The sequence below is a fragment of the Paracoccus sp. (in: a-proteobacteria) genome, from assembly GCF_046289755.1.
Classification (GTDB): domain Bacteria; phylum Pseudomonadota; class Alphaproteobacteria; order Rhodobacterales; family Rhodobacteraceae; genus Paracoccus.
In genome coordinates, this window is record NZ_JBKBVD010000001.1 from 1 (window position 1) to 57,458 (window position 57,458).

Sequence of the window (57,458 nt, forward strand, 5' to 3'; positions counted from 1 at the left end):
GGCCGAACTGGTCGGCCCCGAGGCGGCGCCCTTTCCGCTGGACCCGCGCGCACTGCGCCTGACCGTGATCGGCGCGGATGAGGCGGTGGAAACGCTTGGCTGCCGCCTGACGCCCTAGGCGTCGCGCATCAGCCCCCGCCGCGCCGCCAGCGCAGCGCTGACCAGCACGACGACCAGCAGCAGCGCCACATAGACCGCCAGCGCCGCACCCACCGACCCGGCCACCGGCCACCAGCCCGGCAGTGCCAGCCCCAGCGCGGGCAGCAGCGTCACCGGCAGCAGCGTCAGCGCGAAGGCCAGCCCGGCGCCCGCGCAGGCCAGCCGGATCACCCCCGCCAGCGGCGAGGCACGCCTGCTGCGCGCGAACGCCTGCCGGGCGCGCCCGATATCGGCGCCGATGCCCAGAACCGCAGGCACGACCAGCAGCACGACCAGCATGCCAAAGCCCAGGCCATAGACCAGCGTGACCACCGTGGGCTTGAGAAACAGCGCCTGTGACGAGCGTTCATACAACAGCGGCGCCAGCCCCAGCACGGTGGTCGCCGTGGTCAGCAGCACCGGGCGGAACCGGTCGCAGACAGCCGCGATGATGGCCGGGCGCAATCCGCGCTGTTTTGCGTATTCGTCGATGGTCGAGATCAGCACGATCGAATCGTTGATGATGATCCCCGACATCCCGATCAGCCCCACGATCGAGAACATGGTCAGCGGCAATTGCCAGATATAATGCCCCCAGACCGCGCCGATCAGGCCAAAGGGAATGACCGACATCACCACCAGCGGCCGCGACCAGCTGGCAAAGATCCAGGCCAGCACCATGTAGATCCCGGCCAGCGCCAGCGCAAAGCCCAGCACGGCATCGCCCAGAAACTCCTGCTCCTGCTCGGCCAGCCCGGTGATGGTGTAGTTCACGCCGAATTCGGCCGCGATGGCGGGCATCAGATCCGATTGCAGCGCCTGCGTGATCTCGGCCGCGCGGGCCGGATCGTCATCGGACACATCGCCGGTGACCGAGATCATCCGCTCGCCATTCTCGCGGCGCACGACGGAAAAGCCCGCCGCCGTCTCGACCGTGACGATGTCGGCCAGTGGCACCCACTGCCCCGAGGCCGTGCGCATGACCATCCGGTCCAGAAAATCGCCGCGCCGTTCCTCTTGGGGCAACTCGACCATGATCGCGCCGCTGCGGGTGCCCACCGGGAAGGTCGCAGCCTCGATCCCGCCCAGGCGCTGGCGCAGCTCGCGCGCCAGCGCCTGGGTGGTGAACCCAAGCGCCTCGCCGCGCGCGGTCAGGCGCAGCGCCAGCTCGTCCTTGTCGTAGTCCATGCTGTCTTCCAGCGCAGAGACTTCGGGGAAGGCCGACAGGCGCTGCTTCAACGCCTCGGCGGCGTTCTTCAGCACGGTCGCATTCGCGCCGGACATGCGCACGGAAATCGCATCCCCCCCCGGCCCCGAGCGGAAGCCGCGGAAGCTGACCACCTCCAGCCGGGGATCGGTGGGCATCGCGTCCTGCAGGGCGGCCACGAATTCAAAGCTGGAATAGGGGCGGAAATCGGGGTCGATCAGCTCGATCTGCACGGCGCCCAGCAGATCGGCATCCTTGGTCTCGGCGCCGGGCAGGGGGCGGCCCGAATTGCTGCCCAGAAAGGTCATGGAATGGGTGATGGGGTTGATGCCGTATTCGGCCTCGTATTGCCTGCCTACGCCGTCCACCGCCTGCTGGACCGCATTCATCACCCGCACGGTATCGGCGCGCGTGGCTCCGGCCAGCATGGCGAAATTGCCGGTGACGCTGCCCTGTTCGGGTGCGTCAAAGAACCGCCACGGCACCTTGCCCGTGGCCAGCGTCGCCGCCGACCATGACAGCGCCACCACCGTCAGCGCCAGCGCCGGATAGCGCGCGACCAGCACCAGCCGCGCCAGCGGGCGCACCACGCGGGCGATGAAGCGGTCCAGCCAGCGGTTCACGAACACCGAGGGCCTGTCATACCACCGCTCTTTCGCGGAATTGGCCAGCGCATGGGCCATGTGGTTGGGCAGCACCAGAAAGCATTCGACCAGCGAGGCGATCAGCACCATGATCACGGTCCAGGGAATATCGGCCACCATATTGCCGAACCGCCCGCCGATCATCACCAGCGCGGCGAAGGCGATCACCGTCGTCAGGGTCGAGGACACGACCGGCGCCGCCATCCGATAGGCCGCCCGCTCGGCCGCGACCATCGGCGGCTCGCCCAGCTTGCGGTGGCGGAAATCGGCATGCTCGCCCACCACGATCGCATCGTCGACGATGATCCCCAGCGTCAGGATCAGCGCGAACAACGAGATCATGTTGATCGTCATGCCCGCCGCATACATCAGCGCCACGGCGGCCAGCAGCGCCGCCGGAATCCCCGCCGCGACCCAGATCGCAGTGCGCGCGTTCAGGAACAGAAACAGCAGGCCCAGCACCAGCGCCAGCCCCAGCATCGCATTGTCCAGAAGCAGCGTCAGCCGCCCCGAAATCTGTTCGGCCCGCGCGCGGACCAGATCCATCTGCACGCCCGCGGGCAGCGAGGGTGCCATCTGGGCCACCACCGCCTCGACATCGCGCTGCATGCCGATGGCATCGCCCGAGGCGCTGCGTTCGACCCCCAGCATCACCGCCGGGTTGCCGCCCACGAAATAGGCGGTGTTGCGGTCGATGCCGCTGGCGCGGACATCGGCCACATCGCCCACGGTCAGCTGCGTGCCATCGGGCTGCGCCTTGAGGACAAGCGCCGCAACCGCCGCCGGATCGCGCGTCTCGGCCCCCGTGCGCACCCGCGCCGCCCCCGAGGCCACGTCGCCCGCAGGCGTCGGCGCTGCGGCGGCAGTGATCACCTGCGCCACCTGCTCCATCGTCAGGTCGTGGCGGACCAGATCGCTCATCCGGATCTCGACCAGCGTTTCGGGGGCGCTGAGGCCGCTGACGCTCAGCCGGGTCACGCCGCGCGCATAAAGCCGGTTCGACATGTCATCGGCAATCCGGCCCAGCTGGTCCAGACCCAGCGGCCCCGAGATCACCACATCGGCCACCCGGTCGCGCCAGGCCCGGCGGCTGATCTGCGGGTCTTCGGTGCCCTCGGGCAGGGTGCCCGCCGCACTGATCGCCGTCTCGATTTCCGCCATGGCGCGGGACATGTCCCAGCCCGGCTCGAATTCCAGCCGCACACGGGCCGAGCCCTGCGTGGCCTGCGAGGTGGTCAGGGCCACGCCCTCGACCCCCATCAGCGCAGGCTCCAGCACGGCGACGACGGACTGGTCGACATCATCGGCGCCGGCGCCGTCCCAGCGGACGTTGACCTCGATTTCCTGCACGACCGTATCGGGGAAGAACTGCGCCCGCAGCTTGGGGGCGCTGTAAAGCCCCGCCACGACCATCACCGCCAGCACCAGATTGGCCAGCGTGCGGTGGCGCACGAACAGCGACAGCATGCCCCGGCTCTGGCCGCCCTGCCCCTCAGCCACGGCCCGCGCCCCCGTCACGCAGCGCCTGCTGGCCTGCCGCCGGGCCGCGCGCATCCTCTGCCTGCGGTGGTGCATCCACCTCTTGCACGCGGATGCCGGTGCCCAGTTGCGGCGCGCGTTCGGCCACGATCCGCGCGCCCGACAGCGAGGCGGGCACCGCGATCACCAGATCGTCGCCCTGACGGCGCAGCACCTCCACCGGGGCGGAAGACAGCCGCCCCTCGGCATCAGCAACCAGCACCGCCCCATCGCCGCCCACCGCCGTCGCCGGGATCAGCGCCGCCCCCGCCAGCACGGGTTCGGTGATCCGCACCCGCACGAAATCGCCGGGCCGCAGGGCCGAGGCCCCTGCCGTCAGCCGCGCAAAGACCAGCCGCCCCGTGCCCCCTTCGGCCACCGAGGCCGCCGCGCGGTCCAGCTCCGCATCGGCGGTCAGCTGGCCCGATGTTCCGTCCAGCAGCACGGTGACCGGAATGCCGTCAATCGTGCGGCCCTGCGCCAGAAGGCGCGCGAACTGGTCCAGCGACAGCGGGATCTGCACCTCCAGCGCATCGGGGTCGATGATCGTGGCCAGTTGTTCGTTCACGCTGACCAGCCCGCCCTGCACCGCGCTGATCGCGGTCACGCGCCCGTCAAACCCCGCGCGCAATTCGGTATCATCCAGCGCCCGGCGCGCCTCGGTCAGCGCAATCTCGGCCCGGCGCAGGGCGTTTTCGGCGGCGGTCACGGCGCTTTCGGCATCAGCCAGCGCGGCGCGGCGCGAAATCACGGCCTGCTCGGCGGTCGAGGCGGCCAGTTCGGCGGTTTCGCGGTCGGTGCTGGTGCCAAGGCCGCGACCCGACAGATCCTGCTGGCGGCTGACCGCGGCCTGACGCAGATCGAACTGACGTTCGGCGGCGGCCAGATCCTCGGCGGCAATGGTGACGCTGCGACGGCGGTCGGCCAGCGTGCCCTGCGCGTCGTCACGCTCGGCCTCGCGGCTGTCCAGTGCCGCCTGCGCCGCCTGCGGGTCGATGCGCAGCAGCACCTGACCGGCGCGCACCTGACCGCCCTCCTGCATGGCGGGGTCCAGATAGACGACCTGACCCGAGGCGCCCGCCCGCAGCTCCAGCTGCCGCCGCGACTGGATCGAGCCAAAGACCTGCATGACCGGCTGCACCTCGGCGGCGTCAACGCTCAGCAGCCGCGCGGTATAGACCTGCTCAGCGGGCGCCCGGCCCGGAGGCCCCCCGGCGCTGCGCTGCTCAAGCGCCTGCCAGAACAGGAACACCGCCAGAAACAGCAGCCCGATCGTCAGGAAAGTCAGGAACAGCCCGGCAAGGCTGCGCGTCAGGAATCGCATGCGTACAGGTCCAATCGTGGGACGTTCCGGTTAGCGCATGATGCGGAAACGAAACCTAAACGGAAAGGGCTTCCAGCTTTTCGGCCAGCGACAACAGGTCGCTCCAGGCCTCGCGCTTGGCGGCCGGGTTGCGCAGCAGATAGGCCGGGTGCGTCATCGGCAGCGCGGGGCGTCCGAACGCCTGCACCCACTGGCCGCGCAGCCGCAGAATGCCGCGCTTTGACAGCGCCGCCTGACAGGGAATATTGCCCATCAAAACGATCAGATCCGGGGCGGCCAGCTCGATATGGCGACGCAGAAAGGGCAGGCTCACGGCAATTTCATCGGCCTGCGGGTCGCGATTGCCCGGCGGGCGCCATGTCAGCACGTTGCAGATATACAGCGCGCGTTCCGCATCGACCGAATCGCGGGCCAGCCCGATGGCCCCGAACATCCGGTCCAGCAGCTGCCCCGCCCGGCCCACGAAAGGGCGGCCCTGCCGGTCCTCTTCGTCGCCCGGCGCCTCGCCCAGGATCAGCACCCGCGCCTTCGGATTGCCATCGGCAAAGCAGAAGTTCCGCGCGCCCTTTTTCAGGTCGATCCCGTCAAACCCCTCCTGCGCGGCGGCCAGCGCCTCCAGCGTCGCGGCATGCGCGGCCAATGCCTCGGCCTCGGCCAGCCTGGCGGTCAGATCACCCTCGTCATCGACCGGCGGCACCACGGGCGCAGGTGCGGGCGCCACCGGCGCGGCCACCCGCGCAGGCAGGTCGAACCGGTCAACGGGGGCGTCCAGCAGCGGCGTGTCAGCACCCATCTCAAGCTGCCATTCCAGCAGCGCCAGCGCCGTCTCGCCGTCCAGCGCGAATCCCTGATATGTCGGCTGTTCCATCACGGCGCGACGCTAGGCCCTGCGGCGGCCCTAGTCCACCACCAGCATATAGCCGGTCCCGCGCACGGTCTGCAAAAAGCGCGGCTCGCGGGGGTCGGGCTCGATCTTGCGGCGCAGGCGGGTGATCTGCACGTCGATGGCGCGTTCGCTGTTTTCGCCGTCATCGCCGGTGCCGCGGCCCAGATCGTCGATCAGCTCGGCGCGGCTGACCGGCTGGCCCCGGCTGGCGGCCAGACGCCGCAGCAGCGCCGCCTCGGTCCCGGTCAGGCGCAATGGCGCATCGCCCTGCCACAGATCGCCCTTTTCGGTATCATAGCGCAGCGGCCCCAGCGTCAGGAACTTGGGCTGGGTGACCTCGGCCACCGGCACCCGGCGCAGGATCGCGGCGATCCGCAACAGCAATTCGCGCGGCTCGAACGGCTTGGCCAGATAGTCATCGGCGCCGCTTTCCAGCCCGCTGATCCGGTCCTCGGTCTCGCCGCGCGCGGTCAGCAGCAGGATCGGCGTCTCGATCCGGCGCCGGCGCAGATCGCGGGTCAGCGCCAGCCCATCCTCGCCGGGCATCATCACATCCAGTACGATCAGATCGAATTCCAGCCCCGCCAGCAGCCGCCGCGCCTGCGCCGCATCCTGCGCCGAGGTGACCATATAGCCGCTTTTGCGCAGGAATTTCCCCAGCAGCGCGCGGATACGTTCGTCATCATCGACAATCAGCAGATGGGCATCGGGCGCGGTCATGGGGCTCTATCGGTCCTCGGGCAGGTCTTTCAGCGCCTGATACTGCGCCCGCGTCTCGGGGTCCATCATCGCTTCCAGAACCTGACGGAAACCCGCCACCGCCTGCGGCCCGGCCTGACGGTAAGCGGCCCGCATCCGCGCCCGCTGCGCCTCGGACAGGCGGCGCTCCAGCGTGGTGCCCTGCGTGGTCAGGAACAGCTGCCGTTCGCGCCGGTCGCGCCTGCCGATGCGGCTTTCGACAAGGCCGTCGTCGATCAGCGTGCGCAGGACCCGGTTCAGCGATTGCTTCGTCACGCCCAGAACCGCCAGCAGCGCGGTCACCGTCAGCCCCGGATCGCGGTTGACGAAATGCAGCGCCCGGTGATGGGCGCGGCCATAGTCCAGATCGGCCAGGATCATGTCGGGATCAGCGGTAAAGGCGCGATAGGCAAAGAACATCGCCTCGATCCCGCGGCGAAGCTGGTCGTCGGTCAGAAACAGCAGATCCTCGCCCACTCTCGCCTGAATCCGCGCCTTTTCCTGCATTCTCAAGACCCTTCACCGGTAAATCGCCGATATGGCAGCGTTGTTGACTTTCTAACCGCTGATTGCTAGCCGTCAAGCATCTTGCGTAACAAATGGACTGTTCTGCCCTGTCACGCGCAAGAATCATGCAGGATGGGCGGCGGAGGATGAATGACATGACGGCGGCTTACGACGATCGCGACGGCTGGATCTGGATGGACGGGCAACTGGTCGAATGGCGCGATGCCAAGGTGCATATTCTGACGCATGCGATGCATTATGCCAGCTCGGTCTTCGAGGGCGAGCGGTGCTATGACGGCAAGATCTTCAAAAGCCATGAACATTCGCTGCGCCTGATTGAATCGGGACGCCTGCTGGACATGCCGGTCCCCTACAGCGCCGACCAGATCGACGCCGCGAAAGAAGAGGTCCTGCGCGCCAACGGGTTGGACAATGCCTATCTGCGCGTGGTCGCATGGCGCGGCTCGGGGCCGGATATGGGCGTCTCGGCGGCGCGCAACCCGGTGCGCATGGCGGTCTGTGCCTGGGAATGGGGCAGCTATTACGGCGATGCGAAATGGCAGGGCGCGAAGCTGGACGTGGCCAAGTGGAAACGCCCCTCGCCCGACACGATCCCCACCGCCGCAAAAGCCGCAGGCCTCTACATGATCTGCACCATGTCCAAACATGCCGCCGAGGCCAAGGGCTGCTCGGATGCCCTGTTCATGGACTGGGAGGGCTATGTCGCCGAGGCCACCGGCGCCAATATCTTTTTCGTGCGCGATGGCGAAATCCACACGCCTCTGGCCGACCGTTTCCTCAACGGCATCACCCGCCAGACCATCATCGCCATGCTGAAAGACAAGGGCTTCACCGTCCACGAGCGCCGCATCCTGCCGGACGAACTGGCAAGCTTCAGCGAGTGCTGGCTGACCGGCACCGCCGCCGAGGTGACCCCGGTGGGTCAGATCGGCGACTGGCATTTCCAGGTCGGCCAGATCACCCGCAAGGTCGCCGAAGACTATGAGGCCCTCGTGCGCGCCTGAACGGCAGAAGGGGGCTCTGCCCCCATCGCTTCGCGATTCCCCCGGGATACTTGAAGACCAAAGCAGGAGCAGGGTTTGCGCCTGCTTTGGTCGGAAAATATCCTCGGGGGGAAAAGCGCGCAGCGCTTTGGGGGGCAGACAGCCCCCCTTTTTGCGGCACGGCCCAGACGTCTCAGCTCAGGCGGCCCCGCAGAATACGAGCGAATTCCACCGCCTTGCGGTTCTCACCGGTCCGGGCCTTGGGGCGCGCCAGCAAGGCCAGAACAGACGGGTGCAGACCCGACTGCCGTTCCTGCCGGATGAATTCGCGCAAGCGGGCGTTCGAGTTGCTGCGCGGCTGGTCGATCAGATGACGTTGCATGTTCAATCCTCCTGTCCTCCCCTCAATATAGGGCCGGACCGGACTAATTGAAACCCGTCACGCGGCCTTGATGCCCTGGGCGGCGGCCAGAACGGCGTGCAGCGCGACCGGATCGTCATTCGCGCGCAGCTTGCTGCGCAGATCCGCGTCGCGCAGCGTGCGCGAGACCAGCGCCAACGCCTTCAGGTGATCGACGCCTCCGGTTTCGGGCGCCAGAAGCGCAAAGACCAGATCGACCGGCTGCCGGTCCACCGCATCGAAATCCAGCGGCTTTTCCAGCCGCAGGAACAGTCCCGCGACCTTGTCCAGCCCGTGCAGGCGTGCATGCGGCAGCGCCACGCCCTGCCCCACGCCCGTCGGCCCAAGGCTTTCGCGTTCCTGCAGGGCGTCCAGCACCTCGGGGGCGGTCAGGCCGTATTCGGCCTGCGCAACCTCGGCGAGTTCCTGAAACAACCTCTTTTTCGAGGTGACCTGACCCAGTGAGCGCACGGCTCCGGGCCTGAGGATTTCGGCAATCTGCATCTGGTCGCGTCTTTCCCAAGATATGCGCCCCCGCCGCAGGCGACGGGGGCGTTTCACTTTTCCGCGGCGTTGCGCAGACCGGCCGTCAGCCGTTCCCGCGCGGGTCGATCCAGCCCACATTACCGTCATCGCGGCGGTGGACAACGTTGACGCCGCCATGTTTCTCGTTGCGGAACACCAGAAGCGGCGTCCCTGCCAGTTCCATCTGCATCACTGCATCCCCAACCGACAATGTGGGAACACGGCTTTCCATCTCGGCGATGATGATGGGTTCAAGGCTTTCGGCCGTCGATTCCCAGTCATCCTCTTCAGCGGCCAGCACATAGCTGCCGGCATCGCCAAAGGCAACCGGCTCGACACGTGCCTTGTGATGATCCTTGAGGCGGCGCTTGTAGCGGCGCAGCTGCTTGTCCATCCGCTCGCGGCAGGCCTCGAAGGCGGCATAGACCTCGTTTGCGGCGCCCCGCGCCTGCACCGTCAGCCCGGTGGACAGATGCACAACCGCATCGCAGGTGAACTGATGAGCGTCTTTCGAGAAGGTGACCGTCGCATCGGTGGGGCGCTGAGAGTATTTCTCGATCGTCTCGCCCAGTTCGGATTTGACATGCGTGGTCAGGGCATCCCCGACGTCGATATGTTTTCCGCTGATCGTGTAGCGCATCATGTCTCCTCTTCGGTTGCCCGTCCCCTCAGGGCGTGCCCCGCGCACACGGGGCGCAACGGGACGGGGTGCGCGCGGCAGGGTTGATTCACCGCTGCTGCATATTTCAATTTGGTGACAGAGCGCCCGCACTGTCAACGGGCTGACACGGCGGCGTGATCAAAAATCGGACAACCCATCCGCGAGTCCGCCGAGCGGCCCGCCCTCAGGCAAGACGAAAGCTGTCGCCCAGATAGACCTCGCGCACGCGGGGATCGGCCACGATCTGATCGGTGGTGCCCGACATCAGCACATGCCCGTCATGCAGGATATAGGCGCGGTCCACGATCCCCAGCGTCTCGCGCACATTGTGATCGGTGATCAGCACGCCGATGCCGCGCGATTTCAGCGCATGGACCAGCCCGCGGATCTCGCCCACCGCGATCGGATCGACGCCCGCGAAGGGCTCGTCCAGCAGCAGAAAGCTGGGATCCGAGGCCAGACAGCGCGCGATCTCGGCCCGCCTGCGCTCGCCCCCCGACAGGGCCAGCGCCGGGGCGCCGCGCAGATGGGTGATCGAGAAATCGGCCAGCAGTTCCTCCAGCCGGTCGCGGCGGTGGCGCGGATCGTCCAGCGCCACCTCCAGCACCGCCATGATGTTCTGCTCGACCGTCAGGCCGCGAAAGATCGACATCTCCTGCGGCAGATAGCCGATGCCCATGCGCGCGCGGCGGAACATCGGCAGGCGGGTCGCGTCCTGCCCGTCGATGATCACCTGCCCCGCATCGGGCGTGACCAGCCCGGCGATGCAGTAAAAGCAGGTCGTCTTGCCCGAGCCGTTGGGCCCCAGCAGCGCCACCACCTCGCCCCGCCGCAGATCGACCGAGACCTCGCGGATCACCAGCCGGTTGCGATAGGATTTGCGCAGGTTGCGGACCTGCAGCCCGCCCTGTCCGGTGACGTCCTGATGCCGCATCAGTTGCCGCCCGGTTGCAGGATGGTGCGCACCCGGCCCGCCACCTCGGCGGCGCCGGTGGCCAGATCGACCACCATCCTGTCACCGGTCAGCACATTCGCGCCCTGTGCCAGAACCACATCGCCGGTCAGCGTGACCTGCCCCGCCTCGACATCATAGACCGCCTCGGCCGCCTCGGCGGCATCCTCGCCCGAGACCAGCGTGACATCGCCCACCGCCCGCAAGGCGCGGATGCGGTTCTGCCCGCCCTCGCCATAGGTCACATGCACGGTCGCGGCAGACAGGCGCATCTCGCCCTGCCCGATCACCACATTGCCGGTAAAGACGGCGCTGCCATCGGCCTGATTGACCGACAGATTGTCGGCGGCCACCTCGACCGGGGCACTGGTATCGGCGCGCATGCCGCCGAATGTCATGTTCTGCGCCAGAGCAGGCAGGCCCGTCATGGCAACAATGGCAAGGATCAGCAGGGGGCGGGTCATCGCAGGCATCCTTTCGCGGCTCAGGGCTGGTATATCAGACGGACACCGCCAGAGAAATTCAAGACCGCAGCGCCCTCGGGCACGGCATCATCGGCGGGCACCAGACGCATGGCGCCTGCGGCGATCCGCCCAAAGGGCGCCTCGGCCTCGACCCCGTCACCGGCGGTGATCTCGGACCGGTCGGTGGCGGCATCAATGCGCGGCGCCTGCATCTGCCAGCCGGTGCTGGTGGTCATCCGCACGCCCCCCGCCAGCGACACCCGCCCATCCGCCAGCCCGCCCTCGGGCGCCGCCAGATCCGCGGCCAGCCCATCGGCGCGCTGCCAGTCCAGCCGCAGATCGGCGGCGCGCCCGCCCCCGCTGCCCGGCGCAGCAGAGCTGGCCTGCAAGGTCAGCCGTGCCCCGTCCTCGGTCACTGTCGCATAATCGGGCGCCACCAGCCGCGGATCGCGGGCCATGGCCTCGGCATCGACCTCGGCATAGGGGATGCGCGAGGTGGCATCCGGCTCGCGCGAGAACAGGAACAGCGTCGACAGCAGCGCCAGCGCCAGCAGCGGCAGAATCACGCGCAACGAGCGGACGATGCGGGTCCGGGTCATGGCCTAGACCAGCCCGGCGCGCAGACAGTCATGGATATGCAGGATGCCCACCGGGCGCGCCTCCTCGACCGCGAACAGACAGGTGATCTTGGCGGCCTGCATCTCGGCCAGCGCGGTGGCGGCCAGGGCATCGGGTGCAATCACGCGCGGGCTGGCGGTCATCACCTCGCGGGCGCGCCGCGACAACAGCCCGTCCATATGCCGCCGCAAATCGCCATCGGTGATGATCCCGGCCAGATGCCCCTTGGCATCCATCACCCCGGTCACACCATAGCCCTTCTGGCTGATGACCAGCAGTGCCTCGGACATGGGCGCGTCCTCGGCCACCAGCGGCAGATCGCGGCTGGCCAGATCGCCCACCTTCGCCAGCAGCGCCCCCAGCTTGCCCCCCGGATGAAAGGTGCGGAAATGCTCGGGCGTAAAGCGGCGATGCTCCATCAGCGCAATCGCCAGCGCATCGCCAAGCGCCAGCGTCATCGTGGTCGAGGTCGTGGGCACGATGCCGATGCCACAGGCTTCCTCGGCCTGCGGCAGCACCAGCGCCACATCCGCCTGCCGCAACAGGGTCGAACCGGGCCGCGAGGCCACGCCCACCAGCGGGATCTTGAACCGCCGCGTATGCGCGATCAGATCGGCCAGCTCCGGCGTCTCACCACTGTTGGACAGGACCAGCGCCAGATCTGCCCCGGTCACCATGCCCAGATCGCCATGGCTGGCTTCGGCCGGATGCACGAATTGTGCCGGCGTCCCGGTCGAGGCAAAGGTCGCCGCAATCTTGCGCCCGACATGGCCCGACTTGCCCATCCCCGAGACGATCACCCGCCCGCGCACCGCCAGAATCAGCTCGACCGCCCGGGAAAAACCGTCCCCCAGCCCTGCCGACAGCGCCTCAAGCCCGGCAATCTCGACGCCGATCACCCGCCGCGCCGTCTCGATGTAATCAGCCACGCGCCCGCTCCTGCTTTGGTCCCAAAAATATCCTCGGGGGGTCCGGGGGGCGAAGCGCCCCCGGTCACCGCCCCCGGCAAGGTCCACCACCCTCCGGCGCCAGTGCCGACAAACTCAGTGCCGGAAAATATCGCTCTCGTCGCTCCAGCCCAGCAGATCCAGATGGGCACGCGCGGGCAGAAAGTCAAAACACGCCTGCGCCAGCCCCAGCCGGTTCTCGCGCTTCAGCCGCTCTTCCAGCGCCTCTTTCAGCTTGTGCAGATGCAGCACGTCGGATGCGGCATATTCCAGCTGCGCATCGGTCAGATCCGCGGCGCCCCAGTCACTGGTCTGCTGCTGCTTGCTGACATCGACGCCGACCAGTTCCTGCAACAGATATTTCAGCCCGTGCCGGTCGGTAAAGGTGCGCACCAGCCGCGAGGCGATCTTGGTGCACCACACGGGCGAGGTCACCACCCCAAACGCATTTTCTAGCGCCGCCACGTCAAAGCGCCCGAAATGGAACAGCTTCAGCACCTTGGGATCGGTCAGCAGCTTCGTCAGATTCGGCGCCTCGGTCTGGCCACGGTCGATCTGGACCAGATGCGCCTCGCCATCGCCTGCCGACATCTGGACAAGGCACAGACGGTCGCGGCGCGGGTCCAGCCCCATCGTTTCGGTGTCGATGGCGACGACGGACCCAAGGTCCAGATCGTCGGGTAGGTCATTGGGGTAAAGATGGATGCTCATCGCCTGCTCTGCCTCGGACTTGGCGCAAGGGGCGGCGGCCCCCTGCTTTCGCCCCCCTCTGACCAGAAACCGGGGCGCCGTTCCAGCGAAAATCCGGCCCGACGCGGCGGCAGACCGGGCAAACGCCGCCCGACACAGCAAAAAGCCCCCGAAGCTGCTGCTTCGGAGGCTTTTTATAGTGGTGCCCAGGAGATGCAAGGAACCCTAATCCCGCCCGCTCCTATGCTGTCTCAAGGAGAGCCATTACCTTTTGAAGTAGAAGAGTTTTGATGTCTCATTCCGCACTATCGAATATCATCTCCCCCCATGTCATCCTATACTCAAAGGTGGATAGAAGGGTGGATTGACCGACGATGCGTGCTACCAACAAACTCACGGCCAAAGGCGTTGCTGCGGCGGCTCCGGGCAAACATTCTGACGGCGGCGGACTGTGGCTTTTCAAGCGCTTCGATGGCGGAGCACAGTGGTTTCTCAGAATCACCGTCCACGGTCGGCGCAGGGAGATGGGTCTTGGCTCTTTCCCAGCCGTGAGCCTAGCAGAAGCACGCCGTAAGGCTGAGGAAGCCCGCGCAAAAGTGCGAGAGAACGTTGACCCCATCAAAGACCGTGAGCGCCAGCGACGTGAGGCAGCGCGTAACTTGCACCTCTTCAAGGACATTGCCCAAGACGCATTCGAGAGCCGGAAGGCCGAGTTGAAGGGCGACGGCATTCCGGGACGATGGTTTAGCCCTCTGGAAATTCATGTCCTGCCAACATTGGGGAAAGTTCCCGTCGCGGAAATAGATCAGATCGACATCCGCGATACCTTAGCTCCCATCTGGCATGTTAAGGCCGAGACTGCGCGCAAGGCGCTCAACCGCATCGGCATCTGTATGAAGCACGCCGCTGCCTTGGGCTTACCGGTCGATCTGCAAGCGCCCGAGAAGGCCCGCGCGCTCCTTGGCAAACCTCGTCACAAGGCCGCGAACATCCCTGCCCTCCCATGGCAGGATGTCCCCGCTTTCTACGCTAGCCTCAACGATGGCAGCGTAACGCATCTGGCACTTAGGCTGCTGATCTTGACCGGCGTTCGTTCCGGGCCGCTGCGGCACCTGCATGAGAGCCAGATAGAAGGGAATGTATGGACCATCCCCGGCGAGAGTATGAAGGGTCGCCGAGACACCACGCCGGATTTCCGCGTTCCTCTGGTGCCAGAAGCGCTGGAAGTCATCGAACAGGCTCGACGCTTCGTCCGCGACGGGTTCCTGTTCCCCAGTGTGCGAAAAGGTGTGATCTCTGACGCGACGATGGCGCGCTATATGGAACGTCAGGAGATGGTAGCTCGCCCTCACGGTTTCCGAACCAGCCTGCGCGTGTGGCTAGCTGAAGCAACCGACGCACCGCACGAAGTTGCGGAAACGATGCTTGCCCATTCTGTCGGCAGTGCCGTTGAAAGAGCGTATCGCCGAACAGACTACCTTGAACAGCGCAGAGCCCTGTCAATGCGCTGGGCGGATCATGTCACGGGGAAATCAGGAAAACTCCTTCAGCTAGCGAGCGCACAATGAGCAAGACTTCCTCTCCATCGGTGCAACCGGTTGCAAAAGCGGCCTCGCACGCCCCAGAAACCCCGAACGATAAGGCGCATGAGGATGTCCTGATGGATGCAATGGGCTTCGAAACCCGGGTAGAGTTCATCCTCGACGGGCGCGCGCAGTCCGTAAGAAATAGGCTTCCCCCCGGCACAGACCGATTTACTGACACACGCCAAAAGCTGGAGTCGCTGCTTGGAAAGGGTGGAACTGTCCCGTCCTCGGTGGGAAACATCGCCCGTGACGCGCTAAAATATCTGGTTGCTGCCGAGAAAAATCTTGCGCAGCTTCCGAAGGAATATCAGGAAATTGGTCGCAGAATCCTCAATTCGGCATGGCAGGCAGGCGCCCACGGGACCGAAGCATCTCTCCGTGACAATGGCTTAAAAAATGCCCGAAGCGGACAAGAGTCATCCAACGGCGGAAAAAGGGGACGGCATGGGAACGCCCGGAAGAGGAGGCGTTTGTGCGCCGTAGAGAACCGCATACTTAATAAGGTCGCCAAAAAACTTGAGGAAGAAAGACGGTTGGCGGGTCACATAACGCTAGTCGAAACACTGCCGCACGTTAACCTGACCGAGTTAGTGCAAGAAATTCTTATAGAAGAAAAAGATAAGCGCCCCCATAATGAGATCAACAACCTGACAGCCCGGACGAGGCGAGCCGTTAGGAATGACTCCATTTCCGATTTCCTCGGAGACACCTAAACCATAAACTCCTCTCCCAATCCATTTCGCTCCAATAGATAGCTTTCTAACGTTTGGGGCAAACGAATGTTAGATACATTTTACATGCAGGACACCATGATTCAACATGATCCTAGATAAGAAGAATCAGGAGCATGTTATGCCGTCCCATCTATCACAGAAAAAACTCGCCTCTGTCCGCGACGCCGCTGAATATTACGGCGTCGGTACGTCCACCCTATGGCGTTGGCTTCAGCAGGGCCTGATCCCGGAGCCGGTCCGTATTGGCGGACGCACTTTTTGGGAGGTCGAAGTGCTGGAACAGCACCTTTCCGATCTTCGCGCGAAAGCCACGTCCAATTAGAAGCCCCGACCAGCGCGGGGCTGGACGGGGCAGTCTCTGACAGTTCATTGAGATAGTATCCCGACACCCTGCGCCTTCCAAGAGGAAACGCATAATGACCTATGGTAAGTATCGCCATGGGGTGCAGCACTATATTGCGCGCAATCCCGATGACAAAGATAATAAATCCTCTATGGCCTCACTCCCGTGCAACCGGGAACGCGATGTATTGGATAGGCTGATTTCCGCAGGTGCAACTGGTTGCACGTTCTTTGACAACTCCGCTCCACGCTGGGCATCCAGCATCTTCCGGCTTCGCAAGCGTGGTGTCGACATCCATACGGAGATGGAGCCTCATTCCGGAAAGCACGCTCGGCATCTCGTGCTTTCCGAAGCTATCTATGTTGGGGAGAACAAAAATGGGGCGTGACCGAAAGAACGAGAACCGGCAAGAAAAATGGACAAAACTGCACCTTAACACGATGCGCACAGAAGCGTGGAAGGCGCTGCCGCGGGTCGCCCAAGCTCTTTATCCTTGGCTTCTTTTAGAATGGAGCGGTCCCAAGGGTAACAACAATGGCAAAATCCGCCTGTCTGTAAGAGACGCTGCGAAATGCATGGGTTGCGCAATCAATACGGCGTCGAATGCATTTCACGACCTTCAGGCAAAGGGCTTTATATGCATTACGGAGGGAGCGCGCCTAGGCGTTGGAGGTGAAGGCAAGTCACCCTCCTATGAAATTACGGAACTCGCCATGCCGGGCGCGGCGTCAGGCCGGAAGCTCTACAAGAACTGGTCCTCCGGCAATGACTACCCTGTCACGAAAGCACAGATCGCCAACACGGCTGGGAACAACGGGAAGAAAAAAGCCCGTCATCAGAATGAAGACAGCACTGTCATCAAAATGACGACGTATCAGAAACGCACGTCATCAAAATGATGACAGGACGTATCAAATATAGGGACCTTTGGCCCCGTTTCCGTGTGCCGCACGTCGCAGATTTGATGACATCCTTATCTACCACGTGGGGGTGGGATTGGCTGTGCCCTCTCGCGCTCAAAAAAATGAGGACTTTGAATACAAAAAACACTACTCGCGGTGCCGCACAGGCACCGCCCGCCGAAGGCGGCGCCCAATTCGCGACGCGAACAATGCCGGTATCACTGTGAGACTGGAGGGGTGCCAAACTGGCGCACCCGCAGTGCACGTAAGGGAATGATCCTTCCTCATTCCACTGCGCGCGTCGGATGCGGACAAAAACTCGGCTGCCCTCCCCTCTGCACAATCCTTAGAACGCGAACCCTGACTGTGCAGAGCGCCGGGCAGAGGCATCTACCCCCCTGACATGGAGAATACCCCTATGACCGCATTCCTCGCCATCGCCCACCTTGCCCTCGGCCTGTTCTGGTGGCATCGCATCGTCATCTCCGGCCCAGCGTCAGACCAACCCGAAGAATTGCGCAAAGACCTGATCGAAGCCGACGCCCGGAGTGATGTCGCGCTGCTTGTCGCCAAGGGCACGTTCATTCTCCTGTGGCCACTGGCGCTGGCGTACGGCTTGCTGTCAGCGCGCCTGAACTGAGTTGCAACCGGTTGCACCAGCAGTGGCACTCAACGTGCCCTGCTTCAGCAGTGCAAGTCCAAGCACACTTTGCAGTCCGGCGATCAATGTCCCGCCCGGTCAAGCAATGAGAAGTGCAAGCAGAATTACCCAGTCATTTCTTGACCCGGCGCAGGGAATTGGTTAACTCTAGGGAAATAATAGATAAATTCTCGATGGTTGTCCTTGGCAGTTGAGCGATTTCGATGCTCGGATGCTGGGGTTATATAACGACACACTGTCCGAGAAGACAGGGAACAAGGACGCACCATGGCTGCTTTTGAAACCCTGATGGGTGATTTTGAAGCTACGAAGGAAAGCCGTGTTGCTTTTGGGTCGGTCAATCTCAGCCCTAAGGGAACGAAATCCGTCTGGAAGCAGGTCAAATACCCGCTCGCAGACATCAAGATTATCGAACTGATTGATAGCGAGACGGAGCGCACCATTGGGAGGACACTTGGCTGGGCTGTTGCTGGCGCAGTGGTCGCTGGCCCTCTGGGCTTGATCGCGGGCTTTGCTGGGAAACGTTCCGAAGTTAGGTTTGCCTGCCAGTTCAAGGATGGGAAGCGATTTCTCGGAGCGATGTCGCCACGGGCTTTTCGCAAGCTGACGAAACCTATGGTGCTTGATGGGCGCTTTGACCCAGATGCCAAAGGCTCTCGTATCCTGAAGGAGCTTGCGGAGCAGCCCAACCGCACCCATGCAATGGATTGTAGCCTTGCCGCAGACGTCCCAAATGCGGAGGTGCAAAAAGGGGAAGTTGAGGTAAACAGGGATGCCAATGGCACCCTCGGTTCAACTGCAAATGGCAGGCCCGCGCGGAGGATTTCGCAGATACTGGGATTAGCGCTGGGCCTACCTATAGTTGCGAGCTTGATTGTAAATCTCGATCCCAGCGCCGGTCTTATCTTTGTGCTTGCTGTGGTCGTTGCTGCGGGTATCGCAGTGTTTCGCCCGCTCCCGAGGCTTGGACTGGGCAGTAGGCCCTTCAATGCCTTTCTGGTCGTCTGGGTCGGAATAGTCGGCTTGGGCCTAGTGGGAGCGCGTGACCCAAGCGCTGTTGAGCGCAACGAACCGGCTGCGCTGCTCACTTCCGATTCCGCCACATCTCTCGCCGCTGGAGAAGTGGCAGCGGTTGCAGCAGAAAGGCAAATGGACCCTGTCGAGCGGCGGGAGCTTCACGAACGTCTCGCTGCCCGAGTTATGAGCTTGATCGACCAACGTGAATGGTCGCAAGCGCAGGGGCAGTTTCAGGTTCTAGCTGATCGCGACCCTGAAGACATTGCCGCTCTCCGTGCGGAAGCCGAGGCCCGCGCGCTTGCATTGGTCAGGCCGATACCTGCCGCCGACATTGAAGGAAATCTGGCTGGGTACCGCCTTCTAGCCGCCCTGATGCCGGACAACAGCACCTATATTGAGCGCGTGGTGCACTATTCCGAGCGCGAGCGTGCACCCGCCCCCTTGGCCCCTCAGCGCGCCCGGCAGGCACCTGCGGAGGTGGTCGCGCAGACTGAGGAGTTGCTTTACAACTGGCAGCCTAAATCCATCACCCTAAGCGGCTCCATTCTGCGAGTGGTCCTGCCCCAGCGCCGTATCACTCCGGAAATCTATTCGGCTGTCATTCGTTTAGGTGTCTGTTTCGGACCGTTGCTGGGTCATCCGTTACCCGGTGTCCGTTCGGTCGAGGTGCTGAATGAGTTTGCACATCAGGGTTTTGTCTACGAGGCAGGAACGGAGGACTGCGAGCAGATCAACGCTGCGCCTCCGGATAGGGCGGAAATTCTTCTGCTAGGAAAGACTCATACATTTTAACGCGTTTCCGAAGTAGCTGAACAATAGTAATGTCCTCAAGTCTGTGGATTTGGTATGGTAGACTGGGGCGTTTGCTGAGGTGCGGCGCGAGCACGAGATTTTCGGATCTCTGGAAGCTTTTGCATGTCGTCTGGTGTTGCCGTCTCGGTGACCATATTATTTTTTGAGCAATCGGTGAAAGAGCCAGTAGAAAATGCCCATAGATATTGCCACCCTATTTGAGCCATGGGTCTTCAAATCAGAATCAAACGGAAGCTGGGAGGTAGGCCCGTATTCAATTAATGCCATGGTGTCAATTGAGGAGTTCTTCGAGGAAGGTCGGCAGGATTATGTGGAAGGCGTAAAGGATTTGATGCGTGTAGTATGCTCGCGCCACAAAGATGTAGGGGATGGAGAAATTGATGCCGAGCCATCTGATGACGACATGTCGAAGTTTTCTATGGTTGATATCGAAGAATTCTCACGAGAGTTTCTCAAACGCAACACAGTTTATGCTGAGAAGCCTGATGAGATACTAACCAAAAAAGATGATCAGTCGGATAGCGAATTTCTCATGAAATCTCTGAATGAGCAGAATTCTAGGGAAAGTGAAAGGTATCGCGAGACGTTCTCAGGTCACAGGTCTAGGCTGGGGGATATTATGGGCACCGGCAATCGCGGGTTGCGCAGCCTAACGCAAGGCCTACTAAAGCAGAATGAAGACTTGGAACGAGCCTATGGTTCAAGACCAACTACTATTTTTGCGCCTCCGCCGTTGGTTAGGTTGCCTCCAAACCCAGAAAATCCAACATATAAAAGCAATCAGCACCTCGCTGATATGAACGCGCGCCTCGACAACCTCATTAGCTTTGGGGAGGCGGCGCTACAAAAAATGCATGGGCTTGAAGTTGCCGCAGCGGAATTCTTGAATAAGTTCTCTATTGAGGCAAGAAACAACAGCAGGGCTGCGAAGGCCGCAATTATTGTAGGCGCACTAGCTGTTGTTATTTCGGTGGGCCAAATAGCTTACACAGAGTTTCGACGCGTGCCACAAGACACGGCGGCCATGGACACTGCTCTCGCCAGTGTTCTAGGTGACATAAACCGGCTAAGAATCTCGCTTACTGAGGACCTCTCCAACGCTCGAACGGTCCAAGAGGTCGCGTCCGAAACAGTCGCCGATGCTATCGGCGCAACTGTCGATACGAACACAGCGCTACTGCATCGTATTGACCAGCTATTGCGGCAGCAACAGGAACGCGATCAAGCCATACTTGACGCGCTGGAGGCGCTAGCTGCTACGGCGGGATTTCCATCCGAATAGTGGCGACCGCCATCTGGTTTGCTCAGGCATATCTGATTAACCAAGCTTTGTCTTGGAGGCCAATATGATCGGGTGCGTTTTTTCGAGCGGTGAGGATTTTCTGCTTGAGCATCTGGCTTGGGCGCCGGTTGGTTCTCAGCCCGAGCTTCCAAATATACAATCAATGCAAGCCGACCGCTTTTCTGCATTCGCACTGAGATGGTCGGACCGCCCCCATGCACGCTAAAACTAGAAGCCATCATGTACACTGCTTCATTTAGGACGATCCGGGATATAGAGAACTTCGGCAGGGAGCGGCTCTCAAAAACGTTCTTCATGCGCGACTTTCTGCACAGCGAGATCAGCCAATTTGAAGGCATCCCCAACCTGCCCTCCGATCCGGAACTCGCCATCCAAGCCGGGAAACGCCTGTGCGAGGAACTGCTGGAACCGCTTCAAGATACCTTCGGGCGCATCGCCATCCGCTCGGCCTACCGATCAGCTACCATCAATGATCTTGGGCACCGGAAGGGCTTCGGATGTGCCAGCAACGAGCGAAATCATGCTCGACACATTTGGGACGTCCGGGACAAAAACGGAAAAATGGGGGCTACAGCTTGCGTCATCATTCCGTGGTTCACTGATCGCTACGCAGCGGGCGAAGACTGGCGCGCGCTGGCTTGGTGGATACATGACCATCTGCCGTACTCAGAAATGTTCTTCTTTTCCCGCCTCTGCGCATTCAACATTGCATGGCATGAAGTGCCGAAGCGTACGATCCAGAGCTACTTAGCTCCCAAGGGAATGCTTACATCTTCCGACACGCCCAATACGACTGGGGGACGCGCTGACTGGTATCGACACTGGGGTGCTGACTATTTGCAACCAGTTGCACCGAACCCGGCCTGATGAGCCTGCAAACAAACGGGATGCGTTGCATGGCAGACTCACATCGCCGCGAGCCGGGCAACAATTTTTGGTCCCTCAACTCTTTTTCTGGAAGTTCATGCCCATCTGGTGACAGATGAGGTTTAGCAGTACGGCGAATGCCATGGCGAACGTATGACAGTTGCGGAAGCGATCAATCCTGCGGTCCTTGTATGGGCACGCGAGACGGCGGGGCTCTCCATAGAGGAGGCCGCGCACAAGATCGGCTTGACCTCTAGCGCGCGCGGCACGGCAGCCGAAAAGCTGGAAGCAATGGAGACCGGCCAGCGCGCGCCCTCCGAGGCACAGCTTGCGAAAATGGCCACAGCATACCATCGTCCGCTTCTCTCTCTCTACATGGCAGAGCCACCTCGCCCGGCAGATCGGGGCGAGGACTTTCGAACCATGAGAGCACCTGTCGCGCGACAAGAAGCTGCATGGCTGGATGCGCTCGTGCGGGATGTTCGAGCCCGGCAGAGCATCTTGCACGACATGATGGAAGACGAGGAAGACGCGGAACGCGTCAGCTTTGTGGGCACGCTTGCCGTCAGCACGCCGATTGAGCAGGCCGCCAAACAGATCAAGGCCGCGCTAGAAATCAAAGATGACCGCAGTTTTCGGAGGGGGATGCGGCAACCGCAGGACCTCTTTGCAGAACTACGGCGCAGAACGGAGGCCCTGCGCGTCTTCGTTATACTGCTTGGCGACCTAGGCAGCCATCATACCGCGATTTCTCCGAAGGTGTTTCGTGGCTTCGCCGTTGCCGACGATCTCGCGCCCATGGTCGTCATCAACGACCAAGACGCCAAGGCGGCATGGTCCTTTACCCTGATTCACGAGTTGGTCCATATATTTGTCGGCAGCACTGGCATCAGCGGTCTTCCGGCAATTCGTGAGCCGCACACACCTAACGCTCGCATTGAACGGTTCTGCAACGATGTGGCAGGAGAGGTGCTTTTGCCGGATCAGGCATTGGCACAGGTGCGCAAGATGGCGACTGCCGATGCCGTCTTGCAGGAGGTGGAATCTCTATGCCAGCAATGGCACGTCAGCAAAGCGATGGCAGCCTATCGGCTTTGGAGAGAGCGGAAAACAGATGCCGAGACCTATGGCGAAGTTGTCCGCATCCTTGGCGAGCAATGGCAACGCCAGCGCACTCGTGAGAAAGAGAAAAATCGCAACAGCGAAAGCGGCCCGAATTACTACATCGTCCGGCGACATAGGCTAGGAGATGCCCTTTTGCGGTTTGTCGGGCATGGGCTTCGGGCCGAAGCCGTGACGCATACCACAGCCGCAAAGGTTCTCGGGGTTCGCCCCGGTGCGGTTGAAACCCTGCTGTCCAGCGTCACGGGACTTGGCAATGGGGCCCCAAGGAGGAAGGCAACCTAGTGCTCTACCTCCTTGATGCCAACACGCTGATCCGGGCGAACGCCGATTATTATCCAATTGAGCGTATCCCGCAGTTCTGGGAGTGGCTCATTGAATGCGGGCAAGCCGGGCGCGTGAAGATTCCGAACGAGATTGCGGACGAGGTGACCGCCGGGCGGGACGAGGTTGCCGATTGGCTAAAGAGTGAAGACGCCAAGAATGCGCTACGCCTTCGCGAGCGCGTTGACGTGGCATCCCTCCGGCATGTGGTCGCGAATGGCTATGCCCCCGATCTGGACGCGATAGAAATGCAGAAGGTCGGAAAGGACCCTTTCCTCGTCGCCTATGCCCTCGGCAAGACGGATCGCAGGGTCGTGACAAAGGAGAACTCCAAGCCAACGGCGCAGCGCGCCAACCGGAAGGTGCCGAATGTGTGTGATTCCTGCGGAGTGCTTTGGCTAAATGACTTCGGCTTCTACCGGGAGGCCGATTTCAGGATCGGATGACCTATCGCTACTATGAGCTACATTTGCGCCACCTGCCCCGCCAAACACGCCAGCGCCGCAACCATATTGCGGGCCTTACACACGTTCCGCGAGCAACAGCGAATCAGGTTCGATTGCAACCAGTTGCACTGATCCCAGTGCTAACCCCGCTCGCATCGCCCTGCCGCGAAGTCATGGCCGGATCACCACATTTGCGCCCGCAGGTGGACAGAAAGGTGGATCAAAAAGACAGAAGCCGCGCAACCAATTGAAGTTGCACGGCTTCTTGCCAGCTACTGGTGCCCAGGAGAGGACTCGAACCTCCACGCCTTGCGGCACACGGACCTGAACCGTGCGCGTCTACCAATTCCGCCACCTGGGCAGGTGGTCTGAGCGGCTGATTAAATGCAGCCGCGGGGGGCGTCAATGGGGGGCGTGAAAGTTTTTTGAAACTTCTGTCAGACATCCTGACCCGCGACGACCGGCGCGGCGGGATGGCGCGGGCATCGCCACAGGGCGTCCGTGGCGCGCGACGCCGCCTTGCCGCAGGGGCGCGGTTTGGGTAATGGTCGCGGATGACATCGGCAGGATGAAGGAGGCAGGCGCCATGGCGAAACTGGTCACGGTCTTTGGCGGATCGGGGTTTGTTGGCAGGCAGGTGGCCCGCCTGATGGCCCGCGACGGCTGGCGCGTGCGCATCGCCGTCCGGCGCCCGGACGAGGCGCTGTTCACACGCACCTACGGCGCGGTGGGTCAGGTCGTACCGGTCATGTGCAATATCCGCGACGAGGCTTCGGTCCGTGCGGCCCTGTCGGGTGCAGACGCCGCCGTCAATTGCGTCAACATCCTGACCCCCGAGGGCAGAAGCAATTTCCACAGCGTGTTTGAAGCGGGCGCCGAAATGGTCGCCCGCCTCTCGGCCGAGATGGGCGTGGCGCGGCTGGTTCATATCTCGGGGATGGGCGTCGACCCACAGTCCAAAAGCCGCTATGTCGCCGCGAAATCGCGTGGCGAGGCCGCCGTTCTGGCCGCGCGCCCCGATGCGGTGGTGCTGCGCCCCTCGGTGATTTTCGGGCCGGGGGACAATTTCTACAACCGCCTTGCCGGGCTGACCAAGGCCGGGCCGTTCATGCCGCTGCTGGGGGGCAAGGTCCGCATGCAGCCGGTCTATGTCGAGGATGTCGCCATGGCCGCCGCCAAAGGCGCCACGGGCGAGGCCGCGCCGGGCATCTATGAGCTGGGCGGGCCCGATGTGCTGACCATGCGCCAGATCGTCGGGCAGGTGCTGACGGCAACCGCGCGGCGCAAGCTGGTGCTGCCGGTGCCCACCCCCATCGCGCGGATCGGCGCCACGATGCTGGACGGCGTGCAGATGCTGACCGGCGGGCTGTTCACCAACCGCATCCTCAGCCGCGATCAGCTTTTGCTGCTGACAAGCGACAATATCGCCTCGCCGGACGCCAGGGGGCTGAAGGATCTGGGGATCGAGCCTGTCGCCGCCGAGGCGGTGATCGACGAATATCTCTGGCGTTTCCGCCCCTCGGGACAGTTCAACGCCGCCAGCCAGTCGGCCAAGAACCTGCGCGGCCAGCAATAAGCCATGGAATCCAATACGATCGTTGCCGCAATCCTCGGGATTCTCGAAGGACTGACCGAGTTCATTCCTGTCTCATCCACCGGGCATATCCTGCTGGCGGGGCACTTTCTGGGCTTTGACTCGCCCGGTCGTGCCTTCGAGGTGATTATCCAGCTTGGCGCCATCATGGCGATCCTGGGCGTCTATGCGACGCGCATCATTCAGATCCTGCGCGATGCGCCGCACGACCCGGCCTCGCGGCGGTTCATCGCGGCGGTGCTGGTGGCGTTTCTGCCCGCCGCCGTCATCGGCGTCATGGCCCATGGTTTCATCAAGACCGTGCTGTTCGAAACGCCGATGCTGATCGCCGTCATGCTGATCCTGGGCGGGATCATCCTGCTCTGGGTGGACCGGCGCGCCACCCAGCCCACCTATTCACGGGCCGAGGATTTTCCGCTGCCGATGGCGCTGAAGATCGGCTTTATCCAGTGTCTGGCCATGATCCCCGGCGTCTCACGCTCGGGGGCGACCATTGTGGGCGCGCTGCTGCTGGGGGCAGACAAGCGGTCGGCTGCCGAGTTTTCGTTCTTTCTGGCAATGCCGACGATGCTGGGTGCGTTCACCTATGACTTGTGGAAGAATCACGATATTCTGCATGGCGAGGCACTGTCGAACATCATTGTCGGCTTTGTCTTTGCCTTTCTGGCGGCGATCTTCGTGGTGCGCTGGTTGCTGGGCTATGTCTCGAAGCACGGATATGCCCTGTTTGCTTGGTGGCGCATCACCGTCGGAATCGTTGCATTACTTGCACTTACAGTATTCAGGTAAGTAATTATGACTTAATTTCTGCCTCGCAGCGTGCTTCGGCACTGCGGGGCACCAAAAAAGTCGCTTTTAGGTCAGTACTGCTGACTTTTCATTCGTGATCCCTTGGTTTATCTGGTCTGCACACTGTCTTTCACGGAAGGTTGCGCAGCCATGGCCACGCAGAAGATGCTGACGTTCGTCTCGACCCCGCGCGAGATGCCCGCGAAACGAACCGCTGATGAGCGCAGCGAAGACTTCCGTGAGATCTATCAGGAATTCGCCGCCGCCAAGGCCGCCGAACAGTCCAGCCGCTGCAGCCAGTGCGGCGTGCCCTATTGCCAGAGCCATTGCCCGCTGCACAACAATATCCCCGACTGGCTGCGCCTGACCGCCGAGGGGCGGCTGGAAGAGGCCTACCGGGTCAGTCAGGCCACCAACACCTTCCCCGAAATCTGCGGGCGCATCTGTCCTCAGGACCGGCTGTGCGAGGGCAATTGCGTCATCGAACAGTCGGGCCATGGCACCGTCACCATCGGCGCGATCGAGAAATACATCACCGATACCGCATGGGAGGAAGGCTGGATCAAACCCGCACTGCCCGAACAGGAACGTGCTGAATCCGTTGGGATTATCGGCGCGGGACCGGGCGGTCTGGCGGCGGCCGACATGCTGCGGCGCAAGGGGTTTCAGGTCACGATCTATGACCGCTATGACCGCGCGGGCGGGCTGATGACCTATGGCATTCCCGGCTTCAAGCTGGAGAAGGACGTGGTCATGCGCCGCAACAAGCTGCTGGAGGACAGCGGCGTCGAATTCGTGCTGAACTGCAATGTCGGCGAGGACATCAGCTTTGACGCGATCCGGGGCAAGCATGATGCGGTGCTGATCGCCACCGGCGTCTACAAGACCCGTGATCTGGACATCGACAATGCCGATGCGGGCGGCGTGGTGCGCGCGATCGACTATCTGACCGCCTCCAACAAGGTCGATTTCGGCGATGATGTGCCCGATTTCGAGGATGGCGAGCTGAACGCCCGTGGCAAGCGCGTGGTCGTTATCGGCGGCGGCGACACGGCGATGGATTGCGTGCGCACGGCCATCCGGCAGGGCGCGCAATCGGTCAAATGCCTCTATCGCCGCGACCGGGCGAACATGCCGGGCAGCCAGCGCGAGGTGCAGAATGCCGAGGAAGAAGGCGTTGAATTCGTGTGGCTTTCCGCGCCCGGCCAGTTCACCGGCCATGTGACCGGCGTGGCCGCCACGGCGCAGGAACGCGACGTGGACGGCCCCCCCCAGATCGCGGCGGTCCGCATCCAGAAGATGCGCCTTGGCCAGCCCGATGTGACGGGCCGCCAGAGCCCCGAACTGATCGAGGGGGCCGATTACGACGAGCCCGCAGAGCTGGTCATCAAGGCGCTTGGGTTCGAGCCCGAGGACCTGCCCCGGCTGTGGGGCGTGGACGGGCTGGAGGTCACGCGCTGGGGCACGATCAAGGCGAATTTCCAGACGCATTCGACCTCGATCCCCGGCGTGTTCGCGGTGGGCGACATTGTGCGCGGCGCAAGCCTTGTGGTCTGGGCGATCCGCGACGGGCGCGAGGCCGCCGATGCGATCGAGGGCTTTCTGACGGGCGAGGCCCGCATGGCCGCGGAATAGGCGGAACCGATGATGCACAACACGGTCACAGGACAGGCACAGCGCGTACACCGACAACGCACGGTGGTCGGCATGGCGCGCAACACCCCCCTGGCATTCAGGTCAGGGATGCTGACGCTTTTGGCGATGGCCGGGCTTTGGGCGCTGACCGCCCTGCCCGGTCATGCCGCCACCTTCACCCCGCCCGCCGGATGCGCGCTGCAGATGACGGTGCAGAATCGCGGCTGCTCGGTCGCGCAGTATTACCGCTGCGACGCTGACCCCGAGGGCTATCAGCGCAGCGCGATCTTTGGTGAGGACGGGCTGTATCACCTGTCGACCATCGACGCGGAAACGCGCTGGATCGAAAGCCAGAGCCCGCGCACCGGGCTGATGGACCGGCTGGTCGATGAGGCCGAGAGCCATGCCAGCTTTTCGCGGCTGCTGGAGACGGGCCGCGACGATTTCGATTTCCGCACCGAATCGAATACCGGCGAGACCCTGCACCATCAGGGCTGGGACGAGCTGACCGGCGAGACGGTCGAGATCGACGGCCAGACCCTTGAACGCACCCGATTCGATCTGACCACCACCAGCGAGACCGGCGAGGTTCTGATCGAACGGCGCGGCACGCAATATATCAGCCGCGAGTTCGGGCGCTTTTTCGGCGGCATCGAGACCACGAATGACTGGACCGGCGCCCGGCGCGAGACGAATGACAGCCCCGTGACCTTTTCCCTTCCCGGAGAGGCCGGATTTGGCGAGACCACCCCACAATATGACTGCGATCAGCTGATGACGCAGATCCCGCAGGAAAGGGCCGCATCATGACCATGGACTGGCAAGCACAGGAAGAAGCCCGCCGCGACTGGATGGACAAGAACAGCCTGTATCGGGCCGAGGACGAGCATTCGTCCTGTGGCGTGGGCTTTGTGGTCGATCTGGCGGGCAAACCCTCGCGCAAGGTGGTGCAGAACGGCATCGACGCGCTGAAGGCGATCTGGCATCGCGGCGCGGTGGATGCCGACGGCAAGACCGGCGACGGCGCGGGCATCCATGTCCAGATCCCGGTGCCGTTTTTCTATGATCAGGTCCGCCGCACGGGCCACGAGCCGGATCAGTCCAAGCTGATCGCGGTCGGTCAGGTGTTCCTGCCGCGCACCAATTTCGCCGCGCAAGAGAACTGCCGGACCATCGTGGAATCCGAAGTCCTGCGGATGGGCCACTATATCTATGGCTGGCGCCATGTGCCGGTGAACACCGGCGTTCTGGGCGAAAAGGCCAATGCCACCCGCCCCGAGATCGAGCAGATCCTGATCCGCTGCGAAAAGGACATTGATCAGGTCCAGTTCGAGCGCGAGCTGTATATCATCCGGCGCCGCATCGAAAAGGCCGCCATCGCGGCACAGATCACGCAGCTGTATTTCTGTTCGCTGTCCTGTCGCTCGATCATCTACAAGGGCATGATGCTGGCCGAACAGGTGGCGGAATTCTATCCCGACCTGAAGGATGAGCGGTTCGAAAGCGCCTTTGCGATCTATCACCAGCGTTACAGCACCAACACCTTCCCGCAATGGTGGCTGGCCCAGCCCTTCCGGATGCTGGCCCATAACGGCGAGATCAACACGCTGAAGGGCAACCTCAACTGGCTGAAAAGCCATGAGATCCGCATGGCGTCTTCGGCCTTTGGCGATATGGCCGAGGACATCAAGCCGATCGTGCCCGCAGGCTCGTCCGACAGTGCGGCGCTGGATGCGGTGTTCGAGGTTCTGGTGCGCTCGGGGCGGTCGGCGCCGATGACCAAGACGATGCTGGTGCCGGAAAGCTGGTCCAAGGCCACGACCGACATGCCGAAAGCATGGGCGGATATGTACGCCTATTGCAACGCGGTGATGGAGCCGTGGGACGGGCCTGCCGCGCTGGCGATGACGGATGGCCGCTGGGTCTGCGGTGGTCTGGACCGCAACGGGCTGCGGCCGATGCGCTATGTGGTGACGGGCGACAACCTGCTGATCGCAGGCTCGGAGGTCGGCATGGTGCCGGTGAACGAGACCGGCGTGCGCGAAAAAGGCGCGCTGGGGCCGGGCCAGATGATCGCGGTCGATATGTGGGAGGGGAAACTGTACCACGACACGGCGATCAAGGACCGTCTGTCGGGCAGCCAGCCCTTTGGCGAGTGGATCGAGAAGGTCACCGACCTGAACGACATCATGCGCGAGCTGCCCGAGCATGTGCTGCACAGGGGTGACGATCTGCGCCGCCGTCAGGCCGCCGCAGGCTTCACCATGGAAGAGCTGGAGCATGTGCTGTCGCCCATGGCCGAGGATGGCAAGGAAGCCATCGCCTCGATGGGCGACGACACGCCGCCTGCGGTTCTGTCCAAGCAATACCGCCCGATGAGCCATTTCTTCCGGCAGAACTTTTCGCAGGTGACGAACCCGCCGATCGATTCGCTTCGTGAGACGCGGGTCATGTCGCTGAAGACGCGGTTCGGCAACCTCAAGAACGTGCTGGACGAAAGCAGCGCGCAGACCGAGATTCTGGTGCTGGAAAGCCCCTTCGTCGCCAATGGCGAATTCGCCGAGATGCAGAAGATGTTCGGCGAGACGGTGACGGTGATCGACGCCACCTTTGCCGATGATGCCGGGCCGGATGCCCTGGGCGAGGGGCTGGCGCGGATCCGGGCCGAGGCCGAGGATGCCGTGCGCAGCGGCGCGGGCCATCTGGTGCTGACCGATGAGGCGCAGGGGCAAAGCCGCGTGGCGATGCCGATGATCCTGGCGACCAGCGCGGTGCACAGCTGGCTGACGCGCAAGGGGCTGCGGACCTTCTGTTCGCTGAATGTGCGCGCCGCCGAATGCATTGATCCGCATTACTTTGCGGTGCTGATCGGCTGTGGCGCGACCACGGTGAACCCCTATCTGGCGCAGGACAGCATCAATGACCGGATCGAGCGGGGCCTGCTGACCGGCAGTCTGGTCGACAATATGCGCCGCTATCGCGATGCCGTCGATGCGGGCCTGCTGAAGATCATGTCCAAGATGGGCATCTCGGTCCTGTCCTCCTATCGCGGCGGTCTGAACTTTGAGGCGGTGGGCCTGTCCCGCGCCATGGTGGCCGAGTATTTCCCCGGCATGCATAGCCGCATTTCCGGCATCGGTCTGCACGGGCTGCAGGCCAAGCTGGAGGATCTGCATCACGCGGCCTTCCACGGCAATGCCGCCGATCTGCTGCCGGTGGGCGGGTTCTACAAGCTGCGCCGCTCGGGCGAGAAACATGCCTGGGAAGCCAATACGATGAAGCTGCTGCAGGTGGCCTGCGAGAAAGCCAGCTATGACATCTGGAAGCAGTTCAGTGCCACGATGCGGGCCAATCCGCCGATCCATATCCGCGACCTGCTGGACATCAAGCCCTTCGGCAAGCCGGTGCCGATCGAGGAGGTCGAAAGCATCACCTCGATCCGCAAGCGGTTCGTGACGCCGGGCATGTCGCTGGGGGCGCTGTCGCCCGAGGCGCATATGACGCTGAACATCGCCATGAACCGGATCGGCGCCAAGTCCGACAGCGGTGAGGGTGGCGAAGATCCGGCCCACAGCCATCCGCTGCCCAATGGCGACAACCCCTGCGCCAAGATCAAGCAGGTGGCCTCGGGTCGCTTCGGCGTCACCGCCGAATATCTGAACGCCTGTGAAGAGCTGGAAATCAAGGTGGCCCAGGGCGCCAAGCCCGGCGAGGGCGGGCAGCTGCCCGGCATGAAGGTCACCAAGCTGATCGCGCGGCTGCGGCATTCGACGCCGGGGGTGACGCTGATCTCGCCGCCGCCGCACCACGATATTTACAGCATCGAGGATCTGGCGCAGCTGATCTATGACCTGAAGCAGATCAACCCGCGCGCCAAGATCACGGTGAAGCTGGTGGCCTCTTCGGGTGTGGGCACGATTGCGGCGGGTGTGGCCAAGGCCAAGGCCGATGTGATCCTGATTTCGGGGCATAATGGCGGCACCGGGGCTTCGCCCGCGACCTCGATCAAGTTCGCGGGGCTTCCGTGGGAGATGGGGCTGACCGAGGCGCATCAGGTTCTGGCGATGAACCGGCTGCGCGAGCGGGTGACGCTGCGCACCGATGGCGGTCTGCGCACGGGCCGCGACATCGTCATGGCGGCGATGATGGGGGCCGAGGAATACGGCATCGGCACCGCCGCGCTGATCGCGATGGGCTGCATCATGGTGCGTCAGTGCCAGTCGAACACCTGCCCGGTGGGCGTCTGCACCCAGGATGAAAAGCTGCGCGCGATGTTCACCGGCAGCGCCGACAAGGTGGTGAACCTGATCACCTTCTATGCGCAGGAGGTGCGCGAGATTCTGGCCAGCATCGGCGCACGCTCGATGGATGAGATCATCGGCCGGGCCGATCTGCTGACGCAGGTCAGCCGGGGGGCGGCGCATCTGGACGATCTGGACCTGAACCCGCTGCTGATCACGGTCGATGGCGCGGAAAAGATCGTCTATGATCGCTCGCGCCCGCGCAATGCGGTGATGGACACGCTGGACGCCGAGATCATCCGCGACGCCGAGCGGTTCTTTACCGATGGCGAGAAGATGCAGCTGTCCTATGCCGTGCGCAACACGCTGCGGACCATCGGCACGCGGACGTCGAGCATGATCGTGCAGAAATTCGGGATGCGGAACAATCTGCAGCCCGATCACCTGACGGTGCGGCTGACCGGATCGGCGGGCCAGTCGCTGGGGGCCTTCGCGGCGCCGGGGCTGAAGATCGAGGTCTCGGGCGATGCCAACGACTATGTCGGCAAGGGCCTGTCGGGGGGCACGATTGTCGTGCGCCCGCCGATGGCCTCGCCTCTGGTCGCCGCCGACAACACGATCATCGGCAATACGGTGCTGTATGGCGCCACGAACGGGTTCCTGTTCGCGGCAGGCCGTGCGGGGGAACGGTTCGCGGTCCGCAACAGCGGCGCGACCGTGGTGATCGAGGGCTGCGGGTCGAACGGCTGCGAATACATGACCGGCGGCATGGCGGTGATCCTTGGCCGGATCGGCGCGAACTTTGGCGCGGGCATGACCGGCGGCATGGCCTATCTGTACGATCCCGAGGGGCTGGCGCGCGACTATATCAACGCGGAAACGCTGGTCATGTGCCCGGTCACGCAGGCGCATTGGGAGGGCCAGCTGAAAGGCCTGATCGAGCGGCATCTGAAAGAGACCGGCTCGCGCCGGGCCGATGAGATCCTGTCGGACTGGGATCGCGAGCGGGGGAATTTCCTGCAGGTCTGCCCCAAGGAGATGCTGGCGCATCTGCCGCATCCGATTGCGGCGATGGAGGAGTCGAGCGCGGTTCCGGCCGAGTGAGATTGGCCGGGTAAGATTGGCCGAGTGACATTGGCTGTGAGGCTTTGGCGCGGTCCCTTCGGGGGCCGCGTTTTGCTGTGCTGCGGGCGGGTTATGGATATTTGAGTGAAGAAGAAGGGCTATTCGGCGGCGGTTTGCAGCGGCTGGCGGGACAGCAGGGCCGCGAGTTCCGGGCGGCAGGAGCCGCAATTGGTGCCAGCGCCGAGGGCTGCGCCGATGGCCTCGACACTGATGAGGTGCTGGGTGGTCATGGCGCGCAGGATCGTGTTCAGGCCGACATTCAGGCAGGCGCAGATGGTGGGGCCGGGATCGGGCTGGTCGGCGCCGGGCTGGCCTGCGAGCACGGCGGGGTTGTCGGTCTGGAGGGCTTTGGCCAGGTGGCTGCGCGACAGCAGGACCGGGTCCGGCGCGATGAACAGGGCGGCGGTGAGGCGGCCCTGTTCGGTGAAGGCCAGCCGCGTGATGCCGCGGGCGGGGTCGCTGAGTTCGGCGCTGGGGGGCGCGCCCATGAGGGCTGTGGCCCATGCGGTCCAGTCCCCGGGCGCGGCAGTGCCTGCCAGTTCGTATTGGGTGCCTGCTGCGATGGGCGCTGCGGCCCAGTAGGCGCAATCGGGGCGCAGGGGCGTGCGGCTGATCGCGTAGCCGAACCAGCGGGCCGCGAAGGGGCGGATGGCCACGGCTGCGGATTTGCTGGCGGGCTGGCCGGAATGGGGGTCGGTAAGGCCGGGGATCAGCGCGTCGATGCGGCCGGTGGGGGCGGTTTCGCCGGTCCAGTGGATCGGCGCGAAAGGGTGGCCGGGGGCGGTCCTGTCGCTGATGAGCACGCGCAGGATGGCGGTGCCGTGGGGGCTGGTGACCTGCGCGAGGCTGGCGGGGGCGAGGCCGAGGCTGGCGGCGTCCTGGGGGTGGATCTCAAGGAACGGCTCGGCCAGGTGTTGTGACAGGCGTGGGCTGAGGCCGGTGCGGGTCATCGTGTGCCACTGGTCGCGGATGCGGCCGGTGTTGAGGCGGAACGGGTAGGCCGGGTCGGGTCTGGCCGGAAGGGCGGCGGTGACCGGGATCAGGCGGGCGCGGCCGTCGGGGGTGTGGAACCGGCCCTCGCCGAAGAAGCGGCCGCCGCGCTGGCGGGGGTTTTGCGGCCAGAGCGTGGGGGCGAGGCTGGCGTAATCGGCGGTCGCGAGGTCGGAGATGTCGAAATCGCTGCCAAGGCTGCCTGCGACGCCTGACAGGGCTGCGTGTTCGGCGAAGATCGCCGCCGGGTCGGGCCAGTCGAAGCCCGCGAACCCCATGCGTTGCGCGACCTGCGCCAGTGCCCACCAGTCGGGGCGGGCCTGTCCGGGGGGCGGCAGGACGGCGCGCTGGCGGCTGATCAGGCGTTCGGAATTGGTGACAGAGCCGTCCTTTTCGCCCCAGATCGCGGCGGGCAGCAGGACATCGGCCAGACGGGCGGTGTCGGTGTCGGGGAAAGCCTCGGAGACCGCGACGAAATCGCAATTGGCGATGGCGCGGGAGACGCGGTCGGCCTCGGGCATGGTCACGGCGGGGTTGGTGTGGAGGATCCACAGGGCCTTGATGCCGCCCTCTTCCACGGCGCGGAACAGGTCCACGGCTTTCAGGCCGGGTTTGTCGGCCATGCGGGGGGCGTTCCAGAAGGTTTGCACCGCGTTGCGGTGGGTGGCGTCGTCGAGGTCCAGATGGCAGGCGAGCATATTGGCGAGGCCGCCGACCTCGCGGCCGCCCATGGCGTTGGGCTGGCCGGTGACGCTGAACGGGCCCATGCCGGGGCGGCCGATGCGGCCGGTGGCGAGGTGGCAGTTCAGGATCGCGTTGACCTTGTCGGTGCCGGTGTCGGACTGGTTGATGCCTTGCGAATAGACCGTGACCACGTTTTCGGTGCTGGACCAGAGGTCGAGGAAGGCCGCCAGATCGGCGGGGGGCAGGCCGGTGGCCTCGGCCGTGGCGCTGCGGGCGGCGGTGAGGGCGGCGTCAAACCCCGCGAGATGGGGCAGGAAGGTGGCGCTGGTGCGGCCTGTGTCCGCGAGGTGGCAGAGCAGCAGGTTGAACAGATGCGCATCGGCGCCGGGCGCCAGCGCCAGATGCAGGTCGGCGCCCTCGCAGGTGGCGGTGCGGCGCGGGTCGATGACGACGATCTTCATCTGCGGACGGGCGGCGCGCGCGGCCAGCAGGCGCTGGTGCAGAACCGGGTGGCACCATGCGAGGTTCGAGCCGGTCAGGACGACCAGATCGGCCTGCTCCAGATCCTCGTAGAGGCCGGGGACGGTGTCGGACCCAAACGCCCGGCGGTGGCCTGCCACCGAGGAGGACATGCAGAGGCGGCTGTTGGTGTCGATATTGGCGCTGCCGATAAAGCCCTTCATCAGCTTGTTGGCGACGTAATAATCCTCGGTCAGCAGTTGGCCCGAGACGTAGAAGGCCACGGAATCGGGGCCGTGCTGGGCAATCGCGTCGGTGAAGCGGTCGGCGATCAGGTCCAGCGCGCGGTCCCATGTGGCATCGGTGCCGCCGATGCGGGGGGTCAGCAGACGGCCCGCCACGCCCACGGTTTCGCCAAGCGCGGCGCCCTTGACGCAGAGGCGGCCCCGGTTGGCGGGGTGGTCGGGGTCGCCCTTGATGGTGACGCCCCCCTGCCCGTCCGGGCTTGCCAGAACGCCGCAGCCGACGCCGCAATAGGGGCAGGTCGTGCGGATCATGCGGCACGCCGCAGCAATGCGGGGTCGAGCCAGATGCGGCCGCCTTCAACCCGGACGGGGTGGGTGGCGACCGCGCCCTCGTCGGCGCCCTGGGCCTGACCTGTCGTCATGTCGAAGACCCAGTTGTGCAGGGGACAGGTGACCTGGGTGCCATGCACGATGCCCTCGGACAGGGGGCCGCCCTTGTGGGGGCAGCGGTCGTCCAGCGCAAAGACCTGATCATCGGCAGTGCGGAAGATGGCGACGCAGCCATGCGGCGTGCGCACCACGCGGGCGCCTTGCGGGGGGATGTCGGCCAGGGCCGCGATGTCGATCATGCTCATGCGACGTCCTTCATTCTGCGGCCCTCAGTCTGAGATCGGCGACGGGGGCCCAATCGGCGGGGCGGGCGGCGTGATCAGCCCATGGGTCGGTCTGATAGACCGCTTGCGACAGCGCGAAGCGCGCGACCAGTTCGGCGCGGATGGCCGGATCGGCCACCTGTTCGCGGCACCAGTCGAGGCCCACCTTGTCCACCCATTTGTAGATGCGGTGCAGATAGCGGGCATTTTCGCGATACAGCTGCACGAAGGCGGCGGTGACGTCGCAGACCTCATCCTCGGTCGGCACGGTCAGCAGGGGGACGGTTTCGCGCACGTCCATGCCTGCGGCACCCGCGACGCTGATCTGGAAACCGCTGTCCACGCAGACGATGCCGATGTCCTTGCAGGTGGCCTCGGCGCAGTTGCGGGGGCAGCCCGAGACGCCCAGCTTGACCTTGGCGGGGGTCCATGAGCCCCAGAGCAGCTTTTCCAGCCGGATGCCGAGGCCGGTGCTGTCCTGCGTGCCAAAGCGGCAGAATTGCTGGCCGACGCAGGTTTTGACCGTGCGCAGCCCTTTGGCATAGGCATGGCCCGAGACCATGCCCGCGCCGTTCAGGTCGGACCAGATCGCGGGCAGATCTTCCTTGCGCACGCCCAGAAGGTCGATGCGCTGGCCGCCGGTGACCTTGACCATGGGCACGTTGTAGCGGTCGGCGGCGTCCGCGATGGCGCGCAGTTCGGCGGGGGTGGTGACGCCGCCCCACATGCGCGGGACCACGGAATAGGTGCCGTCCTTCTGGATATTGGCGTGGTTGCGTTCGTTGACAAAGCGGCTTTGGCGGTCGTCGCTGTATTCGGTGGGCCAGTCGGCCAGCAGGTAATAGTTCAGCGCCGGGCGGCAGGAGGCGCAGCCGCCGACCGTGCGCCAGCCCAGATCCTGCATGACGGCAGGGATGGATTTCAGGCCCATGGTCTTGATCAGGCGCCGCACATCCTCGTGCGTGTGATCGGTGCATTTGCACATGGGCGGGTTGGCATTGGCGGCGAATTTATCGCCCAGGGTCAGGGCCATGACCTGTTCGACGAGGCCGGTGCAGGTGCCGCAACTGGCGCTGGCCTTGGTCAACCCGCGCAGCGCGTCCAGCGTGGTGGCGCCGCCCTCGATCGCGGTGGTGATGGTTCCTTTGCAGACGCCGTTGCAGCCACAGATTTCCGCCTCAGGCGGCAAGGCTGCAACGGCTGCCAGAGGGTCCGCTTGGGCACCTCCGGCAAAGGCGGGGCCGAAGATCAGCGTGTCGCGGTCTGCGGTGATGTCGGCGCCGCTGCGGATCTTGTCAAAGAACCATGCGCCGTCCGCCGTGTCGCCATACATGACCGCGCCGATCAGGCGATCCCCTTCCAGAATCAGGCGTTTGTAGATGCCGCGTCCGGGGTCGCGGAACACGATGTCCTCGCGGCCCGGCGCGTCGGCGAAATCGCCCGCGCTGAACAGGTCGCAGCCGGTGACCTTGAGTTTGGTCGCGGTCTGGACGGGTTTGAAGGCGGCGTCTTGCCCGGCCAGCGTGGCCGCCAGAACCTTGGCCTGATCATAGAGGGGGGCGACGAGGCCGAACAACTGGCCCTCGTGTTCGACGCATTCGCCAAGGGCGTAGATGGCGGGGTCGCTGGTCTGCATCTGGTCGGTGACGGTGATGCCGCGTTCGACCTCCAGCCCGGCATCATTGGCAAGGCGGGTTTCGGGGCGGATGCCCACGGCCATGCAGACGAGGTCCGCCGGATAGACGGTGCCGTCGTCGAGCAGGACGGCCTCGACATGGGTGTCGCCGAGGATCGCCTTGGTGGCGCCCTTGCAGTGGATGCGGATGCCGCGCTTTTCCAGATCGCGTTGCAGCAGATAGCCTGCGGCGGGGTCCAGCTGGCGTTCCATCAGGTGGCCCATCAGGTGGATGACGGTCACCTCGGCGCCGCGGGCGGCCATGCCTGCGGCGGCCTCCAGCCCCAGCAACCCGCCGCCGATCACGACCGCCTTGGCGCCGGGGCGCGAGGCGTCGATCATGGCGTTGGTGTCCTCCAGATCGCGATAGGCCACGACGCCGGGCAGTTTGTGGCCCGGCAGCGGGATGATGAACGGGGCCGAGCCGGTGGCGATGACCAGCGCGTCATAGGGCGCGGGGCCGTTCGCGCCGTGGACGATTTGCGCGTCGCGGTCGATGGCGGTCACGCTTTCGCCAAAGCGGCAGGTGACGCCGTGGGCGGCATACCAGTCATCGTCATGGGTGACGATCTGGTCATAGGTCTTGTCGCCCGACAGGACCGGCGACAGCATCAGCCGGTTGTAGTTGCCGCGCGGTTCGGCGTTGAAGAGCGTCACGTCCCATTGGCCGGGGGCCGTGGCGAAGAGGTGCTCCAGCATCCGGCCCGAGGCCATGCCCGCACCGATGACGACGAGTTTGCGTGTCATGGGTCTACTCCGCTGCTTCGACGAAGCGGTGACGTTCATAGAGAAACCGCAGCACGGCTTCGCGCGCGCGGACGTAATCGGGGTGGCTGGCCAGACGGATGCGGTCGCGGGGGCGGGCCAGCGTCACGTCCAGCACGTCGCCCACGGTGGCGGCGGGGCCGTTGGTCAGCATCACGATGCGGTCGGCCAGCAGCACGGCCTCGTCCACGTCATGGGTGATCATGATCATGGTGTTGCCGAGGCGGGCGTGAATCTCCATCACCGCGTCCTGCAGATGGGCGCGGGTCAGGGCGTCCAGCGCGCCGAAGGGTTCATCGAGCAGCAGGATTTTCGGCTCCATCGCCAGCGCGCGGGCGATGCCGACGCGCTGTTTCATGCCGCCCGAGATTTCGGCGGGCCGCTTGTCGGCGGCATGGCTCATCTGCACCAGATCGAGGTTCTGCATGATCCAGTCGTGACGCTCGGCGCGGGTCTTGCGGTTGCCGAACACCTTCTGCACGCCCATCTTGATGTTGTCATAGACCGACAGCCAGGGCAGCAGGCTGTGGTTCTGGAACACCACGGCGCGGTCGGGGCCGGGGGAATTCACCTCGCGCCCCTCAAGGATGATGCCGCCGGTGGTGACCTCGGTCAGGCCCGCGATCATGTTCAGCAGGGTGGATTTGCCGCAGCCGGAATGGCCGATGACCGAGACGAACTCGCCCTTGGCGATGTCGAGGCGCACGTCCTGCAGCACGACATTCTCGCGGCCCCCTGCGGCGGGAAAGGCTTTGCCGACGCGGTCGATTTTCAGATAGCTCATGGCGTGTCCTTTCAATCGGTGGTGCCGCGGCTGACCTTGCTGCCGATGAAGGCAACCAGACGGTCAAGCGCATAGCCGGTCGCGCCGATATAGAGCAGCGCCACGAAGATGTCGGTCAGCATGGAGCTGTTCCACGCGTCCCAGATGAAGAAGCCGATGCCCACGCCGCCGGTCAGCATCTCGGCCGCGACGATGGCCAGCCATGCCAGGCCCACCCCGATGCGCAGGCCCGAAAAGATATAGGGGGCTGCGGCGGGAACCATGATTTTCCAGAAGAATTCCAGTTGGTTGAGGCGCAGGACGGCGGCGACGTTGCGGTAATCCTGCGGGATGGCGCGCACGCCTGCGGCGGTGTTGATGATGATCGGCCAGATCGCGGTGATGAAGATCACGAAGATGGCCGAGGGGCGGCTGTCCATGAAGGCGGCGAGGCTGATGGGCAGCCATGCCAGTGGCGGCACGGTGCGCAGCACCTGAAACAGCGGGTCCACGCCGCGCAGCAGCCATGCGGATTGCCCGATCACGGCGCCGATCAGGACGCCGACGCCCGCGGCAAGGCCAAAGCCGATCGCCACGCGTTCCAGCGAGGTCAGGACGCGCCAGCCAAGGCCCATATCCTGCGTGCCCGCGACATAGAACGGGCTGAGGATCAGATCGCCCGATTGCTGCCAGATCTCGACCGGCGAGGGCAGCGAGGCGCCGCCGCCCGACAGCAGCAGCTGCCACAGGCCCAGCAGCGACAGGATCACCAGAACCGGCGGCAGCACATGGGTCAGCAGCGTGCGGCCAAAGCGTTGCAGACGCGCAGGCAGGGCGGAATGGGCGCGGGCGGGGATCGCCAGCACTTTTGCCTCGGGTTTGGGGGCCGTTTTGGGCGGCAGTTTCAATGCGGTGACAGTCATTGCAGCCTCCTTCACGCCATCGCCTTGATGGATTGGGCGGCCAGATAGGCCTCGGGGTCGGCGGGGTCGAAGGTGATGCCGTCAAAGAAGGTCTCGACCCCGCGGCTGTCGCCTTTGTCGGCGGTGTCGAGGCCGAGGGCCGCAGCCGCCTCCAGCCACAGGTCGGAGCGGTTGGTGGCATCCACCAGCGCGGCGGTGTCCAGATCGCCGGGCAGATAGCCCCAGCGCTTGTTTTCGGTGATGAACCACGCATCCAGCGACTTCCACGGGAAGGACGCGCTGCCGTTCTCGCCCCAGAAGCGCATCGACAGGTCGGGGCGGTTTTCCTCGCGGCCATTGCCATAGTTGATCTCGCCCTTCAGACGGGCGGCGATGTCGGCGACGGGCACGTTATACCATTGGCGTTTCGACAGGATCTGCGCCATCTCATCCTTGTTGGCGGCGTCTTCGCACCAGATCTGCGCCTCCATCACCGCCATCAGAATGGCGCGGGTGGCGTTGGGATGGGCGTCGACCCAGTCGGCGCGCATGCCGAGGATTTTCTCGGGGTGGTTCTGCCAGAGCTCGCCGGTGGTGCAGGCGGTAAAGCCGATATTCTGGTTCACCAGCTGTTCGTTCCACGGCTCGCCGACGCAGAAAGCCTCCATATTGCCGACCTTCATGTTGGCCACCATCTGCGGCGGCGGCACGACGATCAGGTCGCATTCGCTGGTCGGGTCGATGCCCGCGGCGGCCAGCCAGTAGCGCATCCACAGATCATGCGTGCCACCGGGAAAGGTCATGGCGACGGGGATTTCCTGACCGGCGGCGCGGCGGGCGGCCCAGATCTCTTTCAGGGGGGCGGCGTCCAGACCCACACCGCTGTCGGCATAGGCTTGCGTGACCGAGATGCCCTGACATTGTTCGTTGAGGCTCAGCAGGTTATACATCGGCAGCGGCTGGTTGTTCTGCATGACGCTGCCGGTCGAATACATATGCACCTTGGGGCGCAGGATATGGCCGCCGTCGATGCCGCCGCCGCTGCTGCCCAGCTGCATATTGTCGCGGGTGGCGCCCCAGCTGGCCTGTTTCTCGATCTTCATGTCGGGCAGGCCGTGGGCGGCGTAGAAGCCCTTTTCCTGCGCGATGATCAGCGGCGCGCTGTCGGTCAGGGCGATATAGCCCAGCGTGGCGCCGGTGACTTCGGGGCCGGTCGTGGCGGCCCATGCCCCGCCCGGCAAGGCGATGCGGGCGGCGGCCACGGTGGCGGCCATCGAGGCTGCGGATTTCAGGAAAAAGCGGCGGGTCGGCGCGGGTCGGATCATCATGGCGTTCCTTGGCGCAGCCCCGGAGGGGGCGTTGGCTTGCGGGGCGGCAACGAAAAAAACCACCGGCAGCAGACCCGTAAGAGGGGCGCAACAGGTGGCGTCATTGCCGGATGAAGGGAGGTCCGCATCCTTGCGGAGAGAGGAAGCCGGGGCGCCGTTGCCCTTGGCCTGATCCGAGATTGCAGGCCGGTCGGGGGTGGGTCAAGCGTGGCGGGGCTGTTTCGGGGCCGATGCTGCGCGGCGGTGCAGCGAAAGGCACCGCTGCCCATGAATTCAGCGCGAAAAGAACGCGGGGTCGAAGGTCTGGCCATCGAAGAACGCATCCGGGCCCAGAATCATCTGGCCCTTTTCGCTGGCGACGGCGGTGGGATGGGCCATCGCCCCCTCGACCCGCGCCGAGGCGCCGGGCATGTCGGCGCCCGCCGCGCGCAGGTGCTGGCGATACAGGTCGGTGCGGAAACAGCCCGCCGCCGTCCGCATCGCCGGTTCGGGGTCAAGGCCGTGGGCCTGCGCAATGCCGCGCGCCAGCAGGGCGGCGAGGCTGCGCCAGGGGAAATTCGCGCCGCCCGCGTGAAAGCGGATGAAATCGGGGAATTGCCGCACCTCGCCCTGCGGGCTGATATGCAGGCGCCCCAGAAGGCCGCGTTCGGACAGTTCCGGCGACAGGTTCAGGTAATCGGGGCGCGAGATGATCTCGACCGCGGTGCCGCGGTTTTCGGGGCGGTCCAGCCAGCGGCAGGCGCGCCAGACCGCGCGCATCAGGGCGCCGGTCGCCTCGGGCCGGGCCTCGGTGAAATCGCGGGTCAGCACGAGGCCCTTTTCGGGCGGGGCGCCCCAGATCGCGCGGCCCGCCAGCAGCAGGGACCCCGCCGCCGTCTCGACCGCATAGGACGCCCATGGCTCGCCCACGCAGAAGGCATCGACCTCACCCGCCGCCAATGCCGCGGCCATCATGGGGGGCGGCACGGTGTGGATCGACAGGCCCTCGGCCAGCGCCGATCCGGCCAGCCAGTGGCGCACCAGATGGGCCTGCGTCGAGAAGGGGAACGGCACGCCCACGCGCAACGGCCCGCCCGCCACGCGGGTCAGCGCGTCGCGCGCCGCCGCCGGGTCGTTGAAGGCGAAACCGTGGCCGATGTCGCGCAGCCGTGCGGCCAAGGCGGCGCTGACCGCGATGGCCTGCCCGCCCTGCGCCAGAAACATCACCAGATCAAAGGCCGGATAGGCCGGGCCCAGCCCAAGGGTCTGCGCGATGGGCAGGGGCACCAGCATATGCGCGGCATCAATCCCGCCGGTGCCCAGCATGTCGCGGCTTTGCGCCCAGCTGCGCAGGCGCAGCAGGTCGAACGCCAACCCCTCTTCGGCGGCAAAGCCGATCTCGGAGGCGATGATCAGGGGGGCGGCGTCGATCAGGGGCACATAGCCGAGGCGCAGGGTCGTCAGGCTCATGTCAGCAATCCCGCCGCCATGACCAGTTGCTGGGCGATGTCGGCCACGCGGCGGCCCTGATCCATCGCGGTCTTGCGCAACAGGGCGTAGGCTGCCTCTTCGTCGATGCCGCGCGCCTTCATCAGGATGGCTTTCGCGCGGTCGATGATCTTGCGTTCCTCCAGCGCGGCCTTGGTCGCGGCCAGCTCGGTGCGCATCTTGTGGAACATGTGGAACCGCGCGATGGCGGCGTCGAGGATCGGCTTGATCCGTTCGGGTTGCAGGCCATCGACGACATAGGCCGAGACGCCCGCCTCGATCGCGGCGCGGGTCAGTTGCTCGTCCGAGCGGTCCACGAACATCGCCACGGGACGGTCCAGCGGGCCGGAGGCCAGCGCCAGTTCTTCCAGCACATCGCGCGAGGGGTCGGCCACGTCGATCAGCACGATGTCGGGCTTTTGTTCGGCGATGCGACGGGCGAGGCCGGTCTCCTCGGCGATGACCGTGACGTGATGTTCGCCCGAGGCACGCAGCGCGTCCACGATGCGCAGGGCGCGGTCGCGGTCGCGTTCGACGATGATGATGGACAAGGCCGGCATCGCATCCCCTTTGGCGCCGAATGACACCGGCACGGGGCGCGGGGCAACGATCTGCGGGGCGCGCGGGCAGAAGAACGGCGGCGCTGCCCGAACGACAGGCAAAAAGGCCGCCCAAAGGACGGCCCTGCACTATTTAACAGCAGAACTTTGGTGTCAGGCCGCCAGATCGAAGCGGTCGGCGTTCATCACCCTGGTCCAGATCGCGGCGAAGTCATGGACGAACTTTTCGCGGTTGTCGTCCTGGGCATAGACCTCAGCATAGGCGCGCAGGACCGAGTTCGAGCCGAAGACCAGATCGACGCGGGTGGCGGTCCATTTCACCGCGCCGGTCCGGCGGTCGGTGATGTCATAAAGACCGTCGCCCTTGGGCACCCATTTCCACGCCATATTGGTCAGGTTGTCGAAGAAATCGGTGGTCAGCGCCCCTTCGCGGTCGGTGAACACGCCATGCTTCGTGCCGCCGTGATTGGTGCCCATGGCGCGCATGCCGCCGATCAGACAGGTCATTTCCGCCGCCGTCAGGCCCATCAGCTGCGCGCGGTCCAGCAGCATTTCCTCGGGCGAGACGACATAGTCCTGTTTGACCCAGTTGCGGAAGCCATCGGCCAGCGGCTCCAGCGAGGCAAAGGACGCGGCATCGGTCTGTTCGTCCGTGGCGTCGCCACGACCGGGCGCAAAGGGCAGATGCAGTTCGACCCCGGCGGCGCGGGCGGCCTGTTCGACGCCGACATTGCCCGCCAGCACGATCACATCGGCCAGCGACGCGCCGCTGTCCGCCGCGATGGGTTCCAGCACCGACAGCACCTTTTGCAGGCGCGCGGGTTCATTGCCCGCCCAGTCCTTTTGCGGGGCCAGACGGATGCGGGCGCCATTGGCACCGCCGCGCAGATCCGAGCCTCGGAAGGTGCGCGCGCTGTCCCATGCGGTCGAGACCATCTCGGCCAGCGTCAGGCCGCTGTCTGCGATGCGGGCCTTGAGGGCTGCGATATCGTAATCGGCGCGGCCCTGCGGGACCGGGTCCTGCCAGATCAGTTCCTCGGTGGGCGCGTCGGGGCCGACATAGCGGACATTCGGGCCCATGTCGCGGTGGGTCAGCTTGAACCATGCCCGCGCGAACACGTCCGAGAAATAGGCGTGGTCGCCCCGGAACCGCTCGCAGATGGCGCGATAGATCGGGTCCATCTTCATCGCCATATCGGCATCGGTCATGATCGGCATGACGCGGATCGACGGATCCTCGACATCGACGGGCATGTCCTCGGGGCGGATATTGATCGGCATCCACTGCTGGGCACCGGCGGGGGAGTGCTTCAGTTCCCATTCATAGCCGAACAGCAGGTCGAAATAGCCGTTGTCCCACTGGGTCGGATGGGTGGTCCATGCCCCCTCGATCCCCGAGGTGACCGTGTCGCGGCCGATGCTGCGGGTATGGCTGTTCATCCAGCCAAGCCCGCCCTCGTGCAGTTCGGCACCTTCGGGGGCGGGGCCGAGGTTCTCGGCGCTGCCATTGCCATGGGTCTTGCCGACGGTGTGGCCGCCTGCGGTCAGGGCGGCGGTTTCCTCGTCGTTCATGGCCATGCGGGCGAAGGTTTCACGCACCTGCCGGGCGGTTTTCAGCGGGTCGGGCTGGCCGTTGACGCCTTCGGGGTTCACATAGATCAGACCCATCTGCACGGCGGCCAGCGGGTTTTCCATGGTCGAGGGGTCGGCGACGTCGCCATAGCGTTCGTCGGACGGCGCCAGCCATTCCTTTTCCGCGCCCCAATAGACGTCTTTCTCGGGGTGCCAGATGTCGCGGCGGCCAAAGGCGAAGCCAAAGGTTTTCAGGCCCATGGATTCATAGGCGATGGTGCCCGCCAGAATGATCAGGTCGGCCCAGCTGAGGCGGTTGCCGTATTTCTTCTTGACCGGCCACAGCAGGCGCCGCGCCTTGTCGAGATTGGCGTTGTCGGGCCACGAGTTCAGCGGCGCAAAGCGGATATTGCCGGTGCCGCCGCCGCCGCGCCCATCGGCCAGCCGGTACGAGCCCGCCGAGTGCCAGGCCAGCCGGATCATCAGCCCGCCATAATGGCCCCAGTCGGCGGGCCACCAGTCCTGACTGTCGGTCATCAGCGCGTGGACATCGGCCTTCACGGCCTCGAAGTCCAGCTTGCGCACCTCTTCGCGGTAATCCAGCCCGGTCAGCGGATCGGTCTTGGTGTCGTGCTGGTGCAGGATGTCCAGATTGAGCGCGTTGGGCCACCAGTCCATGACGCTGGTTCCGGTTGCGGTCAGGCCGCCATGCATGACGGGGCATTTGCCCGTGGGAATGTCATTGCCGTCCATCATTTCCTCCTGTTCGTGTTCTGTGTCTCCCGGTCCGCTGTGGGGACCACGGCCCGCCCTGTCCGGGGGCGCGGGATGTCCTGTCTGTCCTAGCAAACGCGGATCATAATGGCCAATATGACTTTATGCGATCATTCATAACATAATCTGATGACGGTGCTTCGGTTGCCCGGCGGCAGGGGTTGCGCATTGCCGCAGGCGGCCATGTCCAGCGACAGCAAGCCGGTTGCGCCACATCCGCGGCGGGTCTTTTCCCGGTTCCGTCCCGGCGGTAACGATGGCGCAGGCGCCCCAACCGAAAGGCAACAGGTCATGGAACTGGCAGACTGGTCTGATCGCCCGCCCCCCGGCACCGCCCCCCTCGACGGGCGCTATGTGCGGCTGGAGCCTCTGGCCCCGGCGCATGCCGACACGCTGTATCAGGCGGCCACCGCCGAGGGGGCCGGGGACAGGTTCCGCTGGCTGTTCGAGACGCAGCCCCCGGACCGCGCCGCGTTCGGGGACTGGGTCGCGCAGGCTTCGGCCACGACCGATCCGCTGTTCTTTGCGGTGATCGACAAGGCCACCGGACGCGCCGAGGGGCGGCAGGCGCTGATGCGCATCGACCGCACCCATGGGGTGATCGAGATCGGCAGCATCATGTGGGGGCCTGCCCTGCAGCGCACGCGGATGGCGACCGAGGCGCTGTTTCTGTTCGCGGATCATGTCTTTGGGCTGGGCTACCGGCGGTTCGAATGGAAATGCAACGACCTGAACGCGCCCTCGAAACGCGCGGCCACGCGGTTCGGATTTCGCCACGAGGGGGTGTTCCGCCAGCATATGGTCGTGAAGGGCGCCAGCCGCGACACCGCGTGGTTCGCCATGACCGATCAGGACTGGCAGCGGCTGCGACCCATCTATCTGGCATGGCTGGCGCCCGAAAATTTCGACGCGGCGGGGCGGCAGCGGCGGGCGCTGAGGCTGTGACCCGCTGTCGCGCCGTGCCCCCGACCCGGACGTATGGCGCCGGGCGGATGCGATCTGCCCGGACTTGCCGGGGTGAGGAAACCTGATGCTGTTCATCCCGCTGCCCTTTGTGGTGACCCTGCTGCTGCTGATTCTGTTTGCGACGCTCGCCCGGCGCGACCGCGAGGACCGGCCCGACATCCCCTTCATGGCGCTGATCCTGCTGGTCGCGGGGCAGAGCTTTCTGGCCGGGCTGCGATGGGGTTATGGCGTGCAGGCCGTCGGGTGGGTGACGCCGGTTCTGGCCGGGCTGGTGCCGCCGCTGGTCTGGTGCGGCGTGCTGGCGGTGCTGCGGCGCGACTGGTTTCACCCCTCGCGGATCTTGCTGCATGCCCTGCCTGCCCTGTCGGTCGCCGGGCTGATGGCACTCGACCGCGATCTGATCGACCCGGCGCTGGTCGTGATCTTTCTGGGCTATGCGGGGGCCATCCTGCGGATGATGCGCCGGGGCGCCGACACGCTGCGGCTGACACCGCTGGAACGCGCGGGCACGGCCTATCGCGCGATCCTGTTCGCGGCCTCGGCCCTGCTGCTGACCGCCGTGATGGATCTGGCGGTCTATCTGGATTTCGCGCTGCTGCTGGGCCGCAACGCCCTGCCGATCATCCAGACCGGCAATCTGGCCGCGCTGGCCCTGCTGGCCATCGCCGCCGCCGCCATCGGCCGGACACCGGGCGTGGACGAGCCGCGCCCCGTCGCGGCACCACCCGCGAGTTCCCAGCCCCCATCCCTGCCCCCATCCCTGCCCCCGCCCTCGCCCCCGCACTCGCCCCCGACCGATGATGACGGCCACGCCGCCGCCCTTCGCGCCATCGACGGGCTGCTGACCGACCGGCACATCTATCGCGATGTCGATCTGACGCTGGACCGGCTGGCGCGGCGGCTGGGGATGCCTGCGCGGCAGATCTCGGGGGCGATCAACCAGCTGCGGGGCAAGAACGTCTCGCAATACATCAACGAGTTTCGCGTGGCCGAGGCCTGCGACCTGCTGGCCCGGTCGGATCGCCCGGTGACCGAGATCATGTTCGATGTGGGGTTTCAGACCAAGTCGAACTTCAACCGCGAATTCCGGCGGGTGACGGGGATGACGCCGGTACAGTGGCGGCAGGTGAAATCCGTGCCGGGCTAGGGAAACGCGGCCTGCCAAGGTGCCGGATCACGGCAAAAGGTGCTGAATCGTGATCAAGGTCCTGCCCTGACGCCATTCAGGTCGCGGGGTTTAGCCGCCCCTCGCAGGGTGGTCGGCATGAACATGACCCCCACCCTCCCCGATCTGGCCGACCCCCAACTGGCCGCGACCCTGCGGGCGCTGTCCCTTCCGGCGGAACCGGCGCCGCCTGACCGTGTCCGGCGCCGGTGGCTGCCATGGGCGGTCCTGACGCTTGGCGCGGCGGGGGCCCTTGGCGCCTTTGTCGCGCTGGACCGCCGGGACAGTCCTGCGGCCAGCACCGCCCCGCCGCCGGACCCGGTCGCCCTGACGGTGCCCCGGACGCCCGCGCCGGTCGTGGCCGAGATCACCGGCGCGGGCCATGTCGTGGCGCCGCAGACGGTTGCGGTTCACGCCCGGCACGCGGGCCGGGTGCTGTCGGTCGCGGTTCAGCCCGGCGACCGGGTGGCGGCAGGTCAGGTGCTGGCCCGGATGGAGGGGGAGGCGACCCGGCTGGCGCTGGAAGACGCCGCGATCGCCCGCCGGACCGCCGCGCTGGGGACCGAGGCCCGGCAGATCGAGGTCGATGCCGCGCAACAGGACCGCGACCGGGCCGCCCTGCTGGCCGCGCGCGACGCCGTTCCGGGGCACGCGCTGGAGACGGCAGAGACGGCCCTGCGCCGGGCGCGCAACCTGCAGGCGCAGGCGCGGCAGGATCTGGCGCGCGCGGACCTTGCCCTGCGCCGGGCGCGGGCGGATGTCGACCGGCTGGTGATCCGCGCGCCGCTGGCCGGGACGGTGACGGCACTGTCGGTTCACGCGGGCGATCTGGTGGCCGATGAGGCCGACAGCGTGGCCGCAGGCCGGGGGCTGATGGTCATCGCCGACACGAGCCGTATGGTGATCGACGCCGATGTGGCCGAGACCAGCCTTGCCGCCCTGCGCCCCGGCCTGACCGGCGAGGCCGTGCTGGACGGCTATCCCGACCACCCCTTTTCCATCGTGCTGGAACGGATCGCGCCCATAGCCTCGCTGGAGAAGGGCACCGTCACCCTGCGGTTCCGCCTGACCGGCGCCCCCGAGGGCGCGCGGCCCAACATGGCCGCCCGCATCCGCATCACCGACCCCATCGCAGAAGGACCGCACCCATGACCGACACGCCGTTTATCCGCCTGACAGGCATCCGCAAGGGCTTTGCCCTTGGCGGCCAGCGCCTTGGCATCTTCGAGGATCTGGACCTGACCATCCCTCAGGGGGATTTCGTCGCCATCATGGGGCCGTCAGGCTCGGGGAAATCGACGCTGCTGAACATGCTGGCGGGCATCGACAGCCCGGATGCGGGCGAATTGCAGATCGGCCCGCACCGGCTGGACCAGATGGGCGAGGCGGCGCGCGCGGCCTGGCGGGGGCACCATATGGGCATCGTGTTCCAGTTCTATAACCTGATGCCGATGCTGACGGCGGCCGAGAATGTCGAACTGCCGCTGATGATCCGGCCCCTGCCCGCACACGCGCGGCGGGCGCGGGTCGACAGGGTGCTGGCGCTGGTGGGGCTGGAGGGGCGGCAGCGGCAGTATCCGGCGCTGATGTCGGGCGGCCAGCAGCAGCGGGTGGGCATCGCGCGCGCCATCGTCGGCGATCCGGCCCTGCTGCTGTGCGACGAGCCGACCGGCGATCTGGACCGCGCCTCGGCCGATGACATCCTGCGCATGCTGCGGGTGCTGAACGATCAGCTGGGCAAGACCATCGTGATGGTGACCCACGACCCGCAGGCCGCACAGGTGGCGCGGCGCGTGCTGCATCTGGACAAGGGCCGGTTCGTGACCGCCGAAAGGGCCGCGTGATGACCTGGCTTACCCTCATCCGCCGCAATCTCTGGCGCAAGCCGCTGCGGAGCGTGCTGCTGATCCTCTGCGTGGCGACGACCTTTCTGATCCACGGGCTGACCGCCAGCTTTCTGAACGGCGCGCAGGGGGCCGCGGCCTCCGGCGGCGATATTCTGGGCGTGACGCATGCGGCGGGCATGGGCCAGCCGCTGCCGCTGGCGCATGAGGCGCGGATTGCCAGCGTCGAAGGCGTCGCGGCTGTCGTCCCCGTCGCCCGCCTGCGCGGCTTTGTGCAAACCGAACGCAACGCCGTCGCGCTGAGTGCGACCGATCCGGGCGGCCTGATGGCGGTCAGCGGCCCCGGTCTGGGCCTGACGCCCGATCTGATCGCGGCGCTGGATGCGGGGCGCGACCGGGTGCTGGTGGGGCGCGCGCTGGCGGCGGCGCAGGGCTGGCAGGTCGGCCAGAGCGTGACGCTGACCACGTTCCAGCCGCTGCGCGCGGGCGGCGGGCGCGATCTGCGCCTGACCATCGCGGGCATCTTTCCGGGGGCGGCGCCGGGGGTCGATACCTATTTCATCATCGGGCAGTACCGCTATCTGAACGCGCTGCGCGACCGCAACCGCGACACCGCCGATGTCTTTGCGCTGCGCCCCGATGCGGGCGTGGCCCCGGCGGCGCTGGCCGCACGGATCGACGCCGCGCTGGCCCGTTCCGCCGCCCCCACCCGCACCCAGTCCGAGCGGCAGTTCCTGCAGGCCTTCCTGCGCCAATATGCCGATGTCGGGCTGATCGTGACGCTGGTGATGGGCGCCAGCACCGTGACGCTGCTGATGATCGTGATCAACACGATGGTCTTTGCCGTGCGCGAACGCCGGTTCGAGATCGGCGTGCTGAAAACCCTGGGCTTTTCGCGGTCGCGGATCGGCCTGCTGATCCTGGCCGAGACGATGTTCGTCTTTGCCCTTGGCGGGGGGCTGGGGCTGGGGCTGACACAGCTGGCCACCATTCTGGCGGGCGACGGGATCGGGCTGGTTCTGTCGCCGCGCATCCTGGCCGAAAGTGCGGCAATGGTGCTGGCCCTCGCGCTGCTGAGCGGGCTGCTGCCCGCAGCCCTGACCATGCGCATTCCCGTCACCGCCGCTTTCAGAACGAGGTAGACCCACCATGCTGACACAATTCAGGCAAATCCGGGTGCTGACCCGCACCAATCTGGCCGGGATGCACCGGCGGCTGGCGATCTCGGCCTCGATGGCCTTCTCGGTGGCGCTGGCGGTCTGCGTGCTGGTGGGCTTTCTGTCCATGGCACGCGGTTTCGAGCAGACCCTGACCGGCACCGGATCAACCTCGGTCGCGGTGGTTCTGGGGGGCGGCACCAGCCTTGAGGCGGGCTCGGAGATACCTGCCGGGCTGATCCGGTCGCTGCTGGCCGTGGGCGCGGATGTCGGGCTGCGCCGCGATGCGTCCGGGCTGCCCGTGATCTCGCGCGAGATGGTGCAGCCGGTGGCCTTGTCCCCCGACGGCGCGGCGGTCACGCTGGCGCTGCGCGGCATGGACCCGGCAGGCGCGACGCTGCGCGATGGCACCACCCTGACCGGGGGGCGGATGTTCACCCCCGGCGCCCGCGAAATCGTGGTGGGCGCGCGGACCGCCGCCGATGTCGCAGGGCTGGAGATCGGCGACAGCGTCCGCCTTGGGGCTGTCGAGTGGCGGGTGACCGGCCATTTCTCGGCGCAGGGCGGCGTGTTCGAATCCGAGCTGTGGACCGGGCTGGAGGCCGCGCAGTCGGCCTTTGACCGGCAGGGCGAGGTCCAGACCCTGCGGCTGGGCCTGAACCGGCCCGGCGATGTGACGGCGCTGGCGGCGGTGCTGGCGCCGCTGTCCCCGACCCCCCTGAGCGTGATGACCGAGGCGGATCTGTTCGCCGGGCAATCGGCCCGCACGGCGGATCTGATCCGGCTGTTCGGCTGGCCCCTCGCGGCGCTGATGGCCTTTGGCGCGACGGCGGGGGCGCTGAACACGATGATGAGTTCGGTGTCGGACCGCAGGGTCGAGATCGCCACGCTGCGCACCCTGGGGTTCAGCCGCCTGGCCGCCTTCGGGGCCACATGGATCGAGGCGCTGGTGCTGGCAGGCATCGGCACGGCAGTCGGGCTGCTGCTGTCCTGGCTGGTCTTTCACGGCTGGCAGGCCAGCACCTTGGGGGCGAACAATGCGCGGATGGCCTTTCAGCTGGCGGTGACGCCGGATGTGATGCTGCGCGCGGGGCTGCTGGGCCTGCTGATCGGCGCGCTTGGCGGGCTGATCCCGGCGCTGAGCGCCACGCGCCTGCCGCTGACCGCAGCGCTTCGCGCCCATGGGTGACGCGGGCGTGCAGCCCCGCGGGCAGATTAGCGGTTGATCTGACGGGGCACAGGCCGTCGGAAGCCAAAAAAGCGGAGGCGCTCCGGCGACATGCTGTGGCACATCGCGCAGGACCGCCTCCGCGGAGCTACCATTTACAACCCCCCACAGGTTCGCAGAGCGGTCACACAACCCGTCCGCGAATCACCTTTTCGCAGCCGGGTGTGAACCGGATGTGAGCGCGGCGTGAAGCGGCCCCGGCCCAGTCGCGGCCCGGCGGGGCAATCAGTCGCCCAAGCCGTGGCGCCAGGGCAGCGCCGGCAGCCCCAGATCGGGCGTTGTCCCGGCGGCGCCGTTCAGGGCCTGCACCAGCGCCTTGCGGTCGGGGATCGTGCGGCCCCCTGCCAGCGCGGCGGCCAGCCAGCGGGACAATTGCGGGGCCGACAGGCTGGTGCCGCTGAGCCGCTGGCGCCCGGCAGGGGCGATCCCCGGCAGCAGCATCCCGCCAAGCGTGGCGCTGGCATCGGCGGGTGCGGTCAGATCGCCCGGCGCGCCGTCGGGCAGCAGCCCGGTATAGGGGCTGACCCGCTGGTCCGGTCGCGGGGGGCGTGCAAGGCTGGCGCCGACCCGGATCGGACGCTGGCCGCGCGCATAGGCGCTGAGCGTGCCGTTGCGGCGGATCGCGCCGGGCGATGCGGGATCGTCGGCACCGGGCCAGCGCCCGTCATCGGTCCGCTGCCGGTAACCGGGATCGACCAGCCGCGACTGCCGCCCCTGTCCGCGAAACCCCCGCAGCCTGTCGTCGCGGTGAACCGCCAGATCGCAGCCCGACGGGCCTGCCTCGTGCAGCGTCAGGCGCCACGGCCCCGGCGGCGCACATGGCGCGGTGATGGCGCCCGGCAAGGTGGGCGGCACAATCACCGTCACGCAGGCGCGCCCCGCAGGGCCACCCCGCCGCTGCGCCACCACACGGGCCAGCGTGGCGCCCCTGGCATCGGTGATCCGACCTGCGCCGGTGGCCTCCAGCGGCACGACAAGCTGCGCGCCATCGGGGGTGGTGATGCCGATCCGGGGCATGGCTTCGCCCACAGCGCCCCAGATCTCGATGGCGTTGGCGGTGGAATCGGCGGGCGGGATCTGCCAGCCGATCCCCTGCCCCGCGCGCAGCCGGGCGCGCAGCCGGTCCTGACGGTTGTTGCCGGTCGGCACCACGACATGGACCGGACCCAGATCATCCGGCCTCTGCCCTGTGATGATGTCCAGCAGACGCGCCAGCGCCGCGGTTTCGTCGCCCGCGCCCGCCGTCACGCCAAGGGACAGGTTCACGATCAGCGGCGGGCGGACGGGCTTTCCGGCTTTGGCCGACAGTTCACGCGCCAGCGCCCGCGCCCGCGCCAGAACAAAGGCGACGGCGGCACAGATGAACGGCGCCGCCAGACTGCCCGAGGTCTCGGCCAGCGCGATCCGGGGCAGCGACACGGCCAGCAGCGGGTGCTGGCGCCCGGCGTCGTCCTGCGGGTCATGACCCCCGGCCAGAGCGGCCACCGCCGCGCCATGGCTGGCCGCCGCCGCCATCACCATCGAGCGGCCCGGCGTCATCAGCCCGCAGTCGCGATAGGCATGGTCGGGATCGCCGGGCCGGCGCAGCGCGTCGATCCGGGGGCCGCGCAGTTCACGGCCAAAGGCAATATCGGGCCGGTGCTCGGATGCGATGGCGTCCATCAGCCAGATGGCGGCGACACGGCTGTGGCCACTGGCGGTCGTGAACAGCGGATGCGCAAAGGGGATGGCGTGGTCGATCACCGCCACGATCGCCGCGTGACCGGGATCAGACGGGCGCGCGCGCTTGTGCAGAAACCGGCCCTCATCGGCTTTGGGGGCCCTGGGCGGCACGATCGCATCGGCAGGGATCAGCTGCGGCAGATGGGCAAGAACCGGGTCGAAAAGATCGGGGATTTCACGCCCGAAGGCCGACCCGATCAGCGCGCGCAGGGCTTTGCGCTGCGCCGGGTGGAGATCGGGGCGCGGCGAAGGGGCGCGCTGCGACAGCATCTCGTCCAGCAGCGGCCCGCCCTCATCGCCCAGCCGGTCCTGCCCGGCACGGGCGGCGGGCACCCAGCCGAGGGGCACAGGCGTCACCCCCATCGCCTGCTCCATTCCCGCAGCGCGCCCTGCCACAGCGCGGCCAGCAGGGGCGCCCTGGCGACGGGCAGCGCCGCCTGCTGCTTCAGGCAGGTCTGTTTCTGCCACGCCAGACACAGCGCGGGCAGATGGAAATCGCGGCTGCCGCCAGAGGCATCGCTGCCCCATTTGCCGGTGTCGAGGGCGAGGCCCGTCACATCGGTTCCGGTCGCCCGCGCCACCAGCCAGCGCGCGACGGCGGTGCCCAGCACCGCGCCCGCCGCGCTGTCGCTGGGATAGTGCAGCCCGGCGACGGTCCGGTTGACCGCGATCCGCGCCGCCATCCGGTCCAGCGGGCTGGCCGGGTCGGGCCCCTTTGCCTCGTTCAGCGCCGACAGCAGGCCGGACAGCGCAAACGCCTGGGTGGCGTGGCCGCTGGGAAAGGCCGCATGTCCGGGGCAGTCGATCATCGGCTGGATATCGGGGGACAGCACATGCGGGCGCGGCGCGCTGAACCCCAGCTTGGCGCGCTGCACCATCGCGGTTGCCATGTCCTGCACCAGCGAGGTCAGCAGCATCACGCAGGGCGTCCAGCCGGGCGACAGCGGCAGGACCGCGCCGAAAAAGGGCAGGATCTGGCCGGTCTGGGACAGGATCTCGGCCATGCGTTCGGCGCGCAGTTCGGCGTAACCGGCGACAAGCTGAGCCTCGTCCCTGAAATCCTTGCCGGACGGGCGGGTCAGCCGCAGCAGATCGCCGCCCGGCACCGAAACCGTCAGCGCCCGCGCCGACGCCTTGATCTGCACCCCTTCGGACAGTTCGGACAACAGCGCCGCAGCCGCGAATTGCGGCTCGATCCGTCGCAACCGTTCCAGCGCGGTCAGCCCCGGCGGGGCCGGTTTCGTCACCGCCACGCCGCCCATCGGGGCGATGGCGTCGCGCGCCAGCAGCAGCGCCTGCGCCAGCGTGGACGACCCGGCGCCCGACGCATCGGCGCCGTGTTGGTTATGCTGATTATACGCGTTGTGCTGATTGTGCTGATTATATGCGTTGTAGGCATTCGCCAGCGTCATCCCGTCCCCCCCCGGTCGTTCCCTTGTCGTCCGACCCGGAAAAAACATCACCGATTCGGTTGACCTATGGTAACATATGTCTGGATTTTGTAGGGTTTTCAGTTCATGCGCCTGATTTTACGCCTGATGGGGCCGGTCCGGCTGACAGCAGAAGACGGGCGCGACATGACCCCGCGCGGGCGAAAGGCGCGGGCTGTTCTGGCGATTCTGGGCACCGCACCCGATCTGCGCATGGCCCGCGCCCGCCTGCAGGACCGGCTCTGGAGCGACAGCGCCCCGACGCAGGGCGCCGCCAGCCTGCGCCAGACATTACGAGAATTGCGCCTGTCGCTGGATGACGCCCGCGAGGTGCTTTTGTCGGGCGAAGGCTGGGTCGGACTGGACCGCGCGCGGGTGACGGTCGATCTGCGGCCTGTCACCGGCCCGGCGGGCGCGCCCTGCGAATTCGCCGAAGGGCTGGAGATCGAGGATCCCGAGTTCGAGGACTGGCTGCGCGACACCCGCCTTGCGCTGGAAGACGCCCCCACCGTGCCCGACCAGCCGCTGCTGGTCCTGACCGAACCACAGGCCGACAGTCCGCAGGCGCGCATGCTGGCCGCGTGCGTGATGCAGGAGGCGGCGGGCCGCGCCGGGCAACTGATCCCCGCCCGCGTGGTGGCGGCAGGCGCCGCCGGATCCGGTTCCGGAACTGCCTGCGGGACCGGCCTGCAGATCGAGGCGCATTGCATGTCACAGGACCGGGGTGGCCTGATGATCATGATGGTGCTGCGCGACCTGCGCGATGGCGCGCAGCTTTGGGCGCAGTACTACCCGGTCACGGCGGCGCTGACCGATATGCGCCGCACGGGTGCCTCGATTGCGCTGACGATCATGCAGACGGCAAGCCGGATGGGCAGCCCGGCGCGGTCGCTCTATCCGCTTGGCGATCTGTTCAGCTTTTCGCGCCCGCGCCTGCTGGCCGCCGATCAGCGTCTGAAGGGGGCGGAAGGCGCGGTGCCACAGGCGCTGCGCGCCTATCTGCGCTATACGCTGATCATCGAGCGGCAGTCACGCGACCCCGGCGCCCTGCTGGACGAGGCCGAAGCCCTGACACACCGCGCCTGCGAGGCCGCGCCGGGTGATCCGATCGTGCTGTCGGTGGCGTCGCTGATGAAGTCATGGCGCGGACAGGTCGCGGGCGCGCTGGATCTGGCGCGGCTGGCCTGCCGGGTGTCGCCGGGCCACGACATGGCGCAACTGGCGTTGTCGCAGGCGCTGACCAATGCGGGGCGGGACAGCGACGCCCTGATCGCCGGCATGCGGGCGGTCACCGGACCGCTGGCTGCGCTGGGGCAGGCAAGCTGGCGCATGCGGCTGGCGGTCGCGCAGATCCGGCTGGGCCGCCTGCCCGAGGCCGAAGCCAGCGCCGAGGTCGCGCTGGCCCATGCGCCCGAATGCCGCCCGGCGCTGCGCGTGCTGGCCGCGCTGCGCTATCACCGCCGGGACGAGGCCGGGGCCGCCGAGGCGCTGGCCGCGCTGCGCCGGGCCGAGCCGGATTTCAGCCTGCCCCTGATGGCCAGCCCGGGCTACCCGGTGACCACCCTTCGACGCGCCGGGCTGCTGGGGGTGACCCGCTCGGGGTTGTAAGCCCGGGGTTGTCAGAGGGTCGGCGCCCCCCTCTCACGGCCCTTTCACACGCGGCTCACGGCCAAGCGGCAGACTGTGAGTCGCGGAGACTGGCGCGGCCAGTTCCGCAATCAGGGGGATGCCGGAATGACCACCAGCAAAACGCAGTCAGCGGCGACGCAAGACCAGATCAGCCTAATTCTGGAGATGCGCGCCGATCCGGGCATGTCGCCCAGCCTGGGGATGAACGCCCTGCCCGAACTGGCCAGCGGCGCCCTGACGCTGGACCCCGAATTCCTCCCTGTCGCAATGGCGGGCGACCCCGAGGTCGAGGGCTTTGCCAGCCAGCCCCGGTCCTATATTCTGCGCGGCACCGTGGCCTCGCAGGATCAGCTGCGCGCGCTGGAGGCCGACCCTCTGGTGCTGCGGGTCTGGCCGGATACCAGGATCGCCCCGTTCATGCATCCGGGCGCGACAAATGCGGCGGCACCCGAGGTCGGCGACACGCCCTCGATGGCCGCCTGCCCCACCGGCAGTTGCGATTGCACACCGCACGCGCCGGTCGGCACCATCTCGGACGTCGCCCGCTATCTGGCGGCGGACCAGATCTGGTCGCGGGGCTATCGCGGCACCGGGATCGTCATAGGAGTGCTGGATAGCGGGATCACCGCGCAGGGCCGCCCGGTGATTGCGGGGCAGACCGCACGCCGCATCCCGCGCGTGACCGGCGGCTGGCCGGTTGCGAGCTGGGGCACACAGGCCAGCGCGTGGTCGGAACATGGCAATATGTGCGCCAC

49 protein-coding genes and 1 tRNA gene (1 of these 50 running past the window's edge) are annotated in these 57,458 nt (G+C 65.8%); 25 read left to right on the forward strand and 25 right to left on the reverse strand.

The genetic code is table 11. The annotated features are described in order from the left end of the window. Window positions 1–114: 114 nt before the first annotated feature. Genes ACK41U_RS00005 through ACK41U_RS00025 form a run of 5 tightly spaced genes read right to left on the reverse strand, consistent with a single transcriptional unit; the run spans window position 115 to window position 6,962 of the window. Entirely contained in the window at window positions 115–3,489 is a 3,375-nt protein-coding gene (locus tag ACK41U_RS00005) for an efflux RND transporter permease subunit (protein WP_409674190.1), read from the reverse strand. Then, entirely contained in the window at window positions 3,482–4,831 is a 1,350-nt protein-coding gene (locus tag ACK41U_RS00010) for an efflux RND transporter periplasmic adaptor subunit (RefSeq protein WP_409674192.1), read from the reverse strand. The genes ACK41U_RS00005 and ACK41U_RS00010 overlap by 8 nt, the downstream gene beginning before the upstream one ends. Before the next feature lie 55 nt (window positions 4,832–4,886). Continuing rightward, window positions 4,887–5,699, reverse strand: coding sequence for a uracil-DNA glycosylase (locus ACK41U_RS00015; protein ID WP_409674194.1), 813 nt, complete (start codon window positions 5,697–5,699; stop codon window positions 4,887–4,889). Between the two features lie 30 nt (window positions 5,700–5,729). Next, a complete protein-coding gene (locus tag ACK41U_RS00020; RefSeq protein ID WP_409674196.1) occupies window positions 5,730–6,437 on the reverse strand; it encodes a response regulator in 708 nt (235 codons plus the stop codon). Between the two features lie 6 nt (window positions 6,438–6,443). Then, a complete protein-coding gene (locus ACK41U_RS00025; RefSeq protein ID WP_409674198.1) occupies window positions 6,444–6,962 on the reverse strand; it encodes a MarR family winged helix-turn-helix transcriptional regulator in 519 nt (172 codons plus the stop codon). Window positions 6,963–7,117: 155 nt separating this feature from the next. Between ACK41U_RS00025 and ACK41U_RS00030 the strand changes: the two genes are divergently transcribed. Further along, window positions 7,118–7,987: a branched-chain amino acid aminotransferase gene (locus ACK41U_RS00030; protein WP_409674511.1), complete on the forward strand. Its 870-nt coding sequence runs from the start codon at window positions 7,118–7,120 to the stop codon at window positions 7,985–7,987. Window positions 7,988–8,159: 172 nt separating this feature from the next. On the opposite strand, the gene ACK41U_RS00035 is transcribed toward ACK41U_RS00030, so the two are convergent. The 8 genes from ACK41U_RS00035 to ACK41U_RS00070 form a co-directional block, all read right to left on the reverse strand. Then, complete coding sequence (locus ACK41U_RS00035) at window positions 8,160–8,348, reverse strand: hypothetical protein (protein WP_409674200.1); 189 nt, start codon at window positions 8,346–8,348, stop codon at window positions 8,160–8,162. Window positions 8,349–8,405: 57 nt separating this feature from the next. Further along, window positions 8,406–8,870, reverse strand: coding sequence for a PTS sugar transporter subunit IIA (locus ACK41U_RS00040; RefSeq protein ID WP_409674202.1), 465 nt, complete (start codon window positions 8,868–8,870; stop codon window positions 8,406–8,408). Window positions 8,871–8,955: 85 nt separating this feature from the next. Beyond that, window positions 8,956–9,531, reverse strand: coding sequence for a ribosome hibernation-promoting factor, HPF/YfiA family (hpf, locus tag ACK41U_RS00045; protein ID WP_409674204.1), 576 nt, complete (start codon window positions 9,529–9,531; stop codon window positions 8,956–8,958). A 205-nt stretch (window positions 9,532–9,736) separates the two neighbouring features. Beyond that, window positions 9,737–10,486 carry an LPS export ABC transporter ATP-binding protein gene (lptB, locus tag ACK41U_RS00050; protein WP_409674206.1) on the reverse strand — a complete coding sequence of 250 codons (750 nt, stop codon included), beginning with the start codon at window positions 10,484–10,486 and terminating at the stop codon, window positions 9,737–9,739. Further along, window positions 10,486–10,968: a lipopolysaccharide transport periplasmic protein LptA gene (gene lptA / locus ACK41U_RS00055; RefSeq protein ID WP_409674208.1), complete on the reverse strand. Its 483-nt coding sequence runs from the start codon at window positions 10,966–10,968 to the stop codon at window positions 10,486–10,488. The genes lptB and lptA overlap by 1 nt, the downstream gene beginning before the upstream one ends. Before the next feature lie 20 nt (window positions 10,969–10,988). After that, a complete protein-coding gene (locus tag ACK41U_RS00060; protein ID WP_409674210.1) occupies window positions 10,989–11,567 on the reverse strand; it encodes a hypothetical protein in 579 nt (192 codons plus the stop codon). A gap of 3 nt (window positions 11,568–11,570) precedes the next feature. Beyond that, window positions 11,571–12,515: an SIS domain-containing protein gene (locus ACK41U_RS00065; protein WP_409674212.1), complete on the reverse strand. Its 945-nt coding sequence runs from the start codon at window positions 12,513–12,515 to the stop codon at window positions 11,571–11,573. 114 nt (window positions 12,516–12,629) lie between these two features. Beyond that, a complete protein-coding gene (locus tag ACK41U_RS00070) occupies window positions 12,630–13,244 on the reverse strand; it encodes a ribonuclease D (RefSeq protein ID WP_409674214.1) in 615 nt (204 codons plus the stop codon). 353 nt (window positions 13,245–13,597) lie between these two features. Here ACK41U_RS00070 and ACK41U_RS00075 point away from each other — a divergent pair, with 353 nt between their 5' ends. From ACK41U_RS00075 to ACK41U_RS00125, 11 genes are all read left to right on the forward strand, one after another. Further along, entirely contained in the window at window positions 13,598–14,791 is a 1,194-nt protein-coding gene (locus ACK41U_RS00075) for a tyrosine-type recombinase/integrase (protein ID WP_409674216.1), read from the forward strand. Next, complete coding sequence (locus ACK41U_RS00080; protein ID WP_409674218.1) at window positions 14,788–15,522, forward strand: hypothetical protein; 735 nt, start codon at window positions 14,788–14,790, stop codon at window positions 15,520–15,522. Before ACK41U_RS00075 ends, ACK41U_RS00080 begins: the two co-directional genes overlap by 4 nt. A 106-nt stretch (window positions 15,523–15,628) precedes the next feature. Then, on the forward strand, window positions 15,629–15,865 hold the full coding sequence (locus tag ACK41U_RS00085) for a helix-turn-helix transcriptional regulator (RefSeq protein WP_409674220.1): 237 nt from the start codon (window positions 15,629–15,631) through the stop codon (window positions 15,863–15,865). A gap of 94 nt (window positions 15,866–15,959) precedes the next feature. After that, window positions 15,960–16,274, forward strand: coding sequence for a hypothetical protein (locus ACK41U_RS00090; RefSeq protein ID WP_409674222.1), 315 nt, complete (start codon window positions 15,960–15,962; stop codon window positions 16,272–16,274). Continuing rightward, complete coding sequence (locus ACK41U_RS00095) at window positions 16,264–16,785, forward strand: hypothetical protein (protein ID WP_409674224.1); 522 nt, start codon at window positions 16,264–16,266, stop codon at window positions 16,783–16,785. Before ACK41U_RS00090 ends, ACK41U_RS00095 begins: the two co-directional genes overlap by 11 nt. 421 nt (window positions 16,786–17,206) lie before the next feature. Further along, complete coding sequence (locus tag ACK41U_RS00100; protein WP_409674226.1) at window positions 17,207–17,428, forward strand: hypothetical protein; 222 nt, start codon at window positions 17,207–17,209, stop codon at window positions 17,426–17,428. Window positions 17,429–17,716: 288 nt separating this feature from the next. Further along, on the forward strand, window positions 17,717–19,258 hold the full coding sequence (locus ACK41U_RS00105) for a hypothetical protein (RefSeq protein WP_409674228.1): 1,542 nt from the start codon (window positions 17,717–17,719) through the stop codon (window positions 19,256–19,258). A 193-nt stretch (window positions 19,259–19,451) separates the two neighbouring features. Further along, on the forward strand, window positions 19,452–20,561 hold the full coding sequence (locus ACK41U_RS00110; protein ID WP_409674230.1) for a hypothetical protein: 1,110 nt from the start codon (window positions 19,452–19,454) through the stop codon (window positions 20,559–20,561). Window positions 20,562–20,876: 315 nt separating this feature from the next. Next, window positions 20,877–21,449 (forward strand): hypothetical protein, encoded by a 573-nt coding sequence (locus ACK41U_RS00115; protein WP_409674232.1) that lies wholly within the window; start codon window positions 20,877–20,879, stop codon window positions 21,447–21,449. 153 nt (window positions 21,450–21,602) lie between these two features. Beyond that, window positions 21,603–22,856, forward strand: coding sequence for an ImmA/IrrE family metallo-endopeptidase (locus tag ACK41U_RS00120; protein WP_409674234.1), 1,254 nt, complete (start codon window positions 21,603–21,605; stop codon window positions 22,854–22,856). Further along, window positions 22,856–23,341 carry a DUF4411 family protein gene (locus tag ACK41U_RS00125; protein WP_409674236.1) on the forward strand — a complete coding sequence of 162 codons (486 nt, stop codon included), beginning with the start codon at window positions 22,856–22,858 and terminating at the stop codon, window positions 23,339–23,341. Before ACK41U_RS00120 ends, ACK41U_RS00125 begins: the two co-directional genes overlap by 1 nt. Before the next feature lie 276 nt (window positions 23,342–23,617). On the opposite strand, the gene ACK41U_RS00130 is transcribed toward ACK41U_RS00125, so the two are convergent. Beyond that, window positions 23,618–23,702, reverse strand: a tRNA-Leu gene (locus tag ACK41U_RS00130). Between the two features lie 225 nt (window positions 23,703–23,927). Between ACK41U_RS00130 and ACK41U_RS00135 the strand changes: the two genes are divergently transcribed. From ACK41U_RS00135 to gltB, 5 genes are all read left to right on the forward strand, one after another. After that, complete coding sequence (locus ACK41U_RS00135; protein WP_409674238.1) at window positions 23,928–24,917, forward strand: complex I NDUFA9 subunit family protein; 990 nt, start codon at window positions 23,928–23,930, stop codon at window positions 24,915–24,917. Between the two features lie 3 nt (window positions 24,918–24,920). Further along, the gene (locus tag ACK41U_RS00140; protein ID WP_409674240.1) at window positions 24,921–25,724 is read left to right on the forward strand and encodes an undecaprenyl-diphosphate phosphatase; all 804 of its coding nucleotides are present in this window, start codon (window positions 24,921–24,923) and stop codon (window positions 25,722–25,724) included. Window positions 25,725–25,874: 150 nt separating this feature from the next. Continuing rightward, window positions 25,875–27,359, forward strand: a complete 1,485-nt coding sequence (locus ACK41U_RS00145) for an NAD(P)-dependent oxidoreductase (protein ID WP_409674242.1) — start codon at window positions 25,875–25,877, stop codon at window positions 27,357–27,359. Between the two features lie 108 nt (window positions 27,360–27,467). Next, window positions 27,468–28,169, forward strand: a complete 702-nt coding sequence (locus ACK41U_RS00150; RefSeq protein WP_409674244.1) for a hypothetical protein — start codon at window positions 27,468–27,470, stop codon at window positions 28,167–28,169. 2 nt (window positions 28,170–28,171) lie between these two features. Continuing rightward, entirely contained in the window at window positions 28,172–32,704 is a 4,533-nt protein-coding gene (gltB, locus tag ACK41U_RS00155; protein ID WP_409674513.1) for a glutamate synthase large subunit, read from the forward strand. Between the two features lie 119 nt (window positions 32,705–32,823). Here the strand turns inward: gltB and ACK41U_RS00160 are convergent, their stop codons facing one another. The 9 genes from ACK41U_RS00160 to katG all read right to left on the reverse strand — a co-directional run bounded on the left by ACK41U_RS00160 (window position 32,824) and on the right by katG (window position 45,541). Beyond that, a complete protein-coding gene (locus ACK41U_RS00160; RefSeq protein ID WP_409674246.1) occupies window positions 32,824–35,415 on the reverse strand; it encodes a molybdopterin-dependent oxidoreductase in 2,592 nt (863 codons plus the stop codon). Beyond that, complete coding sequence (gene nirD, locus ACK41U_RS00165; protein ID WP_409674248.1) at window positions 35,412–35,738, reverse strand: nitrite reductase small subunit NirD; 327 nt, start codon at window positions 35,736–35,738, stop codon at window positions 35,412–35,414. Before nirD ends, ACK41U_RS00160 begins: the two co-directional genes overlap by 4 nt. Window positions 35,739–35,748: 10 nt before the next feature. After that, complete coding sequence (gene nirB, locus ACK41U_RS00170; protein WP_409674250.1) at window positions 35,749–38,178, reverse strand: nitrite reductase large subunit NirB; 2,430 nt, start codon at window positions 38,176–38,178, stop codon at window positions 35,749–35,751. A 4-nt stretch (window positions 38,179–38,182) separates the two neighbouring features. Beyond that, window positions 38,183–38,980 (reverse strand): ABC transporter ATP-binding protein, encoded by a 798-nt coding sequence (locus tag ACK41U_RS00175; RefSeq protein ID WP_409674252.1) that lies wholly within the window; start codon window positions 38,978–38,980, stop codon window positions 38,183–38,185. 11 nt (window positions 38,981–38,991) lie between these two features. Further along, entirely contained in the window at window positions 38,992–39,882 is an 891-nt protein-coding gene (gene ntrB, locus ACK41U_RS00180) for a nitrate ABC transporter permease (protein WP_409674254.1), read from the reverse strand. An 11-nt stretch (window positions 39,883–39,893) separates the two neighbouring features. Beyond that, window positions 39,894–41,186, reverse strand: coding sequence for a CmpA/NrtA family ABC transporter substrate-binding protein (locus ACK41U_RS00185; RefSeq protein ID WP_409674256.1), 1,293 nt, complete (start codon window positions 41,184–41,186; stop codon window positions 39,894–39,896). Between the two features lie 276 nt (window positions 41,187–41,462). After that, a complete protein-coding gene (locus ACK41U_RS00190) occupies window positions 41,463–42,638 on the reverse strand; it encodes a CmpA/NrtA family ABC transporter substrate-binding protein (protein ID WP_409674258.1) in 1,176 nt (391 codons plus the stop codon). After that, window positions 42,635–43,216, reverse strand: coding sequence for an ANTAR domain-containing response regulator (locus ACK41U_RS00195; protein WP_409674260.1), 582 nt, complete (start codon window positions 43,214–43,216; stop codon window positions 42,635–42,637). Before ACK41U_RS00195 ends, ACK41U_RS00190 begins: the two co-directional genes overlap by 4 nt. A 153-nt stretch (window positions 43,217–43,369) precedes the next feature. Continuing rightward, complete coding sequence (gene katG, locus ACK41U_RS00200; protein ID WP_409674262.1) at window positions 43,370–45,541, reverse strand: catalase/peroxidase HPI; 2,172 nt, start codon at window positions 45,539–45,541, stop codon at window positions 43,370–43,372. Window positions 45,542–45,853: 312 nt separating this feature from the next. Here katG and ACK41U_RS00205 point away from each other — a divergent pair, with 312 nt between their 5' ends. The 6 genes from ACK41U_RS00205 (at window position 45,854) to ACK41U_RS00230 (ending at window position 51,883) form a co-directional block, all read left to right on the forward strand. Continuing rightward, a complete protein-coding gene (locus ACK41U_RS00205) occupies window positions 45,854–46,507 on the forward strand; it encodes a GNAT family N-acetyltransferase (RefSeq protein WP_409674264.1) in 654 nt (217 codons plus the stop codon). 85 nt (window positions 46,508–46,592) lie between these two features. Next, window positions 46,593–47,675: a helix-turn-helix domain-containing protein gene (locus ACK41U_RS00210; protein ID WP_409674266.1), complete on the forward strand. Its 1,083-nt coding sequence runs from the start codon at window positions 46,593–46,595 to the stop codon at window positions 47,673–47,675. 117 nt (window positions 47,676–47,792) lie between these two features. Then, window positions 47,793–48,845 carry an efflux RND transporter periplasmic adaptor subunit gene (locus ACK41U_RS00215; RefSeq protein ID WP_409674268.1) on the forward strand — a complete coding sequence of 351 codons (1,053 nt, stop codon included), beginning with the start codon at window positions 47,793–47,795 and terminating at the stop codon, window positions 48,843–48,845. Beyond that, a complete protein-coding gene (locus ACK41U_RS00220; RefSeq protein ID WP_409674270.1) occupies window positions 48,842–49,537 on the forward strand; it encodes an ABC transporter ATP-binding protein in 696 nt (231 codons plus the stop codon). Before ACK41U_RS00215 ends, ACK41U_RS00220 begins: the two co-directional genes overlap by 4 nt. After that, entirely contained in the window at window positions 49,537–50,679 is a 1,143-nt protein-coding gene (locus ACK41U_RS00225) for an ABC transporter permease (protein ID WP_409674272.1), read from the forward strand. Before ACK41U_RS00220 ends, ACK41U_RS00225 begins: the two co-directional genes overlap by 1 nt. Window positions 50,680–50,686: 7 nt before the next feature. After that, complete coding sequence (locus tag ACK41U_RS00230; protein ID WP_409674274.1) at window positions 50,687–51,883, forward strand: ABC transporter permease; 1,197 nt, start codon at window positions 50,687–50,689, stop codon at window positions 51,881–51,883. 264 nt (window positions 51,884–52,147) lie between these two features. Here the strand turns inward: ACK41U_RS00230 and ACK41U_RS00235 are convergent, their stop codons facing one another. Next, a complete protein-coding gene (locus ACK41U_RS00235; protein WP_409674276.1) occupies window positions 52,148–54,007 on the reverse strand; it encodes a hypothetical protein in 1,860 nt (619 codons plus the stop codon). Then, the gene (locus ACK41U_RS00240) at window positions 53,998–55,056 is read right to left on the reverse strand and encodes a phosphatase PAP2 family protein (protein WP_409674278.1); all 1,059 of its coding nucleotides are present in this window, start codon (window positions 55,054–55,056) and stop codon (window positions 53,998–54,000) included. The genes ACK41U_RS00235 and ACK41U_RS00240 overlap by 10 nt, the downstream gene beginning before the upstream one ends. Before the next feature lie 105 nt (window positions 55,057–55,161). Here ACK41U_RS00240 and ACK41U_RS00245 point away from each other — a divergent pair, with 105 nt between their 5' ends. Both ACK41U_RS00245 and ACK41U_RS00250 read left to right on the forward strand, forming a co-directional pair. Then, a complete protein-coding gene (locus ACK41U_RS00245) occupies window positions 55,162–56,682 on the forward strand; it encodes an SARP family transcriptional regulator (RefSeq protein ID WP_409674280.1) in 1,521 nt (506 codons plus the stop codon). 126 nt (window positions 56,683–56,808) lie between these two features. Continuing rightward, on the forward strand, window positions 56,809–57,458 hold the 5' portion of the coding sequence (locus ACK41U_RS00250; RefSeq protein ID WP_409674282.1) for a hypothetical protein. It continues 196 nt past the right edge of the window; 650 of the gene's 846 nt are visible here — the first part of the coding sequence; its start codon is at window positions 56,809–56,811; the stop codon falls past the right edge of the window.

Bases quoted from the DNA above. Each gene is read 5' to 3' on its own strand.
- ACK41U_RS00010 (WP_409674192.1), bottom strand. From the start codon at position 4,831: ATGCGATTCCTGACGCGCAGCCTTGCCGGGCTGTTCCTGACTTTCCTG.
- ACK41U_RS00015 (WP_409674194.1), bottom strand. From the start codon at position 5,699: ATGGAACAGCCGACATATCAGGGATTCGCGCTGGACGGCGAGACGGCG.
- ACK41U_RS00020 (WP_409674196.1), bottom strand. From the start codon at position 6,437: ATGACCGCGCCCGATGCCCATCTGCTGATTGTCGATGATGACGAACGT.
- ACK41U_RS00025 (WP_409674198.1), bottom strand. From the start codon at position 6,962: ATGCAGGAAAAGGCGCGGATTCAGGCGAGAGTGGGCGAGGATCTGCTG.
- ACK41U_RS00030 (WP_409674511.1), top strand. From the start codon at position 7,118: ATGACGGCGGCTTACGACGATCGCGACGGCTGGATCTGGATGGACGGG.
- ACK41U_RS00035 (WP_409674200.1), bottom strand. From the start codon at position 8,348: ATGCAACGTCATCTGATCGACCAGCCGCGCAGCAACTCGAACGCCCGC.
- ACK41U_RS00040 (WP_409674202.1), bottom strand. From the start codon at position 8,870: ATGCAGATTGCCGAAATCCTCAGGCCCGGAGCCGTGCGCTCACTGGGT.
- hpf (WP_409674204.1), bottom strand. From the start codon at position 9,531: ATGCGCTACACGATCAGCGGAAAACATATCGACGTCGGGGATGCCCTG.
- lptB (WP_409674206.1), bottom strand. From the start codon at position 10,486: ATGCGGCATCAGGACGTCACCGGACAGGGCGGGCTGCAGGTCCGCAAC.
- lptA (WP_409674208.1), bottom strand. From the start codon at position 10,968: ATGACCCGCCCCCTGCTGATCCTTGCCATTGTTGCCATGACGGGCCTG.
- ACK41U_RS00060 (WP_409674210.1), bottom strand. From the start codon at position 11,567: ATGACCCGGACCCGCATCGTCCGCTCGTTGCGCGTGATTCTGCCGCTG.
- ACK41U_RS00070 (WP_409674214.1), bottom strand. From the start codon at position 13,244: ATGAGCATCCATCTTTACCCCAATGACCTACCCGACGATCTGGACCTT.
- ACK41U_RS00075 (WP_409674216.1), top strand. From the start codon at position 13,598: ATGCGTGCTACCAACAAACTCACGGCCAAAGGCGTTGCTGCGGCGGCT.
- ACK41U_RS00080 (WP_409674218.1), top strand. From the start codon at position 14,788: ATGAGCAAGACTTCCTCTCCATCGGTGCAACCGGTTGCAAAAGCGGCC.
- ACK41U_RS00085 (WP_409674220.1), top strand. From the start codon at position 15,629: ATGATCCTAGATAAGAAGAATCAGGAGCATGTTATGCCGTCCCATCTA.
- ACK41U_RS00090 (WP_409674222.1), top strand. From the start codon at position 15,960: ATGACCTATGGTAAGTATCGCCATGGGGTGCAGCACTATATTGCGCGC.
- ACK41U_RS00095 (WP_409674224.1), top strand. From the start codon at position 16,264: ATGGGGCGTGACCGAAAGAACGAGAACCGGCAAGAAAAATGGACAAAA.
- ACK41U_RS00100 (WP_409674226.1), top strand. From the start codon at position 17,207: ATGACCGCATTCCTCGCCATCGCCCACCTTGCCCTCGGCCTGTTCTGG.
- ACK41U_RS00105 (WP_409674228.1), top strand. From the start codon at position 17,717: ATGGCTGCTTTTGAAACCCTGATGGGTGATTTTGAAGCTACGAAGGAA.
- ACK41U_RS00110 (WP_409674230.1), top strand. From the start codon at position 19,452: ATGCCCATAGATATTGCCACCCTATTTGAGCCATGGGTCTTCAAATCA.
- ACK41U_RS00115 (WP_409674232.1), top strand. From the start codon at position 20,877: ATGCGCGACTTTCTGCACAGCGAGATCAGCCAATTTGAAGGCATCCCC.
- ACK41U_RS00120 (WP_409674234.1), top strand. From the start codon at position 21,603: ATGACAGTTGCGGAAGCGATCAATCCTGCGGTCCTTGTATGGGCACGC.
- ACK41U_RS00135 (WP_409674238.1), top strand. From the start codon at position 23,928: ATGGCGAAACTGGTCACGGTCTTTGGCGGATCGGGGTTTGTTGGCAGG.
- ACK41U_RS00140 (WP_409674240.1), top strand. From the start codon at position 24,921: ATGGAATCCAATACGATCGTTGCCGCAATCCTCGGGATTCTCGAAGGA.
- ACK41U_RS00145 (WP_409674242.1), top strand. From the start codon at position 25,875: ATGGCCACGCAGAAGATGCTGACGTTCGTCTCGACCCCGCGCGAGATG.
- ACK41U_RS00150 (WP_409674244.1), top strand. From the start codon at position 27,468: ATGCTGACGCTTTTGGCGATGGCCGGGCTTTGGGCGCTGACCGCCCTG.
- gltB (WP_409674513.1), top strand. From the start codon at position 28,172: ATGGACTGGCAAGCACAGGAAGAAGCCCGCCGCGACTGGATGGACAAG.
- ACK41U_RS00160 (WP_409674246.1), bottom strand. From the start codon at position 35,415: ATGATCCGCACGACCTGCCCCTATTGCGGCGTCGGCTGCGGCGTTCTG.
- nirD (WP_409674248.1), bottom strand. From the start codon at position 35,738: ATGAGCATGATCGACATCGCGGCCCTGGCCGACATCCCCCCGCAAGGC.
- nirB (WP_409674250.1), bottom strand. From the start codon at position 38,178: ATGACACGCAAACTCGTCGTCATCGGTGCGGGCATGGCCTCGGGCCGG.
- ACK41U_RS00175 (WP_409674252.1), bottom strand. From the start codon at position 38,980: ATGAGCTATCTGAAAATCGACCGCGTCGGCAAAGCCTTTCCCGCCGCA.
- ntrB (WP_409674254.1), bottom strand. From the start codon at position 39,882: ATGACTGTCACCGCATTGAAACTGCCGCCCAAAACGGCCCCCAAACCC.
- ACK41U_RS00185 (WP_409674256.1), bottom strand. From the start codon at position 41,186: ATGATCCGACCCGCGCCGACCCGCCGCTTTTTCCTGAAATCCGCAGCC.
- ACK41U_RS00190 (WP_409674258.1), bottom strand. From the start codon at position 42,638: ATGAGCCTGACGACCCTGCGCCTCGGCTATGTGCCCCTGATCGACGCC.
- ACK41U_RS00195 (WP_409674260.1), bottom strand. From the start codon at position 43,216: ATGCCGGCCTTGTCCATCATCATCGTCGAACGCGACCGCGACCGCGCC.
- katG (WP_409674262.1), bottom strand. From the start codon at position 45,541: ATGGACGGCAATGACATTCCCACGGGCAAATGCCCCGTCATGCATGGC.
- ACK41U_RS00205 (WP_409674264.1), top strand. From the start codon at position 45,854: ATGGAACTGGCAGACTGGTCTGATCGCCCGCCCCCCGGCACCGCCCCC.
- ACK41U_RS00210 (WP_409674266.1), top strand. From the start codon at position 46,593: ATGCTGTTCATCCCGCTGCCCTTTGTGGTGACCCTGCTGCTGCTGATT.
- ACK41U_RS00215 (WP_409674268.1), top strand. From the start codon at position 47,793: ATGAACATGACCCCCACCCTCCCCGATCTGGCCGACCCCCAACTGGCC.
- ACK41U_RS00220 (WP_409674270.1), top strand. From the start codon at position 48,842: ATGACCGACACGCCGTTTATCCGCCTGACAGGCATCCGCAAGGGCTTT.
- ACK41U_RS00225 (WP_409674272.1), top strand. From the start codon at position 49,537: ATGACCTGGCTTACCCTCATCCGCCGCAATCTCTGGCGCAAGCCGCTG.
- ACK41U_RS00230 (WP_409674274.1), top strand. From the start codon at position 50,687: ATGCTGACACAATTCAGGCAAATCCGGGTGCTGACCCGCACCAATCTG.
- ACK41U_RS00235 (WP_409674276.1), bottom strand. From the start codon at position 54,007: ATGGGGGTGACGCCTGTGCCCCTCGGCTGGGTGCCCGCCGCCCGTGCC.
- ACK41U_RS00240 (WP_409674278.1), bottom strand. From the start codon at position 55,056: ATGACGCTGGCGAATGCCTACAACGCATATAATCAGCACAATCAGCAC.
- ACK41U_RS00245 (WP_409674280.1), top strand. From the start codon at position 55,162: ATGCGCCTGATTTTACGCCTGATGGGGCCGGTCCGGCTGACAGCAGAA.